Here is a 57671-nt window from a genome sequence, read left to right as displayed (position 1 = left end):
TGCCGAGTGGCACAGCCTGACAAGGTTCACTAGACGACGCCGTTTCACAATACGATCGAATGAAAAAGCCACCCGAGGGACGTCCTTCGGGTGGCTTTCTGTTTGGCACTGCATTGATTCGTTGCGACTAGGCTTCGGGGCTCTCGTTCATAAACACTCGTTCAAGATGCCACGTGGCAAGGCCGAGGAGTTGTTTGAACTGATCATATGTCTCGCGTTTGGACGACTGGTCCGCGGCCGATTGATCGGTGCGTCGCACGGCGCGCAGCAGCAGGTTTTTCGGCGTGTGTTCCGTCTCGATGAATTCCAGTACTTGTGTCCGATAACCGTGAAGGTCCAGGAACTGTGCACGCAACGCATCGGTCGCCAATGATGCGAATCGCTCTTTCAGAATTCCATGTGTGGTAAACGCAGGTAGCGTCACCCGTTCCAGGACTTGGCAAACCTCGTGCTGACAGCACGGAACGGCCAGAATCACCTCGGATTTCCATTTGAGCGCGGCGGCCAGCGCGTCGTCGGTCGCGGTGTCACAGGCATGCAGTGAAACGGACAGATGGACATGTGACTCGGGCGTAAACTTTTCAATCCGGCCAATCTCGAAATGCAGGCCCTCGCAGCCCAGTGTCGTTGCGATTCGTGTGCAATCTTCGATCACGTCGGCTTTGACATCCAGGCCGACAATACGCACCGCGCGTCCATGAATTTTTGTCAGCAAGTGATGCAGAGCAAATGTCAGATAGCTTTTGCCGCAACCGAAGTCGACGACGTGGATCGGTCCTTTCGCAGGCAATTGTGGCAGTACGTCTTCGACGAATTCGAGATAGCGATTGATCTGGCGGAACTTGTGATACATCGACGGGCGCACCTGGCCGCTGGGCAGCATCACTCCGATTTCGATCAGGAATGCACACGGCACACCCGCGGGGATCAGGTACTGCTTTTGGCGGTTGTGATCAGCGCCCTCTGTTGGTCGTTGCGTGGGGGGCTTGCGCTTAATCCTTTGCGGCTTGCCATAGTTCCAGCGGACCGTCAGATCGGCCTCGGTTGTGAACAAATGAGCATCGCCGAAGTTCGAACCGAACTCGGTTCGCGCCTGAACAACGAGTTCATCAGCGGTCAGGTTCTTGTGAATTTCCTTGGAGTGCTTGCGGACGACCCATTGGTACTTGGTTTCGCCGCTGACTTCGACAAGGCGTGCCGAGGCCTTGGTTGCCGCACCATCCGACTTTGAGAGCGGTTGGCTGAGGACGAGCCGCAGGAATGTTCGTTCGCGCAGTGACCCCGCCAGCAGTGAAGTAAGCGATTCGGCGGTTCGTTTGGCGGGCTTCGCGGTTTTGGCCGGTGGATCGTTCGACTTTTCTGGCGCGCTCGCTTTCGTGCGTGTCCGATCGTTTGACGGCGTGGCGGCGGGTTTCTTCGACGGTGATGACGGTTTCGGTCGCGGCATACTGTTTAGTAGGTCTCTCTGGTTTGCAGGAACACGGCTTTTTTCTCGCCGGGCAAGGTGAAATCGAATCCACAACGTTGGAAAAATTCATCCGAGGAAGTGATCGCCATCACTTCGAACACCTGGCGTTCTTTGGCTCGATCGACGCAGGCTTTTACGAGTGCTTTCCCGACGCCATGCCCTTGGAATTCTGATGAAACCGCCAGACTGCGAAGCTCGGCGAGTTTGGCAGAGTAAATCTCGAGTGCGGCAAACCCCACGATTCGACCGTCCGCGAACGCAGCGAATCCATGTTCGGTCAAATCTTCGAGCTCATCGCGTGTTCGTGGCAGCAACCGTCCCTGCGCCACGAACGGTTCAATGAATTGTCCCAGCGCTTCAACGTCATTGATTGTCGTTGGTCTGACGTGAAAAGAAAACTCGGGCGGATGATTCTTCGACATGGCGATCAATTATGAAAGGTGGGCTCGGGGCCGAAAAGAATGCGATCAAACTGTGGGAGGGTTAACGGGGATCGATGATGGTTGCTTTGATAATTCCATCCAGATTGGGGAATTCGGCTTCGAGATACTTGTTTCCGATTGCCTGCACCTGAAGTTGATCGGGCTTTTCACCGTATTCGCCATTGATCATGTCGACGACGTCCATTCCCTTGACGACCTGGCCGAAAGGAGCGAAGCCGGATCGATCAAGAACGGCCGAATTGTCTTTGTAATTGATAAAAATCTGTGTCGTACGGGAATTGGGAAGCCCCGCTTTTGCAAATGTCACGAATCCACGTTTGTTCGACTTCATCAAGGGGTCATCTTTCAGGTTCGCTTTCTGCCATTGTGCGGAGATGTTCGGGTCACCATTGATGCCAAATTGAACCATGAAGTCGGGAACAATTCGGAAAAACTTGCATCCGTCGTATAAGCCGTTGTTGACCAGATAGTAGAACCGATCGGCCCCGATCGGCGCCCATTCACGCTGCACTTCGATCACGAAATCACCAGCCGTCGTTTCAAACTTTGCCTGGAATTTGGCGGGGGCTTTCTTCGACTTTGGTTTGTCCTGCCCAATCAAATTCAGTCCGCCGATGATCACAATTCCACATGCGACAAGCACGGAGAGGTTTCGAGTTCTCATCTTTTCCTCCTGAAACAGACTATCCTTCACAACGACATCGACGTGACGTCCGAATCAATGTCACGTCGGTACCGGAATCGCGCACTCACGTATTCGATTCCGGAATGGGATCTGGATCCCTACGTTTGCTGATCGCAATTTGATCCCAACGAGACGTCAGCAACACGAAGAACCTTGAATTCGAGCCGAGATTCTAGCCCGCGGAGGGGACACATTGAAGGGACTTTTCCAGTGGTTTCGGCTCGTCGATTTCGTCGCTGATCCAGGTGGCGACGCGATTTTCTCGTTGCAGGTTGTCGGCATCCTGAATCGCTGAATCTCGACGAGTGCACGAGTTTGGGGCCTGTTCGCAATCGCGAAGCGACACGCGCCGGTTTAGTGCTGAAACAGGAACTCTTTCGATGTGAGGACGCTCCAGAACAGGTCTTCCGTGACGGAGCGTCGTTCTTCGGCGGGTACTTCCGCAAACAGTTTCTTCAATCGCTGGCGCTCGTCGTCGTGGGGATACCGGGCGAACGCGGCGAGGTAGAGTATTTCGATGACATCTTCGGTCGAGGCTTCGGATTGGATGAGCGTGCTGACTCGTCCTTCGGATGACTCCAACTTTTCCTGAATTGTTTTGCCGTTCGTCAGATGTAGGACCTGAGTCATGCTGGGTTCATCTGAGCGTTCACAGGTGCACGTCAAGACGCGTTCGGGGCGGCCAAACGTATCCAGGAAATAGGACGCAACATTGGCGTCCGGCAGTTGGATGGCTCTGGTATTTGCGGGTTGGTCCTTGAAGGCCGTCGCGACGCCGGTCACCTGCGAGATCGCATCGAGCAGGACTTCCGCTTTCATGCGACGTGGCTGGCTGTGAGACAAGAACCGTTGATCGGACTGATTCTCGGGCAATGTGGCGTGTGACCGCTGATATGTTTCCGACTGCAGAATGCTTCGCATCAAGCTTTTCAAGTCGTATTGATTGCGAACAAATTCTTCCGACAGACGACAAAGCAGTTTTTCGTTGCTGGCGGGATTGGTCAACCGGAGATCGTCAACCGCTTCCACGAGTCCGCGTCCCATGAAGTTGGCCCAGACTCGATTGACGATCGCTTTGGCGAAGTACGGATTTTGTGGGGAGGTCAACCAGTTGGCGAGAGTCTCGCGCCGGTCGTGCGAGTCATCGAACGAAATTTCCGCGGCATCCAACGGCTTGGGGGCTCGCGGGCGTCCGGTTCGCGGCTGCAGGACTTCACCCTCGTCGGCAAGGAAAATCGTCCGGTTGCCATCGCCACTGCGCGAGTCGCCGCCCCACCCTTTTCCGCGGACTCGTGCGAACAGGCTAACCATGCCGTAATAGTCGTCATTCGTCCATTTTTCATTTGGGTGGTCGTGGCAATGAGCACACTGGATCGACATTCCCATGAACGCCATGGATGTCGTTTCCACCATATCCTGCGGATCTTGATGAAGTGCGTAGAAATTGGCCGCACCATTTTCGAGCGTGCTGCCCTTTGCCAGGATGATCCCGCGTGCGAATTCGGCCCACGAAACATTCTCGGCCACGCGATCGCGAATCCATTTGTAGTACGCTTTGATGGCATCGGGTCTGAGACGGTCACCGGTGAGCAGTAACACATCGGACCATTGATACGCCCAATAGTCGACGAATTCAGGCCGCGCGAGCAGCGAATCGATTAGATGAACCCGCTTCAGAGGATCTGAATCACTCAAAAACGTTTTGACCTCGTCGACGGTCGGTAATAAGCCGATTGTGTCGAGGTAGACTCGCCGCAGGAATTCGCTGTCGTCAGATCGCGGAGACGGAGGCATGTTGAGCGCTGCGAGCTTTTCCAGGACCAGATCGTCGATGAAGTTCGCACGCTCCGCCGAGGTGAATGTGTCGGGCGCGACAGGTTGCGTGTACGGAATCGTGATTGTTGCCGTCGTATTCTGGGCCAGATACCACGCGACGATCGCACCCTCGCCGCCGCCCACAACTTTGACGAGTCCTTGGTCGTCGACCGAGCAGACCGCGTGATTGGTCGAAGTATACTTGGCCCAGCGCGTTACATCTTCGATGTGTCCGTCACTAAAATGAGCGCGGACGATCATCGCCTGCTCAGTTCCCACTTTCAGGCGTGATGCTTCCGGAAGGATCTCGAGTCGATTGATTCGCGGATCATCACTTTTGGGAGCCTGTTGCCCCTGAGCAATCCACTGGGCAATGACCTGATACTCGGACGAGTTCTCGGCGAATCGCAGGCCCCCTTTATGTGGGATCGCTGCAGTCGGTTTGGTAAGAATCAGACTGCGCCCCGGATCGGTGGCAACGACACGTCGGCCGCGCGACTGTCGCGTGATCGCAAAGTAGTCCCCTTCTGGATCGTACCCACGCAGCGAAAGCTTGAATCCGTTTTTGCCTGCAGCGGCTCCGTGACAGGCGCCACTGTTGCAACCTGTCTTCGACAGCACGGACTGCACTTGATTGCGAAAGTTCCAGTGATAGACATCGTCCATCTTGTCGACGACGACGTTTGCCACGGCAGATTCGCCGTTGACGACGACCTTCACTGTCGTGGAACCATTCGCGACGGGAACGACGCGACCATCGATCACTCGGGCGATTTGCTCATTTGCGGAACTCCATTCCAAACCCTGGCGAACGGGAGCAACGGCAAGTGGACCGTCGGCCATCTCAACCAGTACCGTTTGAAACGCCTCGCGTCCGGTCAGTCGAATTTCAGCCGGCAGGATCACGATCGAATCCGCTGCCTTGGCAGAATGCGTGCACAACAGGCCGCCGCAGACCACCAGAGCTGTCATCTCGCGGAACGAGACGACGATGGTTGCGGAAAGAGTGTCGAACAGGCTGCCGACGGTCAAGCAAGTGATTCCGCGCCAAAGGTTCATCCGTCGATCCTACCAATGAGGAGATATGCTCTGAGCGAGGGCATCGATAAAAGCGGTTGTGGCCTATTCCTGCAATGGGATAGAACCATCCAGGTAACGCCAGTTCTTGAGGAACGAGATCAGGTCTGCCATTTGCTCGGCGGAGATCGTTTTCTCAAAGCCGACCGGCATCAGTGACTGCCCACTGGATTTTAGCTCGTCGATATCCGATCTCAGGATTGTTTCTTCTTTTCCTTCTGGCATCCGCATCGTGATTGAAACAGCCGTTTCAGATTTCACAAGTCCTGTGTACGTCTTACCCTGGTTCGTCACCAGGGTGAAACCGAAGTAGTTTGCGTCGACGGCTCGATTCGGATCGAGAATGTTCGTCAGCAAGTACGCGGGCGTCTTGTCGCGGGTATCGCCGATGTCCGGTCCGACATTGACACCCAGGTTTGCGACACGATGGCATGTGACGCAATTCTTTTCGAAGATCGCACGGCCATTGGCGGCATTGCCTTTTGCTTCGATTGATGGCTGGTATTTCGTGAGTACGGCGGCACGATCGGGCGCAATCGCCGAAGCGAACAGTTTTTCTGCGCGGGCACTGAGCTCTTTGTTGCGGTGCTTCGTCAGACGCGTCTGGCGGACGGGATCGACTTCGGAGACTTTCAGTTGGTCTTGTTCGAGCGCGGTCAGCAAGGCTGCCACATGGCTTTCCTGGGCCAGCAACAGGTCGAGCATGGCGCGGCGTAGCTGGGGAGTCTGAGCATCGAACGCTTCGAGGACTTTGGGGGCAATGCTCGGATCGTTGATCGAACCCAGTGCATCCAGCGACGCCAGTCGAATGACGATGTCGCTTCCGGAAAAACTGAGATCGAGAAGTTGTGGGACGACGGCGGGACTATCATCGTAAACCAGAGTTCGGATGGCGGCCAAGCGACGCGGTACGGGGGTTTGAGGATCTGCCGCACGTTGCCGAAGTGACTGCATTAGCCCACCGAACAGATTGCGTTCGCGCGTGTCGAGTTCTGCACGGATCGCGGCAAATGATGAACCACGACGTGCCATTCCCAATCCGAGGCCGCGGATCCCCGCCGCTGCGAGATCGAGCGCACCGTCACCCCAACCCGTGGGCGTGAATGCAAGCAATTGCGACAGCAGTTGCCGACCAACTTTGGGTTCAATTTGAGCTCCCGCGATTTCGCTAAGCTGTTCGGTCAATTCGCTGCCACCTGGCAGAGTCTTGGGGAGTTTTCCCCAATGTTCAATCAAGTCTGTCAGCAGTGCCTCGGGAGGATTGGACGTCATTGTTCCTACGGCGACTCGCAGCCAGGGATCGTCGACACCCCGATCAAGCAATCGGACGATCGCCTTACGTTCCTTTGCGACATCCACGCTTCGACCGCTCAATGCGAGTGCAAGACGGAACCGAGTTCGTTCGTCGGCCTCTTCGCCTGCGAGGCTGACGACAACATCCGGCAGAAGTTCGTCCAGGTTCTCGCCGATGACGGAAATCACTTGTTCGCGCACACGAGGATCGCGATTGTCCGTCTCGGACCAGGCGAGTACCGCGGGGGTCAGTCGAGGATCAAGTAGACGAATCATCCAAAGCACTGGCAGGCGGCTGCGCGTCAGGCGATTCTGCTTCCAGTTGACTTTCAGTGCATCAAGGACTTCATCGCGATTGCGTTCAAGTAACAGGCGAAAAGCTGTCTCGCGGTGCCACGAGTTTCGGTGTTCGAGCAATTGAACGAGCAACGGCGTCGTGAGCTTGACCAGTGGTGGATCGGGGCGCTCCTGGGGCAGGATCGATTCATCGGATTTGATTCGCCAGATCCGGCCGCGGTCACTGCCATCATTCAGGTCTTTTCGATTTCTCAGTTCCGGCGGCATCCAGTCGGGATGCTCGATCACCGCACGATACATATCGATGACATAAAGCGCCCCATCGGGACCGTGCGCCAAATTAACGGGACGGAACCAGGTATCGGTGCTGGCCAGAAATTCTTGTTCACCGTCTGAAGGATGGCTCACGAACGTGGCGCCCTGCGGGACCAGGGTTTCGCGATGGACCAGGTTTCCAGTTGGATCGCATGTAAAGGCGTTGCCCTTATTTTCGGGTGGCAGTCCGTCGCCACGATAGATCGTCACACCACAGGCGGCCGTGAATTGATTCGCGTGAAGCGTTGATGTCGTCCAGGTTTCGCTGATCGGGTGCAGTTTCGAATGTTCTGCGAACGCGGCGACGTCCTGAATCGTCGATTTGATCGCGAAGAACGGATTGCGTTTCGCGTAGTGGTCTTCCAGCACGACATGCTGAACAGGATTGCGGTTGGAGCAAACGAATCGATTTCCATAGTCGTCAAAACAGAGCCCGAACTGACCATGGCCCGATACGGCGCCGTATTCACCCGTCACAGGGTTGAACCGGAAATCGAAACCGGCCAGGGGCAAAGGTTGTCCTTTTTGCCGCCATTCTTCTTTGACGGGAACGATTGTTCCGCCCCGCAGGCCGTTCGCAACATAGATGAAGCCATCCGTGCCAAAGGTCGGGTGATTGGCGCGAAGTTGCGAGTTTTCCTGACTGAATCCTTGAAACCAGGTCTCTTTGAAATCGGCTTTGCCGTCATCGTTGCGGTCGGCGAAAAATGCAATCTCCCCCGCAAGCGTGACGATCACGCCATCCTTCCACGGGACCAGGCCCGTCGCGAACAGCAGTTCGTCGGCGAAGACGGTGGCGGTCTCGAACCGGCCGTCGTGATTATGGTCGTACAGCCGCTTGATTCGCGATTTTGGTTTTTCGTTGCTGCCAGGTTTGGGGCCGTAGGGATAATCTCGCATTTCGACGACCCACATCGAACCGTCTGTATCGAATGCGATCGCAACGGGAGCCACGACTTCGGGTTCGCCCGCGGCCAGTTCAATTTTTAATTCGGGCGATGCAAGGACGAAGCTTTTCAGGGCGTCATCGGTCGACAGCGGGCCCCTACTGACCTTGGGTTCTTCGGCTCCGGCAACGCAGGCGACGATCGAAGCGATCACCAATCCCAGCACGAACTGCGGAACAATCGTCGATCGAATCGGTTTGACGCCGCGATCCACAGTGCGGGGGATCGGGCAGAACAACGCGAGGTTGCTCCATTTCCTGTCATTTCGATTACGAATCATGTCGCATGGCTCTTTCAAGGATGACCAATTTTAAAGCTTGATCACATGATATGCCGAATCGGCGAGCAATCCCACCACGCGAAGGGGATTGCCCGAGTAGGAATTTCCGATCCGCAGACCGCACGATCGAAAAGTTGATCGTGATTTGCTTTCTCTGGCGACGTCTGACGTCAGATGTACGTCAGACAACGGCACCGCGTCGTATTCTGGTTCCTTCGTGATTCAGGCTCCGCGTTTGCGAACGAGGGGAGGCGTGCACGGTTCCGGGGAATGGTCGGCGTGACGGGCCTTATGGGAGCTTGGAGGCATTTGACTCAGCCCGTCGATTCCCTATGGTCCCCTTTGGGCTGGGGAATGGCTGGACCTTGGGCCCGCTGGTAATGTCACGGTTTTGTTTGGGAAGTGCCTACGATCGTAAGAGGCGTTACCAAGCGTGGCGGCTTGGTAATGAGGGGAGTAACGGGAGTTTGGAATGCGGGGGGAAAGCATCCGAATCGGGGGGGCATGATCCCGAGCGTTTGTCGTGACGAGGAGCTATTGTTCGTACTTCATCAGAATCTCGGCAGCGTGGACGCCGGCAATGGCTGTGAAGCCGCCGTCACGGATGCCTTCTCCCAGTTTTGTCATCGCGCGGAACTCGCGATCAGTCGGGCGTTTTCCAGTCAGTGAGCGGGCGAAGTCCTGGCAGATGCAGTCGCCTGCGGTTCGTACCAATTCATCGGTTTGGCGAGCCGCGTACAGGCTGGTGCAGAGCATGATTAATGCGGTTTGGATGCGAGCGGAAACCTCGGCCATGCGGCATTGACGATCCGCCAGGCCCAACTGGTATTTGCGCATGACGCCACTGATCTCGAGTGCGCCACGGCTGAGCGCGTTTGTGGCAAACTCGGCGTGCTGACGCAGTTTCTCCGGCATGGCGGGCCACTGCGGCGATGGGCGGCCGCGTAGCTTCTTTCCAATCAGCCAGCGTGTGTACTTCGCCATCGGTTCCCGCAGCAGCCACAGATGAGCGGGATTGGCGAGATTCGGTTTCTTGATCCCGCTCTGATACAGCGTTTTTCCGATTGGTTCGAAGAACTCGACGCCATGTTGCTTGATCAAAGATTTGAAGAAGGCCATCCCCAGCATTTCCCCTTCCCCTTCGTAAATGCAGGGAGCGAGGAAATCATGAATGTTGTCACCGAACAGGTGTCCGTGTAGGAACGAGCGGCCTCCGTGGGTTTTCATGAAGAGTTCGATGGCCGCCTCCTTTTGGGATTCGCTGCCAAAAATCTTTGCGACGATGCATTCCATCTCGCCTCGGTATCCCTGATCGATCAAGGACGAACACCACTGGGTCAGAGCATCGGCGGCCACGATCAATCCGGCCATTCGTCCGATACGGCGCAGGACCAGTTCGCGAGTTGAAATCTTCGCGCCGTACGTCGAACGATAGTTCGCCCACGGCAGCATTCCAGCCAGCATCGTTCGCATATTGCCTGCTGCCGAAGCGCAAACCGCGGTTCGGCCCAAATTCAGCCCGTGATAGGCAATGGTCAATCCGTCACCCTTGGCGGGCGTCAATAAATTTTCTTGCGGTACACGGAAGTTACGGAAAATCAGTCCCATATTGTGCGTGTGCTTAAGCGCATGCAGTCCATACGGTCGCAACTGAAATTCGTCCGTCTCTGTCTCGGGCAGATCCACAATCAGTACGGCCGGTTTGCCTTCGATCAGGCAGACCAGGCCGATCGTTCGGCCGGGAATGGCGTTCGTGATGAACAACTTTTCGCCATTGACGATGTATTGATCGCCTTGCAGAACTGCGGTGGTACGAAGTGCGGTCAGATCCGAGCCGGCACACGGTTCGGTCAGCGCAAATGCCGATAGTCGGCGTCCACTGGCGAACTCGGGCAAGAATCGCTCTTTCTGCTCGGGGGTGCCGAATTGTCGAACGGGATCGACGGCACCGATGCAGCCGTGAACGCTGGCCAGCCCTGCGACGGTTGCATCGACCAGCGACATCCGCGTGAGGAATGGTGCGAACGCCGAGAATGGTGCACCCGTTCCCCCATACTTCGGTTCGACGAGTAATCCCCAATAGCCGACTGAGGCCAGGTCGTTCAAGACGCTGGAGGTGAGCTTGCCGTCTGGGCCATAGAGCTGTCCCGTTTCTTTCAATCGCTGAACGACCTTGATCGAATCCTCCATAACCTTTGCTGTGGCGGGCGGAACGGGTTGTGGCGCCAGGTTGAATAGTTCGACCGGTACGCTTGCGTCATCCCAGACGGCCCTGTGGGCGGGACTGGCGGATGTCTGGTAGTTGCGGGCAAACAGCGTTTCGACGTCGTCGTCCGCCTGATCGATCGCGCCGGTGCGGCGTGATTCGTCATCACTCTTACCGCTCAGCTTGAGCGCCGTTTCCGCGAATGATGTCGTTTTGGTTTCGTCGGCTGTCTGAGTCACGATTCGTTCCTCCACACAAGTCGATGCACCTGGTTGATTTCAGATTCGTTCGAAGATGACGGCGATCCCCTGCCCTACCCCGATGCACATTGTTGCAAGGCCCAAGTTGGCCTTTCGGTCAATCATGTTATGAATCAGGGTTGTGGCAATCCTGGCACCGCTCGCGCCTAGCGGATGTCCGATGGCCAATGAGCCACCCCGGACGTTGATTCGGCTCTCGTCCATTTTCAAGAGGCGCATGCAGGCCAATGCCTGAGCGGCGAACGCTTCGTTGAGTTCGATCAAATCGATATCGGCGAGTGACACGCCCGCACGCTTCAACGCCTTTTTCGTTGCGGGTACGGGGCCTGTTCCCATGCTGCACGGTTCGACACCGCAGATTGCCGACGCGCGAATCTTGACCAACGGCTTCAGACCGAGTTCGTCTGCGCGATCGCGGCTCATCAACAAGAGTGCGGCGGCGCCGTCATTGAGCGGTGAGCTATTTCCGGCGGTGACGGTTCCACCTGCAGGCATGAACGCCGGCTTCAGTGATGCCAGGCTTTCCATGCTGCAGTCGGCACGAACGCATTGATCGATTGTGATCAACGCCCGGTTGCCCGATTCGTCGCGCCCGTAGACGGGAATGATCTCTTTGAGAAATTCGCCATTGGCATGCGCGGCGGCCGCGCGCTGATGGCTGCGAACGGCGAATGCATCCTGGTCTTCGCGTGAGATTTTCATCGATTGCGCGAGGAACTCGGCCGTCACACCCATGTTCAACGCTCCCGCTGACGTGCGGGCGAAAAGCTTGGGATTGATATCGATATCTTTGGTCATCGGAATGTGCAGCATGTGCTCAAGACCGCCAACGATCTGAACATCTTCCGCGCCGGCGGTTGCCGCGTGGCCGGCCTGAGCGAGCGCCTGCAGGCTGGAGCCACATAAGCGGTTGACCGTTGTGCCACCCGACGTGAACGGAAGACCGGCCATCAGTGCCACGTTGCGAGCAACGTTGAAACCTTGTTCGCCTTGCTGCTGAGTGTTTCCCAGCACGACGTCTTCGATGACGGCGGGGTCGATTCCGGTTCGATCGAGCAATGCCTGCACGACGGTCACAGCGAGGTCGTCGCTGCGCACATCGCGGAAGACTCCCTTATCCTTGTGAGCTCGTCCGACAGGCGTTCGAACGGCGTCGACGATGACTGCTTCACTCATCTCAATACCCCCGCGCTCGATGGCGCAATATTTGGATGCTGTATTTCGAATGTCTGCATCTGACCAATTCTACGAGCAGACTCAATGTCGAGTGATTGATGGCTGGCCGACGAGCTCAAGGCCTTAGCGGTCCAGGGTTTGCAAGAACCCTCGACGTTTGGGCTTGAGCCGTTTCGGGCAGGCGGATGTAGCCCTGAATTGCCTGGTTCACGGCGTCGTTTTGATCAGGTCGTAGAACTTGCGTCCCGAGGCGGCCAGTTCGAGCAGGAGAGGTGTCGGATGGAATCGTTCACCGAGTGCTTCGAACGGTTTCAGCAATTCCACAATCTTGGTGGCTCCAATCGTATCGGCCCAGAACAAGAGGCCACCCTTGAATGGAGGGAATCCGATGCCGAAGATCAGACCCAGGTCGACGTCACGAGGATCGCGAACTTTCTGTTCTTGGAGTACGCGAGTGGCTTCGAGAACCATGGGCAGGAAAAGTCGCAGCGTCAGCGTTTGCGCATCGGGGACCGGGGCGGCAGTAACGAATGGGGCATGGATTGCATCGAAGGCGGGATCAGGTTCACCGCGGTCCGATTTGTTCTTGTATGCGAAAAAGCCCGCGCCGGACTTTTGTCCCAGACGTCCAGCTTTGACGAGCGATTCCAACAGTGGCGACGAGAGGAAGCGGTCGGGGAATGCTTCCGCCATGACTCGTCCGGCGAACAGGGCCGTATCGAGTCCAACGACATCGCTTAGCGTCACGGGGCCCATTGGCATTCCGAAGGCACGTGCTGCACCATCGATCGCTTTGATCGGGACGCCAGACGTCAGCAGGTTGTACGTTTCGTTCATATACGGGAATAGCAACCGGTTCACGAGGAAGCCCGGACCATCCGCAACGACAATCGGATTCTTACCCAATCCCTTTGCGAACGCGACGGCGGTCGCCACCGTCTCATCGCTGGTTTTGGGCCCGCGAATCACTTCGACCAGTGGCATCTTGCGGACGGGATTGAAGAAGTGAATCCCGCAGAATCGTTCGGGCCGCTTCAGATGTTCCGCAAGCCGACCGATCGAGATGGCCGAAGTATTGGAGGCCAGGAAGGCCGTTTCGGGAAGCAGAGCTTCGATGCGGGTATGCAGTTCGCGCTTGACCGATTCGTTCTCGACGATGGCTTCGATTACCAGATCACAGCGCGAGAAATCACTGTCGTCGACGACTTCGTGCATATGCGGGGCAAGATTCAGAATGCGTTCCGCAGTTGGTCCCTTCGTCGCCTTGTCAAACGAGGCTTCTTCGATGGCCAGTCGGACGCCAGCGGTCAGCGACTCGGGTCTGGCATCCGTCAACGAGACAGACAGACCTCGTTTCAGGCAGGCCGCGGCAATTCCAGAGCCCATAATCCCCGCGCCGATGACACCCACGCTTTGAAGCGGTGACGGCTTCACGGAACGATTGTCGATTCCAAGATCCTTCTTGTTGTGATCCGTCAGGAAAAAGACGTTGATTAGAGCACGACTGACCGGGGAACCGAAGAGCTCGGCCACGGCCTCGGCCTCGCGCTGGCCAGCCGCACTGGAATCGAGCTGTGAGGTGGCTAGCATCAACTTGAGTGCCGCGAGTGGTGCCGGATACTGTCCCTTGGTTTGCTGCTGGATCATGGCGGTTGCAGTCGCCTCGAGGAACACCAGTTCAGTCGGATTTGTCTTGATCGGCTGTTTCCAACGCTCGCGATCGCGGAGGTAGTCGCCTGATTGATGTTCCGCACGGACGAGGGCGATTGCCGAATCGAGCAAGCTGGCGGCGGGAACCAGATCGGTCACAAGCCCCATCCGTACGGCGGCCTGACCTCCGATCGATTCGCCGCCGGTGATAAGTTCGACGGCATTGCCAAGTCCGATCATGCGCGGGACGCGGGCAGTACCACCCCAGCCAGGGAAAATTCCGAGCTTCACTTCCGGGAAGCCGATCTGGGTTTTGGGGTCATTGGTGGCGAGACGGCGGTCGCACCAGACAGCCAACTCGGCGCCTCCGCCGACGCAAACTCCATGGATCGCGGCGACGCTGGGGAATGGCAGCTCGCCGATCCGCTCAAACAATTCACGACCATGGCTGGACATGGCCACCGTTTCCGACTTGGGCTTTCCAGCATTCTCGACGAACTCGCGAATGTCGGCACCGGCAATGAAGACGCCCGGTTTGGCGGAAGAGATCACCAGGCCGATCAAGTCCTTTCGCTGGGCGAGCGTGTCGAGGTGCGTGGAGAACTCGTCCATCACACTTCGCGAGAGAATGTTCGCTCCTTTACTAGGATCATCGAACGTGATCAGTGCAATCTCTGCCACAGGGAATGAAAGCCGGACGGTGGGCGCGACGGTCATCGTATTACGTTCCCAAGTTTTGCCAGTCGGTAAGAAAGAGACAATTTCATTTTGACGATCAAAGTGCGTGGTGGGAAGGAGCACGCTCGATCGGCGTCGAATTGGCCACAGACGGTGACCTATTGGAGGCACCAAACCTGAGCTGTCGCGTGACTATTTTAGACGAACGGTGAAGCGTTACCGCCCTTCTGATTCAATCGCGCATCGGGGGGCGTGACGAAGAGAAACTCCCCTCGTTTTCAGGCCCCATAAGTTCAACCAAATTCTACTCTGGCCAGTGGCACACAAGCATCTCCGGCAAATCCTTCAACGCGTTTCCATCAAAGGATGCACTGATCCGAGAGTGTTCAGCGACGCTTAGGTAGAGGATTCAGAGGATTCAAGCGCCGGATACTCTCGAACGTGGAATACTTGCTCGGCGTCACGGCCGATTTGCTAGGTGTCGGTTGTGCGACGGCGTATTCCAGATCGACGGCGGTGACCCTGAGATCATCCACCAGAACTTCACCAAGTCCGTGCAGTGCGATCGTGATCGTGACGTCCTGGCTTTCGGGAACCGGTCGGATCAGTTCGAAACGCTGCCAGTCTTGAGCGGCCTTCAGACGAACCGCGCCTGGTTTTCCCAGCAAATTGTCATAGATCATCGCTCCATCGATGCTGCCCGTAATGGGATTGGGAACTTTGGCCCAGCCTGTGATTCGGACCACTTGATTGGTGTGAACTCCGATTCCTGGAGAGACAATTGAGACGAATGGTTTGGCGATTCCCTGCGGCGGTAGTTCACCCAGAATGGGCATCGCTGACAATCGAAGGCTGTTGCTTCCCTGTTTCGCGGTAGGGTGCAATTCCGCAATGGATTCAACCGAATCCAGCTTGACCTGCTCGGGTGTCCAATGCGAGGCGATCAGTGTGCCACGGTCTTCAAATTCACCCGAGGGAAGAAGATTCGTCTGCGAGTCCTCGGGGGCCAATTTCTCCAGCGCGTTCATCAGCTTCCAATGCTCGGGCAATGATTGGAACGAGGCGATCCAGGGGGTGGACGTAAAATTGGGGAGTTGACGAACCGCATATTCCCAATGCGATCGTTGCAGCGAACGTCCCAACTGTAGTGCTTCACCGGCTCCCAATCTGGCTTCTGCATAGTGCTGTGAGCGCAAGGCCGATTCGGCGCGATCCAGTTGCAGCTTGGCATCCCCCAAGAGCAAGCTGGCATTCGGTCGACCGACGCCAAGGCTCTGTAGTGCCTGATCGACCTGGAAGATTCGTTCCAGCTTTCGTTTGGCGAGCTCGACAGAGACTTGGGCACTGCGTTCTTGTATGTCGGCAATTTTCTGGTTCAGCGCCTCGACCATTGATGGGTCTGAGGTGATCAGAATGGCGGCCGTTTGATCGAGCCGTGGTAGCGTAATCTGCACCCCCCCAGCGGCACGTTTGCGGTCGAGACAGCGAAGCGGACCTGTCGTGGTAACCTCCCAGGCAGACGTGGTTTCACTCGCGACAGGAACAATGATTGACACGTCGCGTGCAAACATTGATCCGGGAACGAACTGGCCATATTCGTCCATCCACATCGGCAACAGGAGAGCGCCATGTTCCGACTGGATCAGGGCGGCCTGAAGGACCTTCTGATGCTTGGTTATACCCTTGGCTCCCGTCCGTACGGTGCGGGTCGATTCTGTTCGCGACGTGCGACCGGCTTGGTTGATACCATCGCTTCGCACAAGGTCGACATTGAATGGTACGAGTTGCGGAGTGCCGCTAGACGACAACCACGATTCGAACAGTTCAAGTTCCAGATTCAATTGCGTTATGGCGAGCAGCCGTTCATGCGCGGCGGGACTCGGGTCGTCCAGCGGTATCGAGGTCCAGTAGCCGACTCCCCGGAATCCGGCGGCCAGGGCGGCATACACCTGCGATCGAATCTGTTCGGGTTCCATCATCGGCGACGATTCGATTTTCCGCGACATGTCCGTCAGAGACGGACTGAGCTCCGTTTGAATCCAGGTCCAACAGAACGTGTCGGGCCATGCGAGGTCACGGCGTTGAATCAAAAACTCGAGGTATTCGATGAACGAAGTGCTGGTGCCGACGACGTGTCGACTGATTCCAACCATGTCGACGTAACGCGAGTATGGTCGTTCGTTTTCGATAACGTCGGCGGCGATCGGACGCTGATTGAAGCGGCGATCTGCGTTTCGAATCTGCTTCGTCGAGCTTGGTAAGCGAGGTCGCGTCTCTGCCGAGATACGGGGTCCCAGCATCCAGAACAGAATGTTTTTCGTGTTGTTCTGAAACGGCAACAGGCTGGCGTCTTCTGAATCGAGCAGTTCGCCATCGGTTCCTGTCGCATACGGCGGGGCGGCGGTCGCCCACAATCCGTGCTGTCGCAAGGCATCTGTGACCGAAGTGTCTTCAAAATTGGGAACCCAGACGACGTTCATTCCCGCTGAGGCAAAGACGCTGGGATTTTCGCCGTTGCGATTCACAATTCGCGGCACGATCGGACGGTCATTTACGGACAGTTGATGCAGATTAAATTTTACTGGGACAATCGGCTGAGAATTATTGGGACTCGTCGTGACGATCGACTGGCTTGCCGGACGAACCGCATCGGACCGGACTTCAATCTCAAGAGGCTGGTACCGGACAAGCGGTGTCAGTGTCAGACCATCAAGGATCAGCTCGGTGTCCTCGGGGGGTAACTGTCCGCTGATGACGACGCGGTCGACGAACATCACTTTCGGGTTGATCGAAACACGTCTTCGTGCATTGGCACGCAACACGCGCAATTGTTCATCGACCAAACGGGTCAGCGTACGGCACTTGAGCAACTGCCACTGGTCCGTGTTCTCATATTTGTCACCCATAACCGAAAACTGGAGTGGCTCGTTGGTATCGGGATTCAGCACTTCGGGGATTGTGACCCGCATTTCCAAGGCAAACCCGTGATGATTCGATTTGACCCAGAGCGACGCCTCGAGTTCATCAAGGACTGTGGCGCTCGGCACGACATGTTCGAGTCGAATTGGCGAGTTCTCACGCGAGGATCTCAGTTTCAGGACTTCCGCGCCACCGACCCGGCCTGCCCCACGGCGGCGATCATGAACTCGTATGCCGCATTCATTGAGTCGTAGGAAGACTTTCCAGGATGTCTCGGGACTTTCGAATTCCGAAACGAAATCTTCCGCCGCGACATTGATTGGCGAAACGACGTAACCGATCAAGGCGGCGGCGACGATCGTCATCCACAGCAGCAATCTGGCCGTTACGTTCGTCACCGTCTGCATCATCGTATTGATCGATGGAGTTGGAATGATTGATTCAATCGGAACAGGCATTGACCGAATTTTCAGAAATTTCCGCTCGATTGCGATTCGCGTTCAAGAACGTGAACTATGTGCAGATTGGTTGGAAATGTCTGTCGAAACAAGATGCTGTTGTTGTAGTAAGTCGTTGAATGTAATGGACTTCACAGAATTTGCCTAGGCGAAACACACTGGCTCGCGACCCGTCACGCATGTTCAGGTCGAAGCCTAGTCTTTGTTCTAAAGTGCATTGCGTCAATCGTTTAAGTTTTGCGTTGTGAATGGTCAGGAGGCACAGCACAATTAAGGACGTCGACGTTTCTGTGCAGCCTTGCCGGGCCTGAAGGATCTGTTCGTGAGCCAAAACCTTCGTTTTCCAACGACTGACACCGAATCCACTGTGGACGGCATTCCTTCGGAACTTGCCGAATTGGGGCAGTTGATTCTGGCGTCACAGGGGCCGGGACGCGCCGAGTTGGAAGTCGCCTTCCAGAAGATTGTCGATTCTGTTCGTCGTCGACATCGGATCCTGGTTCTCGTGCAAGAAGCGCTTTCGCAGCTTCGACTGGATATCAAGTACTTGATGTTCGATCTCGAGGTGACCCGCCGTGAGCGAGATGCACTCCGGCAGCAGCTCGAAGACTGATCGACGCCTGCCGAATGTTGTTTTCCCTGATCGATTCTTGAGCGCCGCGTATAGAATCGTTGGCCTGCCTGCGACGAGTGCATCCAGGTGCGAGCTCGACGACGGGGCTCGGTCCAACCGCTCTTTCCTATTCCTCAGCCCGTGGACGTTCACCGGACACGCGCCTACGCTTCGGTAAAGACCCGAACGTGTCAAATGGACGCCGCCGAAATTGCACGGCGGTGCTGAGGAGCCAAAAATGTCAGAACGAATTGAGGATTATTGGCCGCTGGCCGCAGGTGACGACGCCGTCGGAGACTCGTCGCAGCCAACACAGAAGCGATCTTCGCCGCCGAATGAAGACACTGATTTATTGGACGCGTATTCCCGCGCCGTGATGAATGTGGTCGATACGGTCACGCCCGCCGTGATTTCGGTGACTGGACGAAGTGGTGAGCGCGAGGGTGGACAAGGATCGGGATTCATCATTACTCCCGATGGATTTGCCGTGACCAACAGTCACGTTGTGGGAGGGCGAACATCGCTCGTGGCACTCACAACGGATGGAGATCGGCTGGCTTGCGACGTCGTCGGTGACGATCCCTCGACGGACCTGGCCCTGCTGCGGCTGGCCGGTCGGGACCTGCCCTACGTACCGCTCGGCGATTCACAACTGCTGCGAGTTGGTCAGCTTGTCATTGCGATGGGCAGCCCGTTGGGACTGCAGTCGACCGTGTCGACCGGAGTGGTCAGCGGGATGGGGCGCAGCATGCGGGCCGGTGACGGCCGATTGATCGACAACATCATCCAGCATGCCGCACCCATCAATCCAGGGAATTCGGGCGGCCCACTGGTCGATTCGCGTGGGCGCGTAGTTGGCGTCAACACCGCGATCATTGCGTTTGCCCAAGGAATCGGGTTTGCCGTTCCCAGCAATACAGTGCAATGGGTGACGGCGGAATTTCTGCGACATGGGCAGGTCCGTCGGCGGCAGCTTGGAATCTCGGCAGCGGTGGTGCAACTGCCACGGTCGGTCGTAGTTGAGCTGGACCTGATTTCGAACTTGGCGGTGCAGGTGATGGAGATCGATTCACGCGGTGTGGCGTATCGCAATGGGATTCGACAGGGTGATTTGATCGTTGCGATCAACGATCGGATTGTTTCTAACGTCGACGACGTTCATCGCTTCCTGTCGAGAATGCCAGTGGAAACGTCGCTTGAGTTTTCGATTGTCCGCGATGGTCAAATGACGCAAATCGCACTTGTCCAGCACTGATCGCAGGGACTTTTCGATTCCCAAGTGGTCCGCCTGCTCCGTGGTTCAGTGGTGAGCGACTTCGCTCTGAGGTACCTCTCTGAGAAAATTCGATTTCATCACTGATCACACGGAGGTCAGGAAAATTTCTTCGATTGTCGTCTGGATCGTGAAGATGCCGGGCGAACCGAAAACGGTGGTGTCGGACGTATTCTGGTCTGAAGAGATGCACTGTCCTGTTGCTCTTGCTTGCTGACGGTTGGCTGGAAATCGCCAAAAGAATGAGCCAGCTCGAATGGATCGGGCTGGCTCATCCTTTTTGTTTGAGGTCACGGGACGGTCTCATCATGGCAATTGCCGTGACGAGACCGTCACCATCGGTTAAGCAATGTTCAGGTTACGCACTCGGTTTCAAGACCAAGAAGCGTGAGCCCTGTGCGTTCGAGACCAACAGAAGCATGGATTTCGCATCCTGTTGCATCGCGTCGTTGAACTCGTCAGCACTGTGGACACTTCGGCGATTCACTTGCTGGACCAGCATGCCTGGTTCCAGCCCAGCGTCGGCCGCCGGAGAATTCGGCGTCACTTCGGTAATAATCACTCCCGAATCCTGGCTGTAACCGAATTTCTTTGCCAAGTCTGGTGTCAGCGTCTGAACCGAGAATCCCCATGAATTGGCAGGTTTGGCTGCCGATTCCGCGACGACATTCGCCGTTTCGGGCAGCTTGTCGAGCGTTGCAGGGACTGTGATTCGTTGACCATCGCGAACGACCGTCAGATTCACTCTCGATCCAGGCGATTTCATGGCAATCGCATTTCGGAACGCGGCGGCTTCTTCGATCTTCTTGCCATCCAGTTCCACAATCACATCCGCCTGTTTCAGGCCAGCTTTGTCTCCAGGTGTTCCCTTCTGGACTTCGCCGACCAGGATTCCGTGATGGTCATTCAGTCCAAATTTTTCAGCAAGGTCTTGCGTCAGCGGTTGAATTCTGACGCCCAGGTATCCCCGCACGACCGAACCGTGTTCGACGATTTGTTCGTAGACCTGTTTTGCCATATCGATCGGAATTGCAAAGCCCAATCCCACCGAACCCCCATTTCGACTGAAGATTGCGGTGTTAATCCCAATCACTTCTCCATGCATGTTGACGAGCGGACCGCCCGAATTGCCGGGATTGATTGCGGCGTCCGTCTGAATGAAGTTTTCGTAGTTCGTAATACCAACGCTATTTCGACCGACAGCACTGACGATTCCGGCCGTCACGGTCTGAGTCAGTCCGAACGGAGCTCCGGATGCCAGGACCCATTCACCCACTTCAGTCTTCGACGAGTCGCCCATTGGAACGATGGCCAGATTCGTGGCGTCGACCTTGATGACCGCCACATCGCTTTGGGCGTCGCTCCCAACGACCTTCGCGAGCATTTCTCGTCCGTCCGAGAACTTGACCGTGACCTTGGTGGTGTCGCCCACGACGTGATGGTTCGTCAGGATGTACCCGTCGGATGACACGACAAAGCCCGATCCCTGTCCGACGACCGCGTGCCGTTGCTGCGGGGCTTGGCGCTGTCGGAATTGTTCCGGCATGCGATCACCGAAGAACCGTTTGAGCAGTTCGTCATTCAATGGATTCGACTGATCATCACCGGGAAGACCGCCGATTGATTCATTCGCGGCCTTCTTCTCAACCTTCAGCGAGACCACCGCAGGCGAAAGCTTCTTGGCAATCGCGGCGAAGGCCTGTCCGGATTGCTGCAGGTTTTGGATTGCACTATCCGAAGGCGCGGGCGTGGTTGATGGCGGAGTGGCCATCGCCATGTATCCGATACCGCCCATCAGGATCAGCGAACTGGTGACGACACTACCGGGCAATGACCATCGAGGTTTTGTTTGCATTTGAGTATCCATAAACAGGTCTCCTTATTGTTGCTTCATATCTAACTGAAAACGGGAAGAGAAAGTTCGCAACGCTCATCAAAGTTCTGATCAATTCATGGTGGTGCGAGCGTGCGAACTTTTGCGATCAGGTCATCCAGGCAAAATGGTTTGTCGAAGAATGCGACCGCGCCCATTCGTTCGGCTTCCAATCGAGTCAATTTGTCACCGAACGCCGTCATCAGGATGATGGGCGGACATCTCGGTTTTGCTCCGTGAATCTTGAGAACCCCCAGACCTGTCAGTCCGGGCATTCGTACGTCCGAAATCACCAGATCAACGCGTTCGGCTTGGCTGGTGGATGATTCACGCAGACACAGGGACAGTTCTTCTCCATCGCGACATTCCATCACGTTGTACCCGGCATGCGTCAGCGCCAACGCGAGCAACGAACGCATCTCGGCATCGTCATCCGCGATCAAGACGTGAAGCTTGGCGGCGGACGATTTCCCCACGGGGGCGGCGGACGCTACGGACAGACGTTCAAGGTTTTGAGTTACCATGCGAAACCTCCTGCGATTGCCGTTCTTAAAAACGGATCGTTGAGGCGGGTATAGGCAACTGTGATGCCAATCACGTTCCTGCCAATGGAATTGATGGATCGGGCGTGATTTCGGCGAAGTTTGCCTGAGCCACGCAGCTGAATCAGCCTGTCGAAAAGCGAGTTGCAGGCCCTTTGGCCGTCACAATGTTATGTCATTTTTCGACTTTGAGCGGGGCCCGCTCCCGTGATTTCAACATGCTGCGATGCGAGACGATCGCAACTTTTGCGAATGGAAAACGTCGTGGCGACTTGGGGCAAAGTCGTGGGGCAATCTGCCCCGGCGGGGAAATCTGCCCCGAGGCAAAAGTGTCTCGGAAGGACGGGTGCCCGTTCGGTTGAATCGACCGAATGGTGCTGACGAATCCGTTGGTGCTGTAACCTTTTTTGGAGCGAATCAAACTCGATAAGAAATGATGCGTTGATTGGCGCATCATTTCTTATCGAGTACGTCGATCGGTTCGCCCATTTGTTTCAGCTTGCGATAGAGTGTTTTTCGATCGAACCCAAGGATCTGTGCTGTTTGTGTCCGGTTGCCGTGAGTGGCGTTCAGGACATGTTGAATGTATCGCCGTTCGATCTCTTCCATCGGACGTAGTTCCGACGGGTTATCCCCCGCGAGTTCCAAATGAGTTCCCCGATAGTTCCGAATCTTGTCCGGGAGGTCATCTACGGCGATCCGATCGAACCGAGTGAGTGCAACGGCTCGTTCAATCGCGTTGCGCAGTTCTCGCACGTTGCCGGGCCACGAATAGTCGAGCAATTTTTTGGCGGTCGCGTCGCTCAGGCCCACAATTTGTTTGTCGTTCTGCGAGGCGAACTGCTCCACGTAATGCTGTGCGAGAAGCAGGACGTCATTTCCCCGCGAACGCAAGGGCGGCAATTTGATCTGAATGACATTGATACGAAAATACAGGTCTTCGCGGAACCGCTTTTCCTCGACCGCCGTTTCGAGGTCGCGATTGGTGGCGGCAATGAGGCGTACATCAAAGGCGAGTTCGGTTTCACTACCAACGTGGCGCACGGTGCGCGCTTCGAGGGCACGCAACAATTTCGGCTGCAGGGCCAGTGGGAATTCCGCGAGCTCATCCAGAAACAGGGTTCCTCCGTCCGCCTGCAAAAACAGGCCTTTCTTATCGGCGACGGCATCCGTGAAGGCGCCGCGCTTGTGGCCGAAGAGTTCACTTTCCAAGAGTTGTTCAGGAAGAGCGGCGCAGTTGATCGCGACGAACGGTTTGCCTTTGCGTCGACTCTGTGCGTGCAGGGCTTTTGCAACAAGCTCTTTTCCAGTCCCGCTTTCACCCGTGATTAGAACCGACGCGTCGGTATTGGCCACTCGACGAAGTTCGTCGAACAACCGCTGCATGACGGGACTTTCTCCCAGTAGGTGCGCGAACCGATTGGACTGCTGCACTCGATCACTGAGGACTCGCACCTGTTCGGCCAGTGAACGATGCTGGATGGCTCGTTGCAGGGTGAGCGCGAGCATATCCAGCTCGACTGGCTTGCTGACGAAGTCGTAGGCCCCGGCGCGGATGGCGGCGACGGCCGTTTCGAGGCTGCCAAATGCCGTCATGACGACGACCGGAATATCAGGGCGATTCGCGACGATCCGTTCACACAGGGCAATTCCGTTCAGTCCCGGCATCTGCAGATCGGTCAGGATAACATCGAATTGGCCTTCATGAATGGCGCGAATGGCCTCGTCCGCCGATGTGAACCATTGGCACGCCATGCCGCGTGAAGCGAGATCTGCCTCGATCAATTCGCACATGCTGCGGTCGTCATCGACAATCAAGACTCGTCCGGACACGACTCGCTCTCCGTTGGCAGGAATACTTGGAACCGGCTGCCATGACCGACTTCCGATTCGACTTCGATCCAGCCGCCATGTTCATGCACGATACCATACGCGATCGAAAGGCCCAGTCCTGTTCCCTGCCCCACATCTTTGGTTGTCACGAACGGTTCAAAGAGTCGCTGGCGGACATCGTCAGCAATTCCATGGCCGGTGTCGGTAACGGAGAGACAAAAGACATCGCGTTCGTACACTCGCTCCCCTTCAGTGGGCGGTGGCTGTCGTCTTTCACGCGTGACGTCGATCGTGACGCGGCCGGATTCGGGCGTGGCTTGGATGGCATTGACGATCAGGTTTGTCAGAACCTGTTGAATTTGTCCTGCATCGACACAGGCGGATTGAGATTCCGGATGGTCGACGACGATCAATTCAACACCGTGCTTGCGGCTGAGCGGTTCCAAGATCTGAGAAGTTTCCCGCACAATCATCATCAGATCCACCTGCACTCGATGTGATGTTCCGGTTCGGGAAAAGTCCAGCAATTTGCGAATGATGTTCGTCATCCGCTCCGCCTGCGACTTGATGATGCCCGCACTTTCCACGATTGCTTCGGCATTCAGGCGACCAGAAGTGATCAGCGATGCGCGACCGGTGACAACGTTGAGAGGCGTGCCAAGTTCGTGTGCAACACCCGACGCCAACTGTCCGACGGTCCTCAAGCGATCTGCGTGGCGAAGTTGTTCAATGGTCGCGATGCGCGCTTCCGTTTCCTTACGTTCGCGAAGTTGCGATTCCGCCAGCCGTTCGCACATCTGATTGAGCGTCAGTGCCAGTTCGGACAGTTCATCACGTCCGCGGAGTTCGATGGGGCCGGTCAGCTCTCCCGCCCCAACACGTCGCGCTTTGTCCGTTAACCGTTTCAGTGGCCACCCGACCAGCCAGATCCCGAGCAGGAGGGTCACCGCCAGGATCGCTCCGACGACGATGGCGGCGAGCGCGATCTTGCGGTAAATCGAGATCCGAACAAACGAATCGACAACATTCAGGGGCTCGGCAAGTTCAAGAGCACCCGGGCGTTGACCGACATTGACCTTAATGTAGGTGAGCAGTTTCGAGGTTCCCGACCGATCCTGGTAGTGCATGGCCACGACTTCACCGCGTGCCACCGGTTTTAGACGGTCGACGGGGGCCTGCGGCGTGAAGCGATCACCCGAGGCATCGTCGAGCCAGACCCAGCGAATGATTGTCAGCGTTTCGCTCTCGTTCGCGGCCTGAATGAGTGCCAGTGCAACGTCGGGCCCCTGGCGGCGCCAGGCATCTGCTACCAGTTCTTTCATGGCATTGCCGACTCGATATGCCTTGTTCTGCAATTCTTTTTGAAGGAAGTCGGATTCACGCTGGACAGACAAAACCGCGTCCGTACCCAGCATCACAATGATCAGGGCGATAATCGCGAACATGAGTTTTAGGGTCAGTTTCATCGTGTTCGGTCAGTCAAAATCAATCGATTATTGGGGTTGTCCCCGTAGCGGAAGGGGATGGGAAATGGCATTGCGTCGTCGACCCGTGATACTACCGCAATCTGTCGCCGAGATCATTGAGGGCGGTGCATTCTGACGTTTCATGCAAACACACGCGCGGCGCAATTCAGGAAATGAGCGACTTCGTCGGGGCAATTGCGTTTTCGTTTGCCGGATTTTACGATCATCGCTTCTCACGCCAATTCGAACATCATTCAGGTCTTCGTCAACCTTGATGGATGTGGCAGACTGACCGCGAGCCGTCATCGAGCCGTTATCGGTCGTGTTCCGTTCGCGAAATGCGCGATCCCAGAAGATTAGAAAGCGAGACTGGCAGACAACTGTGGTGCCCAGAGAAGCTTGAAGACTGTTCGGTAAAGTGGATGGAAATGTTTTTTCAATAGGAAGCTGTCGCGACGAGCCAACAGATGTGCAGTCGCGGTGATCTGAATCGTTCGTGATACAAACAGAAGTCCCGACTCTTTTTTGATTGACAGAAAGCCCGTTATGACCGACCCGATGCAACTCGCCACACAATGTCTGCACGCCGGACAGGTGCCCGATCCCACGACGAATTCACGGGCCGTTCCGATCTATCAGACGACATCGTACACATTTGACAGCACCGATCATGCGGCAAGCCTGTTTGCATTGCAGGCCTTTGGCAATATCTACAGCCGCATCATGAATCCCACGTGCGACGTGCTTGAAAAGCGACTCGCGGCGATGGAAGGCGGCTCGGGAGCTTTGGCGGTTGCATCGGGGCAAGCCGCAGAATCACTGGCCATTCTGAACATCACGCAGGTTGGTCAGAACATTGTTTCGGCAACCAGCCTGTATGGTGGAACGTACAACCTGTTCCATTACACATTCCCTAAATTTGGTATCAAAACCAAGTTTGTGCAGCAGTCTGATCCGGATAACTTCCGCAAGGCCATCGACGACAAGACCCGTTGTATTTACCTCGAAACGATTGGCAATCCGCGCGTGGACGTTCCTGACTTCGAAGCGATCGCCAAGATCGCTCACGATGCTGGAATTCCGTTGATCGTTGATAACACTCTTGCTTCGCCGATTCTGTGCCAGCCATTCAAATGGGGTGCAGACGTTGTTGTGCACTCGTGCACGAAGTTTATTGGTGGTCATGGAACCTCGATCGGCGGGATCATTATCGAGAAGGGCGGATTCCCCTGGGGTAACGGTAAATTCCCTGAGCTGACCGAGCCTGATCCCAGCTACCATGGCATGAAGTTCTTCGACACGTTCGGTCCGATGAATCTGGCCTACATCCTGAAGACACGCACGCAATTGCTGCGAGATTTAGGCCCCGCGATGAGTCCTTTCAATGCGTTCCAATTGTTGCAGGGATTGGAAACACTGCACCTGCGGATGCCGCGACATTGCGAAAATGCACTCGCCGTCGCGAACTTCTTGAAGTCACACCCAAAGGTCAGTTGGGTGAACTACACCGGGCTGGAAGATCATCCGTCTTACTCGTTGGGTAAGAAGTATCTGCCGAACGGTTGCGGTGCAATTCTTGGCTTCGGCATCAAGGGGGCCACGCCAACGCAGCAGAAAGAAAACGGAATCAAGTTGATCAACGGAGTCAAGCTGTTCAGTCATCTGGCGAACGTGGGAGACAGCAAGTCGCTGATCATCCACCCGAACAGCACAACGCATCAGCAACTGACGCCGGAAGAGCAACTGGCGACGGGCGTCACGCCAGACTTCTTGCGGCTGTCCGTCGGAACCGAAGATATTCAGGACATCATCGCTGACCTGAAGCAAGCGCTGGATACCATCTGAGTAAGATTGCGCGATGAAGTCTGCGAAGAACGTGAAAGCCACGGCCCGGCGAACTCGCTGAGCCGTGGCTTCCTATTTTGATCAAGTCGGCTGAGGTGATCCGTGGATGCTTGTTGCCATGTCCGGTGAATGGCGATTTATGAGAATCACCGGGGCGTGGGCCAGCACGGACCAACGTCAAAACTAGTTTGAGGCGATTGCCGAACGTAACACGTTTCGGAGTGTGAAGGTGGCCCCTCGGCGGCCGATGTAGTCATCGCACGGTCCAGCGTTCCTGTCCGTCCGTGATTGACCAGCGTCGCAGGCTGCCGTCCAGATCACCTGAGAAAAGCGTGCTGCCCTGATCCATGAACGCGAGGCTGCTCACCATCCCCGTATGTCCGTCGAGCGACCACAGTTCGTCACGATCGGACAGGTTCCAGACTCGAATCAGGTTCCCGTCACCAGCGGCCAGGAAGTTTCCATCCGCCGACAATTCTGCTGCGACAACCAGTTGTGCATCGGTCCTGACCTGGTGCACGAGGTGTCCCGAGTCAGCATCCCAGACCTTAATGACTCCGCCAGAACCAAACGTGACGAGCCGTCGTCCATCTTGCGACCATCGCGCGAATCGTACGTCCTGGTCGCCGGTCGGAATTCGCCGCACGACCTGCTCACGATCGATATCCCAGATGAGAACTTCACGGTTCGCAGAGATCAGGGCGAGTTGATCGCTGGCGGAAGAGGCTTTCATATCTGCAAGCGGAACGCCAACAGAACTCTGGCTGGTGAGAACAATTCCCGCGGAATCGACTTCCAGAATCCAGAGAGAGCCTTGCTTCGATGCCACGGCAATTCGATTTCGTGCTCCTGACAGATCGCACTCGATCAGAACTTCGTCATCATACTGTTCCGGAAGGCGGCTGCGCCACAAGGTCACTCCGTCGCGGATGAGCTCCAATTCGCTTTGCGAATTGATTGCAACCCAGCCCTTTGCGTCACCCATATTCTGAAATCGGGGCAAATTAGTGGGCGACAGGCGAATGGTTCCGAGCGTGTCACCTGAATGTGCGTCGCGACGAAAACAGACCGTTGCCCCCTGAACAACATCAAGGAACTGCCCATCGTTTGAGGGGGAGATGGAGCGGATCGCTTCATGCGTTGCTGGGACGATTTCCGCATTCGAGTGATGTGGAATTGCGATCGCGTTGATATTTGACTTCGATGCCAAATCCCAGACGACGAAGACCCCCAAAATGAAACTTGTCAGAGCCAGAGCGGCGGAGGAATACCATCCTGCGTTCAGTTGACGCCGATCATCCTGCGCGAGCCTGGGCTGTCGATTCGAGGTGCACGAGGATCTCGCCTGCAAACCGTTCTGCGGTTGGCAACTTGACATCGGAAGGTTTGACAACCAGGACCAGATCGATCGCATGAGTGAATCCTGCTGACATGAGCCGTCGCGCATTGACCGCCGACGACGCATAAGTTCCGCTTTGAGTTTCGCGGTTCAGGCGACGGGCCTGTTCCCGTCATGTCATGCGAGACTTTGCTGCCAATCCCCTCAGAAAATCTCCTTGATTTCAGAAATTCGGTTGGCATGCCATGAAAGGATCGGGAAACCGAATGGCTTTCGACGTTTGTCCGCCGCGATGGCAATGAATGGAGATCACTCGCTGGCCGCGCGCGAGAAGTACTGTGCGAATCGCCGCTGAAACGCCTCGAACGTCAACTGATCCGTCGAGAAGTCCGGCTTTTCAATCAGATAAACGAGTGCATCTTCGAGCTGGTCGCGGTCGGAATGCAGAACGTCACCCGAGGGGCTGATCGAGATGGCCGAATCTGATTCAAGCAACAGCGCCTGATACAGCGTTTTCCCCGTTGCTACGTCCCAGATTCGGCTTGTGCTGTCGAGCCAACTGGCGGATGCAATCTGTGTTGAATCAGGGCTCCAGACGACATCATGAATGCCTCCCTGATGTCCCCGCAATATCGGGCCAGCGGTTCCGTCAGGTTTCCAAAGTCGAACCGTCGAATCGCTGCTTCCCGACGCGATCCATTGTCCGTCGGGACTCCAGGCGACGGGGTACACTTCGTCAGTGTGGCCTTTCATTACGGAGCCTGGTGTGCCATCAGGACGCCAGGTTCGCACAGAATCTCCGCCGCCCGTCGCGAGCCATGTGCCGTCAGAGTTCCATGCGACGGATTCTACACCGCCCCGATGACGATAGACCGTGTTCACATGCTTTCCTTGCGCATTCCAGATCGTGACGCTGGCATCCGTCCACGTGGCACCTGCGATCCAACCATTCCGATTCCAGGCCCACCGACGCATCCGGGGAATGGTTCCTTCCAATGGATAAGGCACAGTTCCATCGGGGCGAATATTCGGCTGGTCGGCGTCCCACCATTTCAGAGAGGTGTTCGCCGATGGAGGAGATGTCGGGGTGAGATCCGACGCGCTGTAGAATTGTTGCTTTCCCCGAACGGTTGCTGCGAGCGTTTGCCCATCCGGGCTCCATTTGAGAAAGAAGAAGCTGTTTTCAGAAAGTCCTTGCAGAAGCATAGTCGTGCCAACCAACTGCGAATCATTCCATTCGCGGACCGAACTGCGATTGCACGAGAGGATGCGTGTTCCGTTCCTTGACCAGGTGACCGAGGTGATGTCCAGTTTGTGACTGGACTCGATATCCACAACGGAATTTTTGTTTGCATCCCACAGGCGCAGGATTCCATGGCGTCCTCCGAAGGCGATTTTTCGGCCTGAGGGGTCCCAGGCGATGGCATTGATCGTTCCCATCTGTTGTGAGATTTCTTTCACCAGGGTTCCATCGCGCTTCCAGATCCTGATGCCCGCGTTGTCGATTGGAGCGAAGGCGTCTTGTGTACAGCGATAGAAGTCTCCATAGCCGGCGGCCAGCTGAGTCCCGTCCGAGTTCCAATCCAGACAGAGCGTGCTATGTCGCTCTGATCCACCTAGCCGGTCGATCAGTTCACCGGAGTCCAGGTTCCAGACGCGGATCGTCGTGTCGCCGGGAAAGCCATCGTTGTTGGGCGGGTAAATGTTTCCGCCGCTCGACGCCAGCCATTTCGAATCTGGGCTCCATGCGATGCAGAAGACATGGCGTTGGCCTTCTTCGATCCGTTGGCGAAAGGTGCCGTCAACATCCCAGATGCGTATCGATCCATCCGCAGATGCGGACGCGAGCTGTTCGCCGTTCGGCCGCCATTTCACTTGATAGACAGGCGCCGAATGACCGTTCAGGATGTGTGTGGGGACACCTCGACTGTTCCATAGTCGCACCGTTCCATCGTCACTTGCCGACGCCAGACGTGTTCCGTCTGGATGCCAGGCAATGGATCTGATCGGCAGTTCGTGACCAACAAGCACGTGAAGAAGTCCTGAGTTCGCTGCGTCATAGATTCTGACGTTGTTGGATTCTGCCAGGGCGAATCGCTTTTCATCGGGACTCCAGACTGCGGACCGAATCACGCCACGCGGTCGCTTGGTCATGAGCTGCCATTTTCCGATATCGGGAATCACACGTGGCTCGGGGACCAGGCCGATCAATTCTTTGTTTGGCGAAATCGGAGTGGAGATCAACAGTGAATGCGTGGGGTTTCCGGTCTGAGGTCTTCCCGTTGTCGTCGGTTGCGGATTGGGGAGTGGGTCTCTTGCTGCAGGGGGCGATTCGAAGTTGCGAGTAACATTCTGTCGTATGGGTGTCGTGCCGCGAATCAGTGTGATCAGCGCGTAAATGGACAGCGGAATGCACAACGACATGAGCGCCGTCAGCATCAGGAAATTCGCGGTGCCGATTGCGCGCATCCGTCGCTGGATGGATTTCCGCAGCCGATAAATGCGTGAAGGTGGGCAGGCGGTGATCGGTTGAGCATCGAGATAACGCAGTAAGTCTGCGGCAAACGCATCCGATGATCCATAACGGCGGACACGATCCTTTTCGAGCGCTTTCATCACGATCCAGTCCAATTCCCCACGCAGCGTGCGAGTCAACTGCCGCTCGTCGAGACCTCGTTTGCTGGAAACGGTCGAGCGGGCGAGCGATGACAGAGTGGTGATGCGCTGACTGGGACGAGGTGGCTCGTCTTCGCGGATCATCCGCCGAAGTTCGTCGTATCCGACGTTCGAGAAGGTTTCCCGATCGAAGGGGGGTTGGCCCGTAAGGATTTCGTAAGTGAGAACTCCTAAAGAATAAACGTCGCTCCGGGCGTCGACGTCCAGTCCGCTGAGCTCAGCCTGTTCGGGGCTCATGTACATGGGCGTTCCCAGCATTTGAGCCACGCGCGTGTAAACCGTTTGCTCAGATAGGCGGTGGTTGATGGCTTTTGCGACCCCGAAATCGATGATTTTGGCGACGGGCACTCCGTCGTGCAGGGTAATCATCACGTTGGACGGCTTGATGTCACGATGGATGACCCCACGCTGATGCGCGTGCTGGACAGCCTGGCAGACCGCAATCACGAGACGAATTCGATCACGCGGTGACAACTGACATCGGTCACAGTATTCCGTGATTGGCAGTCCGCGGACCAGTTCCATCACAAAGTAGGGGCGGCCGGATTCCGTCGTTCCCGCGTCATGGACTTTGGCGATATTGGGGTGATCCATCATCGCCAACGCTTGCCTTTCGGCCTCAAACCGCGCGACGACTTCTCGGGTGTCCATCCCCGGTTTGACCAGCTTCAGAGCCACAGTGCGGCGAATCGGGGATTCCTGTTCGGCGGCATAGACGATTCCCATACCGCCTTCGCCGAGGACTTCGCGCAGTTTGTACGGCCCAATCACCGTACCCGTGGTTTCTCGAAGTTCCGGTTTGATCGGGCGATCGACTTGATCCGCGCTGGTTAAGAACTCACCCAACTGCGATTTTGCCGTGAGAAGTTGCTCGATCCGACGCCGCAGTTCGGGGTCGTTCGCACACGCCTCGTTCAGAAATTCCTCTCGTCCCGCATCGGATTTCTGCTCCAACGCTGCAAAGAACAAGGATTCGATATGTGTTTCGCTGACATTCATTAAGCGCTCCTCGCTCCAGAATGCGAGAGTTCGTGTGCGAACCCCTCATGAAATTCCACCCGCGTCGACTGGTTCACACCAAATCGTGGCGTGATCGAGGTTTAGAAACAATTATTGAGGGGTGATTTCCGAGAGGGAATTCTCCTGAGGGGGCTGTTCGCTAAGCTCGCAATAAAGCCAAACTCGGGCGTATGTCCAATGTCTTTCGGCTGTCGCTCGAGAGATTTTGAGTGCGGCAGCGGCTTCCGGGATTGTCATTCCCGCAAAAAACCGCAGTTTGACTAGCTCGGCCCGTTCAGGAGAAACGGTGGCAAATTTAGTGAGCGCTTCGTCTAGCATCAGGAGGTTTTCGTTCGGCTCGTTGGAAAGTGTGGCTCCCGCATCAAGATCGATCCGCCGCCAATCACCACCCCGCTTCGGCCCCCCTTTGCGACGTGCGGATTCGATCAGTATTCGTCGCATCGCTTCCGCCGCCGCCGCGAAGAAATGCCCGCGCGAGTCCCACCGCTGTGCATGTTCCACGTTGACCAGTCGCAAATAGGCCTCGTGGACCAGAGCTGTGGCTTGAAGCGTATGATCCGGGCATTCTTGTGCCATTTTCGACGCCGCCATGCGCCGCAGCTCTTGATAGACCAGTGGCAAAAGCTCTTCGGCGGCCTGGGTGTCGCCCTGTTCGATCGCAGACAGAACGCGCGTCACATCCTTCATAAAACTTTCCACACGCCCTGAATTGAACGTTTGCGAAGTTCATACGACATCGGTGGACGGCGTGCAATAACAATTGACATGGTGTCTATTGTTGGCGGTCTCAAACCGTCTCGCAAGACCTGACTGATCAAAAGGCGGTTAAATAACACACCCCTGGCACTGGGCGATTCGTGGATCGAGTTGGACGGGTGTATCGGAAGGCAGCGCGGATCGCTTCAGAATTCCAAGTGCCACGACGGATGGCGTCGAGTTTGCCGCCACGTGATCGGGGTTGATTGCCGCCGAGGTGATGACGCCGACCTCCGTTTCACCCGAGGCATCGAAAACAACAGTTCCGCTGGCGGGAACGTCACTTGTGTCGAACCGCATGCGTCGAAGCTCGCGATTGGTATGCCCCAAGGCATCAATCCGCGCGATCGTCTCTTGGCCGAGATAGCATCCTTTATCAAACGAGACACATTGTTTGGTTCGCGCCACTTCCTGCGCCAGATTGTCATTGGTGATATCGATACCAAATGCAGGCGAGCCCGCAGCGATTCGTAGTGCCTCGAACGCGGCTGCCGATCCTTCGACCACGCCCACCGTACGAAGGCCCAACAACACGGTGTCCCGTCGTGATTTCGGCACGGAGATCAAATAACCAGGAGCATCCAGGAGATCGACACGGCGGATGTCGAACGGGTGCCCGTCGGTTTCGCGAGAAACATGGCCAACGAGTGGCAGAGCATCGTCAAGCTGTAACAACTGGGACGCAATCGCACCCGTCACGAGTAGTTCGCTTCGCTCGGCCGTTCGAGGATGCAGCTGAACATCGTCAATCAGCAGGTACTTTCCCAGGTGACGCAGGATGGCTTCGTCCTGGCCCGGTGAACCGTCCAGCCATAGCGATTTCTCACCACAAAAAACGAAGACGTGCGCAACGACTTTGCCTTTCAGGTCGGTGATAAACGTCTCGCATCCCTCCCCTGCTTTCAGACGCTTGATGTCGTTGGATACGAGTCCATGCAGGAAACGAGTGCGGTCGGTACCCGTGATTTCGATTTGAGTGCGATGACTGACATCGAACACCGCGACATGAGTCCGTAACGCTTGGATGGCGGTCGCGATTTCCTGGATTGGTGTGAGATTTGATTCCGACAAGGTGGACGTCTTTCGTGTGGATTTCAATGCCATTGCGTTGTTCGGTTACTGGAAGCGACCGAGGGCTGTGGCGGTGAGTCAATTGTGGGTTGCGGTTGGAGTGATTGAGTTGCGATGACAGCCGAATCGACGAGTCTCAGGATATCGTAATGGAATCTGTCTCTGTCGGGAAATTCACCGGTTCACCGTGCTCGGATCGGGCCTCGTAGCGACCGCTGTCGAAGCTGCGACGACGCTCAAGTCGATGACTGTTGCGACCGATCCTGTTGTGGCCGATCACGCTCCCAAAGAGCAGTGACCATCGAGTTCACGGAGATAGTGGAAAAAAGCTGCGGCAATCCGTAAAGTCTGCCGGTCTTGTGGTTTGATGCATTTCGCGTCTTGAATGGTGCGTCAAACCTGAATTGACACGTTGATGAACTCGCCGCGAGCAAACCAACGAGCTTGCGGACGATGCGCACGAACCTGTCAGTTAAGGATGGCTGTGCCATGAGATGTGGCTCGACATTCGTCGGGCACGGACCGAAGACACACACACACACACACACCAACAGTAAGTCGGTTGAGCCGCCCATTGAATTCGACGAGAACGACACCATGATGGTGCCGACGTGATGGCATGATCCGCTCGTTGCGACGTCCTCCTCGTCATTTCGATCGGCTGTCATTTTGCAGAATCCCAGATTATCGATCCCCGTCGATCGCAAGATCGACGATGTAGCACGACGGACAATTCACGATGAACGATTCACTCAGTCTCGGTCTTGATTTTGGCACGGAAAGCGTGCGGGCATTACTTGTCGACCTTAAGGGGCGCGAGCGAGGTGTGGCTGTCGCCAAGTATCGGCATGGCCAGATTACCGAGACATTGCCGGGCACGGGCGAAAAGCTGCCGCCCGATTTCGCGCTGCAGAATCCACAAGACTGGATCGATTCCACAGCCGATGCCGTCCGAAAAGCGTTGGATAGCTCGAAATTGTCTGCTTCCGGCATCGTGGGGATTGGTGTTGATTTCACCAGTTGCACCATGCTTCCCGCCTTGGCGGATGGCACTCCGCTGGGGTTGACTGAAAAATGGCGGAGTGAGAAATATGCATGGCCCAAACTGTGGAAGCACCATGGGGCCATCAGCCAGACCGCACGAATTAACCAATTGGCCCGGGAACGGAACGAACCGTGGATGGACCGATATGGAGGGATCATCGGCCTGGAATGGTTCTTTCCGAAGATGCTCGAAACACTCGAATGCGCCCCGGCGGTTTATGACGCGACGCAGGTCTGGCTGGAAGCTGGTGACTGGTTTGTGTGGCAGTTGGTCGGCGGGGATGCTGCTCAACTACCGCGTTCGACCTGCCAGGCGGGCTACAAAGGGATGTGGAGTCGCGAAGAGGGATTTCCGTCGAAAGATTATTTGAAGGCGTTGAATCCCAAGCTGGAAAATGTCGTTGCCGAGAAAATGCCGGGCCGGTTTCTGGCACCGGGTGAACGAGCAGGACGCCTCACCTCGCTGATGGCGGATCGATTGGGGCTACCTGCGGGAATTCCGGTCAGCGCCGCAATTATTGATGCGCATGCGGGGGTGCCGGGTGCCGGTGCCTGCGATCCTGATACTCTCGTCATGGTGATGGGAACGAGCAGTTGTCACATGCTCAATTCCCGCGTGGGGAAGAATGTTCCTGGAATCGCGGGGATCGTGAAAGACGGAATTCTGCCAGGCTTCTACGGCTATGAAACGGGGCAGGCGGCGGTCGGTGATGCCTTTGAGTGGGTTCGCCGGTTGCTTGGTTCACCCGATTTCACCGTTCTCTCAAAACAGGCGGCAGCGCTGCCACCGGGTGCCGACGGTGTTCGCTGCGTCGATTGGTTTAATGGTTGCCGCACCCCACTGATGGATGGTTCGTTGACGGGGGCATTTACGGGCCTGACGATGAATCACGGGCCGGCACACTTGTTCCGAGCGGTCCTCGAGGCGAGTGCTTGCGGTTTGCGGTGGATTGTTCAGACCTTGCGCGATGGCGGGGTGCCCGTCCGCCAGTTCGTCGCGACGGGTGGGTTGCCGCATCACAGTCCCTTGTTCCTTCAGATTTGCGCCGACGTATTGAACGAAACGATCATCGTTCCGGATACCGAACAAGGGCCTGCCCTGGGGGCCGCCATTCTAGGTGCCCTTGCTGCGGGGGCCTTCCCTGATGCAAATTCCGCAATTAAGACGATGACACAGTCGTTGTCGTCACGCACTGTTTCCCCTCAGCCCGAGGCCGCTCGCGCTTGCGAGCAAGTCTATGCTGAATACCTGGCCCTCACGAAAAAGTTCTCTTAAATCATGAATGCAAAAACAATCTATCTTGTCGCCAGCGGTGACTTGCGACTGTCCGCCAACCAGGTCTGCTGGCCCGCTCAATCGGCGATGGAAGAATCGATTGAAAAGGCGTTGGCGGCGGAAGGCTACGCAGTGAAGCGCGCCCATCCGTATGATGCCCGTCAGAAGCATGGCTTCATTGATTCCCAGCGAAAAGGGATCGAAGTCTTTCGCGAGATTCCCGCAGATGCACCGCTGATCGTTGCTGAAGCGGTCTGGCAGTACTCACATCACGTCCTGGCGGGGCTGTCGACACATCGGGGACCGATCCTGACACTGGCGAACTGGAGCGGCCAATGGCCGGGACTGGTCGGATTGCTGAACCTCAATGCGTCGCTGACCAAGCAGGGTGTGCAGTATTCATCGTTGTGGAGTAAAGACTTCACCGATAGCTTTTTTAAGGCCGGCTTGCACGAATGGTTGACGACGGGACGGGTGACGCACGACACCTCGCACGTTCGTGATTTGACGCGTCTGAAGCTGCCTTCCGCCGACGAAAAGCTCGGTCGTGAATTCGCCCGCGACTTCCGACGCAAGAAGGCAATTCTGGGGGTCTTCGACGAAGGCTGCATGGGAATGTTCAATGCGATCATTCCGGACGATCTGCTGCACGCGACAGGCTGCTTCAAGGAGCGGTTGTCTCAGTCGACGCTATTTGCCGCGATGCGCGAAGTTTCGGACGCGGATGCGAAGGCGGTCTATGACTGGATTGTCGCACGCGGAATTCGACTGAAGTTGGGTCAGGATGAAGCAACGGAACTGACCGAAAGCCAGGTTCTGTTGCAGTGCAAAATGTACATTGCGGCGCTTCGAATCGCCGATGATTTCGGTTGTGATTCGATTGGAATCCAGTATCAGCAAGGCCTGAAGGATCTGGCTCCTGCCAGCGATCTGGTTGAAGGGATGTTGAACAACGTCGATCGTCCACCGGTCAAGTCAGCGGATGGGACCCGCGTGCTGTTCGACGGCGAAGCCCTGCCGCACTTCAACGAAGTCGACGAATGTGCCGGGATCGACGGTTTGGTGACCTATCGCCTATGGCGTAAGCTGGGATTTTCCCCCGAAAACACGCTACACGACTTGCGCTGGGGACAGACCTATGGTGATGACTATGTGTGGGTTCTGTTGATCAGCGGTGCCGCGCCGCCGGCGCACTTCATCGATGGTTGGAAGGGGGCCAGCAGCGAGCGTCAGCCGCCGATGTATTTCCGTCTGGGTGGCGGAACGCTGAAGGGAATCAGTAAGCCCGGCCATATCGTCTGGAGCCGCGTTTTTGTGGCAGAAGGGCGATTGCAAGCGGATATTGGAACGGCCAAGGTCGTGTCGCTACCGGCTGAAGAAACCGATCGACGCTGGAAGGAAACGACACCCGCCTGGCCGATCATGCACGCGGTCTTTGACGGCGTATCGCGCGATCAGATGATGGCGCGGCATCAGTCGAATCATATTCAAGTCGTCTATGCACCGGATGAAACTCAGGCTCATCGTGCGGCCCGCGTCAAAGCGGCGGCATTGGCGGAACTCGGGCTCGAAGTGCACTTGTGCGGCGACGTCAAGCTGGGATAAATCAGTATTGTAAAAACACAACCGGCCGAAGCATCGTCATGCTTCGGCCGGTTGTTTCGTCTTTTGAACTGGTCGACCTGCAGCGTCCCAACCGCTGGTGTTTTTCGAAAGATCAGTGCGACGAACGACTGTTCGGTCTTACTTCGCTCCGAGAACCGTTTTGCCCTCGCGTTGCTTGCGGTTTCCACGCGCTGCCGTTTGTTTCGCGACTTCCGGCGCGTTGTTGGTTGGCAGAAGCGCCGCGAGCTTCGCTTTCTTCTCCGCGTATTCCGTGCGACTCGCGAGATTCGTCCACTCTTTTGGATCGGCCGTCTCGTCGTAGAGTTCTTCGTCGCCGTTGGCGTAGCGAATGTATCGCCACCCTTCCGTGCGAACCGCGTGATTATTCAGCCCGAACGTGGTGACCGCGTGTTGTGACCATTCCGCTTGCGGATTGGCCAGCAACGCTCGGATGCTCTGGCCTTCGACATGCTCCGGCGTCGGGATTCCGGCCAGATCGGTGAGTGTCGGATAGATCGACATAAAGTCGACGGTGCGATCGCTGGCGGTTCCCACCTTGGTCACTCCGGGTGCAACCCAGATCAAAGGGGCACGCGTCGCTTCTTCCCACAGGGTGAACTTTCGCCAATGCTGCTTTTCGCCAAGGTGCCAACCGTGATCGCCCCACAGGACGATGATCGTGTTATCGCGTTCGGGACTTTCGTCGAGCGCATCCAGCAACCGGCCGATCTGTCCGTCTGTGAACGAGATCGCCGCGAGATAGGCCTGCACCGCTTCTTTCCAGCGACCGGATTCGAGGATGGCCTTATGATCACCGTTGGGATTGGCCATTTTAATGCCAGCAGGAGGAACATCGGATAGATCTTCCGGTGGTGCTTCTGGAAGCACAATTTTGTCCAACGGATGCAGGTCATAATATTTGCGTGGCACGTTCCAGGGCATGTGCGGCTTGAACAGGCCGACAGCGAGGAAGAGCGATTTGTCATGCTTCTTTTGCAACTGTTCGATGCCAAAGTTCACGACCTTCCACTCGCGCAGGTCTTCGTCCTTGCAGTCGAGTGGCGCGAACTTGATGCCGCCCACCCCGGTATCGCCCGTGGGCTCGGGATCTTTTCCGGGGCTGGGGAGGTATTCGTCCCATTCCGACCTACGGGCGAACGCTTCGTGATAGATCTTTCCCGCACCCGCGACATGATATCCCGCCTTGCGAAACGTCGTCGTTAGTGGCAGATCCTCTGAGATCACAGGCCGCCAATCGTTGCCGTTCGTATAGACGCCACTCGTAAATGGGCGTACTCCCGTCATGAGTGCGGCCCGAGAGGGATTACAGAGCGGTGCGGCGCAGTACGCCCGATTGAACTTCACCCCGCGTGCGGCGAGTCGGTCGAGGTTAGGAGTGATGGTTTGTCGATTCCCGTCTAGAAAGCCGACCCAGTCATTCAGGTCGTCGACAGCGATAAACAGGACGTTCGGTTTTTTTGGCTCAGCAGCGTTCAGGGCTGAGGACATCAAAAGAAAAAGACCAAGGAATCGCAGTGGCCGATTCATAAAATGGCTCCATGGAAGTTGTGTATTCAGAGGCCCATGAATGCTTGTGTGACTTTCTTCTGCCAGCATTCCGGTTCAATGTTCAAGACGCATGGACTGGATGCAACGTTGTGCAGCAATCTCATTTTGATTGATGCACAGCGTCCTGACGATGTCACAACGGGATGCACGTTTCGGGGTGTCAGGGCTGAGTCGTTAGCGCGATATTGATCGTATTGGTCTTCGGTGCGACCGTGACTTTGACCGGATCTTTGGCGTATCGCGAGGGGACTTTGTTCCCATAGTTTTGACCCTTTTTGGGGGCTTTGCCTTCGTCTTCTTCGGATTGCACGGCGGTCGATATTTTCACCGTGCAGGGGCCGACCTCGGCACCTCGTTCATTCATCGAGTAGTTGAGCGTGTATCGACCCTGGACATCGGTCACGCCAAATGAGGGGCGTCCAGTCTCTGGTTCAAAGAGTACTGATGCTCTTTCAAGCGGGGAGCCGTCGAGTGTGACGGTTCCCGAAACGGGTGCGACCTTTAGATCGCCACCGCATCCAATTGTTGACAAGCTGACCGTGAGGGAACAGACCAGCCATAGGCTTCGCGATGCCAGTCCTCGAATCGACGTTGGGACGCAAGTTGCGGCTTTCGTTGCCGAGAAGAGCCCGACGATCAGGCCTGGCATATCATTTTCTTGACGAGACATAGGGAACCTTTCCGGACAGGTTCATGCGATAAATTGAAACCCAGACTGCGTTGAATGATCGCGACCATCAGAAGTCGCCAACGGGGTCACCATCGGCCATGGCTCCCAGTCGTTCATAGGTGCTGTTGACGGCGATATCCGGTTTCCAGTCGATATTTTGACTGATAAATCGCACGGATCCGTCGCCAAAGGCGTATTGAGCACCACCGACGTGATAGCTGGCGGCTCCACGAGCGCAGATGGCATTACAGTTGAGGCCCGGATTGGTTGGATCACCGGTAAAGATGCTGTTGATCCCGCCCTCACCCATGCCGAGGGTGCTCGTGTTGCCGTATCGTGGATTTCGGCGTGACGTCGCGAAACTGTTATTCCATTCATTTGCGAAAATGACCGCCGCGGCGCAATTAATGGTGCACGTACCGGATTGGAATGACTTGTACATCCGCTCGCCCAACATCAGCGTATTGCTGAGTCCATCGGTGACATCCCGCAGCCGAGTGCTTGAGTTCATTGTGAACAGGCCCTTTCGGGTTTCCAGCCCTGCGGTGTCGCCGGGAAGCCAGCCCCAAGAGCCAGAATTCCAGCCGACGTAGTTCGATGTTGACAGGTGTCGGATCGTATTCGAAAAGCCTGCCGCTTGTCGGACGTCATTCACCGTCGGTGCAGTGTCTGAAGCGCACTTAAAAGCCGGATAGGCCTGCTGCATCAAGGCGAGTTTTGTCGTGTCATCCAGCGCCTGACGAACGTCCAGTCCAACCTGCAGCGAATTCGAGAGGTTCGCCTGATCAAGGTATGGCAACACGAGGGCGGGCCATCCCCAGCTGCCTTGGGTATTCACACCCGTCGTCGAATCCGTGGCCCCGACATAGGTAAATCCTTGCGACGCCACCCAGCCAGGCGGCAGAACGGAATGTGATGATTCGTAGTTGAGAATTCCCAGTGCCAACTGCTTCAAGTTGTTCTTACATTGGGTTCTACGGGCCGCTTCACGAGCCTGCTGGACGGCGGGCAAAAGAAGAGCAATTAGGACCGCAATGATCGCGATCACGACAAGAAGTTCAATCAGTGTGAAACCGTGTGGCCTGATGGGCCGGGACGATCCTTCAACGGGACGCATTACGAAACTCCAAACGGAAACATGCGGAAAGAAACTGAAACCCGCGATGCGCCGCCAGTGATCCGGTAAGCGTCAAGTCGCCCTGCGATGAAGGCTCGGAAGTGATCCGTGGCCGATATTTAAATACCAACTGGATTCATGTTATATTTGTGGTGTAGGCCTGTCAACTCTTGATCCATTCACATCGCAATGATTGTGCTGACAATCGTTTCAGAATCACCAGTCAGTTCCATTCCATGGACTGTCAGAACTCAACGGACTACGAGATACGTGGGCATTTCGTGAATGAACGGAGAGAACCGCGGCGGGATGTCATGGGAGTGGATTGTGCCGCGAATTGCACTTGCGCGTGAGAATCTGGCTCCACTTTGGTATTGTTTGATGCAACAACCAAACGTGGTCCATGGGATCGGTCGGAATGATGCAAGCTCGCCATTCCTCCATCGATGTGGGATTGACGACGGACCTCTGCTGCCGCGGGTCTGTCGTCTTTTTCTGTTTGGTCGGCGTGATCCGGATCTTTCTTGGGGCCGCCAGCCTACCGCTGTTTATCGATGTGGATGAGTGTCAGCATTTTGATTTGGTTGTGAAGTACGCACGGGGTGATTGGCCCGCGACGACTGGCCAGGCATGGGACGCCGAAACGGTGCGGGTTTCGATCCTGTATGGGACCTTCGAATACCTTTCGCCACCAGAAAAATTCTACGGTGCCTTTCCGCCGCCGGCTTGGATTCTGCCGACGTCACAGCAGCAGGCGTTGATCAAGCGGTATGAATCGCAGATGCAAGGGCACGTGAATTATGAAGCCCATTCCCCTCCCCTGTACTACCTGCTAGCGGCGGCGTGGTTGCGATTGGGGGAGTTGCTGGGGTTCACTGGGCCATTCGCCGCGTATTGGGTTCGATTTCTGAATATTCCGCTTTATGCGACGTTGATTCTCGTCGCGTACCGATTCTGTCGGACCTATTTTTCGCCGACCGTCACGATGGCCGTTTCGGCGATGCTCGCCTTTTTTCCAAGTACGACATTTTTTAGCGTGAACAGCGATGTCGCCTGTCCTCTGACCGCCCTGGTCGCACTCTGGTTGCTTGTCCGGTGGCAGACAGACCCCGTGACCATACGGAGTTCATTTTGGACAGGAATGACAGTGGCAGCAGCGTTGCTTGTCAAACTGACCAACGTGGCGATTCTGGCCCTTTGTGCGGCGGCGATTCTGGTGACTTGGTTTCGAGTTGCCCAGCGGCGTGGTCGATGGGCAGAGTACTGGCCGGGAATTTGCTTGACGTTGAGCGTGGCGATTCCCTGTGGTGCGTGGATGCTGACAAACCAGTTCTGGCTTGGCGATTGGACAGGTACGGCGGACAAGGTGGAATATCTGGGGTGGACGGTTAAGCCGTGGGGTGAGTTTTTCTTGCACCCTTTGTTTTCGCCCGCGGGTGAACTCGCGTATTGGAAGCGACTCTGTACCAGTTTCTATCTCGGTGACATGAATTGGCACGGTCAATCGTGGGCTGATCCGATCTTCTTAAATCTCGTCGCCTGGTTAACGTTTGCGATGGTTCCGATCGGACTCACCATGGGATCGTCTAGACGGCGATCCGAAGGCGACGAAGCGCGGGCAGTCGTCAGACGTTATTGTTTTGCGATGATCGTTGGCTCGATTGGATTCTTGCTGGGGTTGTCTTTGATTTATGACTTCGGCGGATGCATTTATCCGTCACGTCAGTATCCCTATTACAACTCGGGCCGTCTGATCTATGGCGGAATGGTGCCCATTCTCGTCCTGTTTGCGGGTGGGGTTGAATCCATTGGCCGTCGTGTCGGGTGGCTAGCGGCTCTGATCCTGATTGTTGCGATTTCAACGATGTTGCCGCCGCAAATTCGTCTGTTCGAGCAGGTCATTCAAAATCCTTCGAATTTGTTTCATCTTCCGATGCGATAATGGTTAACAGTTTGTTAAATGAACAGAAACAAGTCACCTTGGTGCTTACCGCGACATGGCGATTTACAATCTGGGCGGAACCCGTCCTCGCGAGTTCAACAGGCTGTTAAGGGCCTCGTCACGAGGTATTGTGGCGCCCGCGCCGGGGCATGATCGACTAGAACCTCGTTTCTTCACATCTAGAACGTGCGGGGTTGTGGCGATAAATCCATCGGATATTATGGATATGTTGGGCGGTTGCCGAACACTGTGTCAGCAGGCTGTTGAAGTAACGAGAACAAGCCTCTTGCTGTTCCCGGCGTCATGGCGTTTTTGAATCTGAGCGGAGCCAGGTCTCTTTGTTTTATCAGGCGGTTGATGGCGTTTCGGTTGGGCTGAAGCGGAAATTACAGCAAACTGGGAATCACCGATGGCAGATCGTGGACTTTATCATCCTGGGATCTCGCGACGCACGGCAGTGCAAGCCGGCGCGGTGGGGATATTGGGGCTTGGGTTGAATCACTTGCGACCGCTGCAGGCGGCGACGCCGCGTGAAACGCCCGCTCATGCCACGGCCAAGTCGTGCATTTATATCTTTCTCTCCGGTGGACTTGCTCAGCATGAGAGCTTTGACCTGAAACCCGACGCACCATCAGACGTCCGCGGCGAATTCACGCCGATCGCCACGAAGACGCCGGGCCTGCAGATTTGTGAGCACCTTCCGGGGCTTGCTCAGCGTAGCGATCAATGGGCCGTCGTTCGATCGTTGACGCATCCGACGAATGATCACACCGCCGGGCATTACTACATGCTGACTGGCCGCAGCATTCCTTCTCCTGGCTTTCGTGGTGATCGAGTGGCTTTGCCCAGCGATTGGCCGTCGATTGCGTCGATCGTTGGCGATGCGTTGCCTCGTCGAAGTGACAATCTGCCACCTGCCGTGGTGCTGCCCGAACGTCTCGTACACTGGTCTGGCGGTGTCATTCCGGGCGCCTATGGCGGCCAGATGGGCAGTCATCGTGATCCCTTCTTTATTGAGGCGTCGCCCTACGGAAATCCATTCTGGCGTGGGGCGTATCCCGAGTTCACGTTCGCGAACGAAACGAAAAAGCCTCCGCAGCATGCCGATGATCGAGTTTACCAGGCGCCCAATATCAAGTTATCGCCCGACATGGGGTTGGGGAGGATGGCGAATCGATCCAGCCTGTTGCGCGAACTGGATCGACAACGCCAACACCTGGAGGAGTCTGCCACCGTTCAGAAGTATGACGAACACCGTCAATCGGCTATTTCATTGCTTTCCGGCAAAGATGTTCGTCGCGCGTTCGATGTCACGAATGCCGAGGATTCGATTCAGGGACGCTATGGCCGCAATAGTTTTGGCTGGTCGCTACTGATGGCATTCCGGCTGGTTGAGGCGGGCGTAAATCTGGTCCAAGTCAATCTTGGAAACAATGAAACCTGGGATACGCATGGTGATATCTTCCCCAGGTTGAAAGACAAGCTGTTTCCGCCAACTGACCGGGCTCTTTGTGCCCTGCTCGACGATTTGTCGGCCACAGGGCTGCTGGGCAGCACACTGGTTGTGGTGGGAAGTGAATTTGGGCGAACGCACAAAGTTTCGACGCTACCCGGATCATATCCGCTACCTGGACGCGATCATTGGGGGGCTGCACAAAGTGTGCTGCTCGCAGGCGGCGGAATTGCCGGGGGGGCAGTCATCGGCTCGACCGATTCGATTGGTGCCTACCCCGCCAGTCAGCCGGAGTCGCCCGAAAATCTCGCAGCCACAATCTATCAGGCTCTGGGGATCCCTGATACCGCCGTCTGGCATGACGAACAGACTCGGCCGCACTCGATCTACAATGGCCAGCCGATCCGCGGTTTGATGCTTTAAGGCGTGGCGGAATCTGGTGGGCGGACGTTCATGTTGGCGTGTCGGGTGATTCGGACTATTGGATCAGGTCGCACCAGGCACGACCAAGGAATCGCAGCAGATCGGATGCGATCAATCCTTGCTTCGACATTTCGACCGCTGCAAGGTCTCCGGCCAGTCCGTGGAGGTAAACGCCCAGATGAGCTGCTTCGAATGCGGGTAAGCCTTGGGCGAGCAGCGCGGTCAGAAGTCCGGTCAGGACATCGCCCGTTCCCCCCGTCGCCATACCGCTATTCCCTGTCGTATTGATGGCGACCCGTGTGCCATCGGTGACGACGGTGTTCTGTCCTTTGAGGACAAGGATCACGTTGTGCGTTTTGGCGAACGCAGCCGCGAACTGCGTTCGATGGTCTTGGATCGAATTGGCGTCTTCGCCTGTCAGGCGACTGAACTCACCGACATGCGGCGTCAGAATTCTCGCAGGGGCATCGGGGGCACGGCGCAAGAGGTAGGGCCGCTTTGCCAGCAAGTTCAGGCCATCCGCGTCGAAGACACACGGGACCGGAATGGACTCGTAGAGACTTGTGACGAGTTCTTGCAGACCTGCAGATTGCCCGAGTCCAGGTCCCACGGCGGCCGCCGACTTTTGTGCGAGTGCCGCCAGGAGTGGTTCGTGTGCGGACTGATGCGTTCGACCATGGATGTCTTCAGGCAGGCCGAGCGTCAGATAGGAAGGCTCATACGAGGCAACGATGGGCACAATCCCGACAGGTACCGCTACGGTCACAAGTCCCGCGCCCCCGCGCAGTGCAGCCGTTCCGGACAAACACGCGGCACCACTCATGCCGCGACTGCCCGCGAAGATCAAAGCCCGTCCGCAATCCCCCTTGTGGGCATCGTCCGCACGCTTGGGAGCCTGAGGCAAGCTGCTGACAAGTTGGATTTTCGGGATTTCTGCCATTATGAACCTTCCGCCAGGCATGCCGTAGGACGTCGAGTTTGACGAGCAATCAAGCCCGCAAGATAGCCGCCTTTGAATCCGGCGTCGATGTTGACGACCGCCACGTTGGCCGCGCAACTTGTCAGCATCCCGAGCAAAGGCGCGAACCCACCCAAGTGGGCTCCATATCCAACACTTGTCGGCACAGCGATCACGGGAACGGCGACCCAGCCGGCCACGACCGACGGCAGTGCCCCTTCCATGCCTGCCACTACCACCACGGCGTCAGCGGTTGCCAGGCGATCAGTTTGGGCCAGTAAGCGCTGCGGCCCCGCGACTCCCACGTCCAAGATCAGTTCTGCCTGACAGTTCATCCAGCGAACCGTTTCAAGAGCTTCTTCGGCGATGGGACGATCACTCGTACCGGCCGACACGACAATGACGCGTCCATTCGGTGGCGAGGTCTGATTAATCTGAACTATTGTTCTCGCAACGGGGTTGAATACCGATGTCGGAAATTCGGCCTGCACTGCGGCCGCCTGATCTGGTGTCATCCGAGTGGCCAGCGAATTTTGTCCGGCGAGGAACTGTTCTCGGAACACCGACCGAATGGTGTCGACCGTTTTTCCAGGTGCGTAGACCACTTCCGGAAATCCACAACGTCGCTGGCGATCGAGGTCGACACGAACGTCTAGAGTTGACGTTGTCATTGCCAGAGCTGAACGAAGTTCGTGTTCCAGGCGATCGGCGGCCAAGTCACCGGCCTGCCAACGCTGAAGAAGTTGGGCGAGAGAATCTTGAAGCATGGACTCTTCCGGGTGAAACATCGCGTCCCGAGTGGACCGCGGTTCAGGGTTTGTGGTCTCTTCTGCGTCTCCGAGTCTCTGTGTCTCCATCACCATCCAATGTGTGCCCGAAGTGCGCGAAACTGAGAGGTGGGCCCAGCGGGGGTGAGGGAGACACAGAGACACGGAGACACAGAGTATCAATTGAAGGCGGACATTTTTGATTGCCGAGTGATTGTGGCATGTCACTCGGCCAGTTCGAGGTAAGGGTCGAGCCCCATGGCCTGGCACATTTTTTCGCGGGATTTTTCCTGCTTCAGCATGCGAGAACGGTGCTTGCGTTCGTGGTTCTCGATTGTACGCTGAGTGCGCTGAAAGGTGCGAAGCCAACTGCGTGAGAGTTCTCCTGCGGAATTGGGATTGGCTCGTGCTTGAATTCGTTTCAGCGTTTTCTCGGGGAGGTAACGAAACAGTTCGTCTTCCAGCGAGAGCCAAAACTGAAACGAACCTGGATCGCCCTGCCGAGCCGCACGTCCAACAAGTTGTCGATCGATTCGCCGGTTGGTGTGCATTTCTGTCGCGATGACGTGCAGTCCGCCATTCTTGCGAACGTCCTCGTGCAGATGGATGTCGGTTCCGCGACCAGCCATGTTGGTTGCGATAGTGATGCGCCCCGGCTGACCGGCTTGTGCCACGATCTCGGCTTCCACTTCATCGAACAGGGCGTTCAGAATCAGGCATTCGATATTTCGTTCACGCAGGGCATTTCCAAGAACTTGGGACGCTTCGACCGAGGGCGTTCCGATCAAGATCGCGCGTCCTGCGTCATACAGCCGAATAATTTCGGGAACAACCGCGTTTCGTTTGGCTTCCTGTGTCGCGAAGATTCGGGTCGGCAGTCCTTGACGAACACAGCGCCGATGCGTGGGGATTGTGGTGACACCGAGTCCATATGTATGCTGAAATTCCTTCGTCGCCTGTACTCCGGTTCCCGTCATGCCTGCGATGTTCTCGTAGCGGCGAAAAAAAGTCTGCACGGTAATTCGGGCGGCCTCTCCTGTTTCCTTCGTGATCGGGACCCGTTCTTTTGATTCGATCGCCTGATGCAGGCCGGCCTGCCACTTTCGTCCTTCCAGCGTTCGGCCGGTACTTTCGTCGACGATCGAGATTTCCTGCTTTTTGGTGATGACGTAATCACGACCTTTTTCGAACGCATACCGTGCACGAACCGCTTGTTCGACGTGAACGTAAAGCTTCTCGGTATCGAACGAACTGAGCAGCGACGGTTTGTCCGTCAGCACCACCTTACGAGTTCCCGCGTTGGTGAGCTCGACTGTTCGTTTGCTGGGGTCGAACAGGAAGTCTTCCGCCGGCAATAGCTGGGGAACCAGATCGCGCGCCCAACTGAGGATTGCTTCTGTTGCGGTCGTTTTGTCGCGTTCCAAGCCGATGATGAGTGGCGTGACGGCGTCGTCGATGAGAACGCTGTCGGCTTCGTCGACGAGGGCGAAGTAGTGTCCGCGCTGAACGGGGCCATCATCCGTGTCTTCAGTTTGATCGAAGACGCGGTGTCGATGGGCTTCGTCGAGCTTCGATCCGACTTTCAGGCGGTCACGCAGGAAATCGAATCCGATTTCTCGGCTGGTGGCGTACGTGATGTCTTTTCCATAGGCGCGACGACGCTGGTCGGGCTCGCTATCCGAGATCACGCATCCCACCGTCATGCCGAGCATTTCGTAGACGGGACGCATCAGATCACAGTCACGCTGCGCCAGATAGTCGTTCACGGTGACGACGTGACATCCACGGCCGGGAAGTGCACGTAGGAACGTGGGCAATGTTGCTGTGAGTGTCTTTCCTTCGCCGGTTTGCATTTCCGCCAAACCGCCTTCGAAGAGTCCAATGCCTCCCATCAGTTGGACGGCATAGTGCTTTTGCCCCAGAACGCGCCGCGATGCTTCACGAACGAGCGCGTAGGCTTCCGGCATCAACAATCGCAACGAACTGCCACTTTTCGACCGCCACCGGACATCTTTCGATCGAGACTGCAGTTCTCTGTCGCTCAGATCGACGAAAGAATCTGCGAGAGTGATGATCTGTTGTGCCAACGCTCGCCAGCGCGAGATGCGCGCACTGGCCGGGCGGCCACACGCCTTGGTCAGATGCCAGAATTGTGCCAACGCATCCATCATCGTTTGGCCTGGAACAGTAGTCGCGGATTGAGCGTGAACTTAATTGTTCGAGATCCATGACGAAGGCAGACGCGCGAATTCGGGCCTTGCCTGCCGGGAATGTCGCGTTGTCGCCCACATGCATAGAATTTGCGAAGAATCGAGATGCCGCACAATATCAGATCGGTGGATTTCGGCAATTGCGTCAGTGGGCCGAGATCGAATCAGGCAGCCGCTGGATCTTTCCTTCGCGATCGACGCAGGCCAGCGTACTTTTTGCGGACGCGAGCAGCTTGTCACCACAGTACAGCTTGTAGCTATGCTCGATTTTGACTGCCGAAATGTTATCGACTTTGGTGACGAGCGTCAGGAGATCGTCATAGCGCGCCGGTGAATGGTACTGGCACTGAAGTTTTGCCACGACAAGAAACAAACCCGATTCTTCGATATCGCGGTAGCAACCGCCTTGTGCACGCAAGAGCTCCGTTCGGCCTTGCTCGAAGAAGTTAAAAAACTGCGAATGATGCAGAAATCCCATCGCATCCGTTTCGCAGTATCGGACGCGCATTGTGATCGAATGTTCCGTCAGCATTGGTCTCTTTCGCCGTAAATCAGGGTCATTCACGCGATCAGCTCGATCGTCGGCCATAAGCTTGGATCGGAGTCATAGGGAAACTCGCTGCCGACTGCCAGTGTTTGATCGCCCAATTCCGCATCGAGGACCCGATAGTGAAATCCCAGCCGCGGGCTGGTCGCCGGATCAAAGCCTGTGAAGACTTCGGCAGGAAACCAGGCGTCGATCCAGTATCCATTGGTGGTGGATTCAGCTTGAATTTGAACAAGCTCGACCGCCGGCAGCATGGTCTCTTCACGTGCGCGGGCAACCGCCAGCGATTCCACTACGGGCTCGGTTCGTTTCCGCCCACCACCCGCTGGCAATAGGACGAACTGATGGCAGAATTTTGTCGCGCGATGGACCGTCTGGGTGTTTCTTGTGTCGATCCATATCCGAATTCCATCCGAGCGCAGCAATTCGCTGGCAACACAATCTGGTTGACGTGTTTTTCCGGACACCGTCAGGCTGAGCGCCAGGCCTCGATCATTCCAAGCGAGCTTCACGAGGGCAAAATCGGAGTGCTGATCAAGCTCACCGATACTGGGGAGGGCACAGTCGTTCGGTAAATCGAGCAATCGGCCCGTCGTTGAGGGCAGGTGATCGAGCTTTTTGGCTGTGAAGGACCATCGAAACAGAAAACGGGGCGGAACAATCTGGTTCATCGAACGATCTACTTTTTCTGAATGGCCCACAAATGATTGAACGTTCGCAAATAAATGACGCCATTCGAGAACGCCGCAGAGGCCGAAATGTCTTCTTCCAAGTCGTTCTCGGCCAGAATTTCAACCTTTTCGCCCGCCTTGACGACCGTGGTTCGCCCGTCGCGTGCGGTCAGATAGATCCGGCCATCGGCATAGACGGGTGACGACCGGTGACGCTGCCGGTTTGTTCGCTGATAGTCGAGTTGTTCACCGGTGTTCTTTCGCAGGATGGCAAGGTCCCCATTCTCCATACAGAGATAAACGAGATCCCCGACGATGAGGGGCGATGGAACGTCGGGCGTTCGTGCAGAGGCCCACAGATGGAATTCCGGATTGGTGGTAATGTCACCATGTCCGTTCGGCTTGAGTGCGACAATCGGTCCCTTCTTCGCACTGGGAACAAGAATGATCCCCTTCGCGACGGCAGGTGATGCGACGAATCGCAGTGTTCGGTCGTAGTTTGATTTCTTATTGAGGTCGCCGCAGCGCCAGAGTTCATGTCCGTCTGTCAGGTCGTGTGCCACAACGAAGTCGGCACCGTGCGACAGTAAGAATTTTTGCTGGCCATCGTTGTAGATGATCGGGGAAGCGTACGAATGCTCATTCTCGGCGATCGCGTCGCTTGGCCGATTGACTTTCCAGACCTCGCGGCCTGTCAACGCGTTGATGGCGAAGACACAGGCTTCACGTGTGTTGGCATCGCCGTCACCGTGGATCAGTTGCTGGTACAGGATTCCCTGGTCGAAGACGGGGGTGGATGTCAGCCCGAACTGAATGTCAAACTTGCCATAGCGATCCTGGACGTCGAACTTCCAGACTTCGATTCCATCCACCGTATAACAGCCCAGGATTCCATTCGCGAAAAATGCCCAGACATGCTGGCCATCGGTGACCGGAGAGGGAGACGCCGAATTGCCTTCGTCGCCGCGGACGTTTTTATTTCCATGCGAGACAATTTGTCGCCACGCCTCGCTTCCCTCCCGCGTGTAGGCCAGCAGCAAGAGCTGTCCATCGGGATCGGTTGAGGTCAGGAAGATTCGGTCGTCCCAGACAACCGGCGTGGCACCACCGGGACCGGGAAGTGCGATCTTCCAGGCCATGTTTTTGGTCTTGTTCCATTCAACTGGTAGATTCGATTCTGAGCAGAGACCGTCGTTCGCAGGACCGCGCCAGTTGGGCCATTGGTCCGCGAAGACTGGACACGCCATTACAGCGACGAACATGGCAAGTACGATTCGTAACATCAACACCATTCTCAATTCCCCAGAGCACTTCAACGATTGGTTCTTCGTATTGGGCAGTGTGGCAGCGGCGTCTGCAGGCGTCAAATGCTGCTCGCGTCAGGTTCGCATTCCCGCAGGATGAAATGCGGGAATTCATGCACGGTACACCTGGCGGCCCTTCGATCAGGCACCGACAAACCGCGCGTAAAGTCCGCGGGCGACGCTGATATCGTTGGTTCCCTGAATAATTGCCCGACCATCGCGGAACACAGTGATCTCACATGGGGGATCGAGCACGGTGAGACGGACCAGATAGGGGTTGCGAGTCACCTTTCCCGAGAGTTCGAGCCGGCGTGCCAGTTCCTCGAGCGGTAGTTGAGCCGGAAACGCGGGTGAAATCTGGACGGAGTTTCGTCCGCAGAGCACGGTCGATTGTGAGGCGTGACGTCCATGCAGCCAATCGCGCCGTCCTTGAATACAGGCCGGGCATTGGCTCTTTTCTCGCAGGTTCGCGACATTCATATTGCGAAATGTGCCGTCCCAGATATCCACGATCGTCAGTTGTGGCGGAATCAACTCTCGTTTGCCTGCGAGAATCTTGAGTGCCATCGTGGCCTGGATCGACGTGATCAGGTGAATCGCGGGCCCGATCACGCCGGCCGTGTCGCAGGTTTCAACCGCACCGGCATCCGGCGGCGTTTCGATCAGGCATCTCAAGCAGGGGGACTGGTTGGGAAAGATGGTCATCGTTTGGCCGTGGCTGCCGACACAACCGGCATAGATCCAGGGAATGCCGGTCTCAAGCGACACGTCGTTCATCAGGAAGCGAACTTCGAAGTTGTCCGTTCCATCCAGGATCAAGTCGACTCCTGACGCCAGGTCCATCGCATTACGACTGTCGATGTCCGCCACAATCGGTTCGAGCTTCACTTGCGAGTTGATGCGCGCCAGCTTGTTGGCCGCGACGATGGACTTGGGAAGGTGTTCTTCGACATCGCGTTCATCGAACAGGACCTGTCGTTGCAGATTGGTCAGGTCGACGAAATCGCGGTCGACAATCCGCAGCAACCCCACTCCCGCTCGGACCAAGGTATCGGCGAGTACTGTTCCGAGTGCACCGCACCCGCATAGCAGGACCTTCGATGCCCGAATTCGTTCCTGTCCCTCGACACCAATTCCGGAAAATCGCATTTGACGGCTGTACCGGTCCAGCGATTCAGGCGAAGAACTTACAGGATCGGCAGTATCGTTGGTCACGTGACTGGCCTTATGGATGACGCGCGGCGGGATTCGAAGGTGGGAATATTGCGCAAACTGTTCCGCGAATTCTGCCGTTAACTGAGAAGCAGTCCTGATCCGTTGAACTCTTACGACCGTCGCAACCGATACATTGAAACAAGTCAAATATTCTACTGGTTTAGGCCGGGTTTGCCGAAGCTCACCATGGCGTTTTACCAACCCCCGAATGCGGTTCACAAGGTTGTGACATGAACAAGTGGTATCACCCCTTCGGATTGTTGTTATTGGCGGCCATGTTGGGAGATCTGAGTGGCTGCGCTCAAACTCGAGATTGGCTCGCCAAAACGTCGTCCAAAAAACGGACGGAAGAAGAGATCGCAGCGGCTGAAAAGAAACTGAACGAAAAGACACCCAGGAAAAAGTCGTCTGTCGAAGTCGCTGACTCGAAGCCATCGAAGTCCAAAGACTCTGCGTCCAAAGACAGCAAAGAGAGCGCTGTTGCAAAGGACTCGAAGTCGAAGGACAAGGATAAGGACATCAAGACGGCCAGCGCGACCAAGTCGAAGTCGAAAGCGATTGACGCTGAACATGAAAAGTTCACGGCAGCGGAAACCGCAAAGAAGAAAAAGCCTGCGACAGAGACGCGTGTGGAATCGGGCAGCAACGAAAAAGATGAAATCGCCTTGGCGGGCAGCACGAAGCCGGCCAAGCCTGCGAAGCCTAAAGCCAGTGCCTCCACGGCCGATGACGACCTGTATTCCTTCGTCGACAAAATGGAAAAGCCGACCGCGACGAAACCGGTGAAAAAGGTTGCCAAGCCAGAGGTCGATGAGGAAGTCGACGCGGTTGCCGAGACGAAGCCGTCGTCTCGCAAGAACGTCGTGCAGGTAAAGAAAGAAGTCGCCAAGATCGAAGAGAATGACGACATCGCCGATTGGCTCGATACCGAAACGCAACCGGAATCCAAATCGGTGAAGTCAGCCATCGTTTCTGAGCCAACAGAAGACGAGTCGCCCCTCTCGGAGAGTGACAAACCAGTCGCTCGCAAGGAAAAGCCACGAAAGGCAGAGGCGGCGCACTCATGGGACGACGATCTGGCCGAGGCCAAAGCCACAAATACCCGAACTGAGGACGAGAGTTCACTGTTCGAGGAAAAGCCAGTCTCCGAAAAGAAGCTGGCGGTCACCAGAGTTTCAGAGAAAAAGAGTGGAGCGCATCACGAGTCGCAGCAGGGGTTAACGGCGACTTGTCCACAAGCGGACGGCGAATTGCGCGACGTATTGGGGGGAATGGATCTTGCAGACTCGGAATCCTTGAAGCAGGGGCTACACCGGATTGGGCAGTTGGGAGGAGACGGGCGCGCAGCGGAACCGCTTCTGCGACAAATGCTGAAGCATGAGGATGCGTTCGTACGAGTTCATGCCGCGCTCGCAATGGCTCGGCTGAATTTGACGACCGGCGAGTCCGCGGCCGTGGTGACGGCATCGCTCAAGTCTCGGGATGCCAGCCTGCGATCATTCAGTGTTGCGGTCTTGGATGAAATGGGACCCCAGGCAAATGAAGTTCTCGGATCGCTGGCCGCCAGCATGAACGATCGAGATGGGCAGATTCGACTTCGCGCTGCCGAAGTTCTGATCCGCCACGACGACTGGTCGTTGCAGGCACTGCAATGTCTGCTGTCGTGCCTGTCGGAGCGAGATGAGAATGTGCGGTGGCTGGCGACTTACTCGTTCGCCGAGCTCGCCCCACAGTCTCCCGAGGCGGTCCAGGCACTCATGAAGGCGACGGGTGATCCGGTATCGAAGGTTCGTGTCGGAGCCGTCTACGCTCTGGGTGAAATCGGTCCCTATGCAAAACGATCCGGGGCTGAACTCCATCGCCTGATGGACTCGACGAAGGACGAAGAGTTGAAGTCCGCCATTGCTTACTCACTCCAGCAAATCGAAAAATAGGCGCGTTACGCGTCGGTCGGCCATCAATGCACAAAGCGGGGTTTTCGGACCTCGCTTTGTGCATTGATGGCCGATTTTTTTATCGTGTCAGCCAGCGGTTCGTGCGAAAGTCACGTGGGTATGGTTTGCGGGCCGCGGTGTTTTGACACGCCTCGATTCGCTGCAATTCCGCTGAGTCGCTCGAGGTCATCTTCGACGCCAGGAATTCCGCGCCAGGAATTCCGCGCCAGGAATTCCGCATCCGTGAGAGATCGACGACATTCCGGGCTCTGGCAACAGCGAACCGGGCCGAGGTCTCAGGTGACTGCTGTTGAGATGCGTTGCCTGCGCGGCGACTGTGTTGATGTGCCGCTTAGACTTCCAAAGTGAGTGATGTGCTTGCATTCGGTCGTGCAGGTGAACCAAGCGGACACGGATGGGCTGTGGCTGTTCCGATAAAAAAAACTCCGCAAATTCTTGCCGAAATGGCAAAAAACGAACGTCTTCGTCCAGCTGGTCGTAACTCTTTTTCTTGATGACGCTTAAGTTCTTCTTAATGCATTGGCCTGTTGTGTTCAAAAGTGCATGTTGTTCATTGGTTTTTGTGGTCGATTTTAATTCGAATACGCCATGTGACGGCGTGTTTTTTGCGTTCATCGCATTGGGTGTGTTTGATATTGATTGACTGTTCTTGGTTTTGTTTAATTTTAATTCTGTTTCCGATTGTCTGCCGCTGATTGGGGTCTGAAAGGCTTGTGCGACCGCCGTGAGAAAGAGCTTAGCGGGGTTGGTCAGTTCGCGGTGAGCGACATGTTTCATTCATCGTGTCTTGTTCGTGTCATTCAGGATACTCCGCGTCGATTACGCGGGGCGAGGAGGTCACATGCTGAGAAGTCGGACGGTGCAGCGTTCCACACGTGGTGGGTTCACTCTGGTTGAATTGCTGGTGGTGATCGCGATCATTGGGATTCTGGTGGCGCTACTGCTGCCTGCCGTGCAGCAGGCTCGCGAATCCGCTCGGGTTATGCAGTGCAAAAACAATCTGAAGCAGATCGCTCTGGCCGCTCACAACTTCGAAAGCACCTATGGGGGGCTTCCGCCGCTGGATTTGAGTCGTGGCTGGGCCAGTTGGGCGGTGATGATTCTGCCCTATCTTGATCAGGCGCCGACTTACAGCAACTGGGATGTCAAGAAGCGGTACTGTGTGCAGGGAATGAGTATGGGGCCCGGTGGATTCGTTTACGACCCGCTGAAGGCAGGTGTCGAGATTCCGCTGTTCTATTGTCCGACCATCCGAAGTGCCCACTGCTTCGACGAGGGGCAGAGTTTCGCGAACGAGCCGAGTGCCTGCCCTGCTTCGCTGCCGTTGGCTCCTGGCCAGACCACTGCCGGGATTCCCCTCGATAAACCACGCGGTCCTACCGGTCGCTCTGACTACGGTGCGAACGGTGGTTCGGTGTATGTCGCGATCGAAGCAGCCAATGCGGGTGATTTGCTTATGAACGTCATGAACGGGCCCTTTTTGCGAGCGATGGATCCCGTCACGGGCAAGGTTGCAGAATGCCGTGCACAGCCAGGCTGTGATGGAAGTCCATCGTCTTCCGATCTGGGTCCATCTTGCGGCTGCGCCTGTGACATCTCGTTCCGCTATTCCCGTGGACTCAAGGACATTACGGATGGATTGACGAACACGATTCTTTTCGGTGAGAAGTTCCTCAGTGCAGAGTTGATCGACTTTAATGCGGCCACAACGGCCAATGGCTGCAGTTCGGCACGCTGGTCGGAATCCACGGTTCTGACAGGTTACAACGGGGATGGGATCATGCGGTTTGCAGGACGGAATCACCCCATGATTACGAACTCGCGCTTTACGGGCAGCGGTTGCTGGACTGTTCAAACGACCTTTGGAAGCTGGCATGTAGGCGGATTTGCTCAGTTTGCCATGGCGGACGGTAGTGTGCGGTCGCTGAGTGCCAATATCGACAACGGCAGCGCCGGTCAGGAAGGAGTCTACGGCGCCCTTGCGTCTCGCGCGGGGGGAGGAACCCTGCGTAGTGACAATTGAACTGCCGCGTCCTGGGCAAGTTCGTGTCGGCAGTCTTGTTCTCTGGCTCTTCAAGGATTGCGCGTGTGGCGAATGCAATTCCCTGCGGCGGTCGTGTCACCTGTTGGTGGTGTTTGCCGCTTCTGTTGCTGGTTGGCTGCGGTCGTGGCATGAATGACGAATTCGAGTTGTTCCCCGTGCGGGGAAGCGTTGTTTTTAAGGGTGGCCGCCCGCTGCCAGCAACCTTTTCGTTGACGCTGCATTCGCTCGAACAGAAAAACGTGCAGTCTGTGGCCAGCGTGGGGGCCGATGGTAACTTCTCGAACGTCACCTTTCTCGGTTTCGGCGGTGATGGACGGGCCGGTGCTGTTGCAGGGCAGCATCGCGTGTCGATTCGTCTGAACGTACCAATGGGTGAGGCAGCGGCAATGCTGTCGGACGAGGAACGCAAGCGGTGGGCTGCGCATCAGCGGCTGTTTGCTCCCTATAGTGAGACCGCTTCAACCTTGGAAGTCGCCGTCGACTTTGGTCCTACTGATCTTGTGATTGAACTCGATCCGCCGCCTCAGGGGTGAGTTCGGCAGTGATTGTGTCATCCGCTCGCAACCTCGCTTCTGGAGGTGTTTTCTTCATTGTGGCTTTGCTACTTCGTTTCTCTGTTGTTGTGCA

The 57671-nt window shown here is 56.2% G+C and carries 37 protein-coding genes; 10 read left to right on the top strand and 27 right to left on the bottom strand.

Annotated elements, in window-relative coordinates; genetic code table 11:
- Nucleotides 1–127: 127 nt before the first annotated feature.
- From OSO_RS0125545 to OSO_RS0125500, 9 genes are all read right to left on the bottom strand, one after another.
- The gene (locus tag OSO_RS0125545) at nt 128–1447 is read right to left on the bottom strand and encodes a class I SAM-dependent methyltransferase (protein WP_010585889.1); all 1320 of its coding nucleotides are present in this window, start codon (nt 1445–1447) and stop codon (nt 128–130) included.
- A gap of 5 nt (nt 1448–1452) precedes the next feature.
- Entirely contained in the window at nt 1453–1890 is a 438-nt protein-coding gene (locus OSO_RS0125540; protein ID WP_010585888.1) for a GNAT family N-acetyltransferase, read from the bottom strand.
- Nucleotides 1891–1951: 61 nt separating this feature from the next.
- Nucleotides 1952–2575 carry a peptidylprolyl isomerase gene (locus OSO_RS0125535; protein ID WP_010585887.1) on the bottom strand — a complete coding sequence of 208 codons (624 nt, stop codon included), beginning with the start codon at nt 2573–2575 and terminating at the stop codon, nt 1952–1954.
- A gap of 375 nt (nt 2576–2950) precedes the next feature.
- Nucleotides 2951–5470, bottom strand: coding sequence for a DUF1549 and DUF1553 domain-containing protein (locus OSO_RS0125525; protein WP_010585886.1), 2520 nt, complete (start codon nt 5468–5470; stop codon nt 2951–2953).
- A gap of 63 nt (nt 5471–5533) precedes the next feature.
- The gene (locus OSO_RS0125520; RefSeq protein WP_010585885.1) at nt 5534–8620 is read right to left on the bottom strand and encodes a PVC-type heme-binding CxxCH protein; all 3087 of its coding nucleotides are present in this window, start codon (nt 8618–8620) and stop codon (nt 5534–5536) included.
- 534 nt (nt 8621–9154) lie between these two features.
- Nucleotides 9155–11065 carry an acyl-CoA dehydrogenase family protein gene (locus OSO_RS0125515; RefSeq protein WP_010585884.1) on the bottom strand — a complete coding sequence of 637 codons (1911 nt, stop codon included), beginning with the start codon at nt 11063–11065 and terminating at the stop codon, nt 9155–9157.
- Between the two features lie 39 nt (nt 11066–11104).
- Nucleotides 11105–12262 carry a thiolase family protein gene (locus OSO_RS0125510; RefSeq protein ID WP_010585883.1) on the bottom strand — a complete coding sequence of 386 codons (1158 nt, stop codon included), beginning with the start codon at nt 12260–12262 and terminating at the stop codon, nt 11105–11107.
- A 207-nt stretch (nt 12263–12469) separates the two neighbouring features.
- Nucleotides 12470–14629 (bottom strand): 3-hydroxyacyl-CoA dehydrogenase NAD-binding domain-containing protein, encoded by a 2160-nt coding sequence (locus OSO_RS0125505; protein ID WP_010585882.1) that lies wholly within the window; start codon nt 14627–14629, stop codon nt 12470–12472.
- Between the two features lie 347 nt (nt 14630–14976).
- Nucleotides 14977–17967, bottom strand: coding sequence for a hypothetical protein (locus OSO_RS0125500; protein ID WP_010585881.1), 2991 nt, complete (start codon nt 17965–17967; stop codon nt 14977–14979).
- A 322-nt stretch (nt 17968–18289) separates the two neighbouring features.
- Between OSO_RS0125500 and OSO_RS0125490 the strand changes: the two genes are divergently transcribed.
- Together OSO_RS0125490 and OSO_RS0125485 are read left to right on the top strand one after the other, a co-directional pair.
- Complete coding sequence (locus tag OSO_RS0125490; protein WP_050986253.1) at nt 18290–18580, top strand: hypothetical protein; 291 nt, start codon at nt 18290–18292, stop codon at nt 18578–18580.
- 238 nt (nt 18581–18818) lie between these two features.
- Nucleotides 18819–19835 (top strand): S1C family serine protease, encoded by a 1017-nt coding sequence (locus OSO_RS0125485; RefSeq protein WP_010585879.1) that lies wholly within the window; start codon nt 18819–18821, stop codon nt 19833–19835.
- A 376-nt stretch (nt 19836–20211) separates the two neighbouring features.
- Here the strand turns inward: OSO_RS0125485 and OSO_RS0125475 are convergent, their stop codons facing one another.
- The 4 genes from OSO_RS0125475 to OSO_RS0125455 form a co-directional block, all read right to left on the bottom strand.
- Nucleotides 20212–21708: a DegQ family serine endoprotease gene (locus tag OSO_RS0125475; RefSeq protein WP_157605452.1), complete on the bottom strand. Its 1497-nt coding sequence runs from the start codon at nt 21706–21708 to the stop codon at nt 20212–20214.
- Nucleotides 21709–21803: 95 nt separating this feature from the next.
- Nucleotides 21804–22250 carry a response regulator gene (locus OSO_RS0125470; protein WP_010585876.1) on the bottom strand — a complete coding sequence of 149 codons (447 nt, stop codon included), beginning with the start codon at nt 22248–22250 and terminating at the stop codon, nt 21804–21806.
- A gap of 471 nt (nt 22251–22721) precedes the next feature.
- Complete coding sequence (locus OSO_RS0125460; RefSeq protein WP_010585874.1) at nt 22722–24101, bottom strand: sigma-54-dependent transcriptional regulator; 1380 nt, start codon at nt 24099–24101, stop codon at nt 22722–22724.
- Complete coding sequence (locus OSO_RS0125455) at nt 24083–25567, bottom strand: sensor histidine kinase (RefSeq protein ID WP_010585873.1); 1485 nt, start codon at nt 25565–25567, stop codon at nt 24083–24085. Before OSO_RS0125455 ends, OSO_RS0125460 begins: the two co-directional genes overlap by 19 nt.
- 546 nt (nt 25568–26113) lie before the next feature.
- Here OSO_RS0125455 and OSO_RS0125445 point away from each other — a divergent pair.
- A complete protein-coding gene (locus OSO_RS0125445; RefSeq protein WP_010585871.1) occupies nt 26114–27412 on the top strand; it encodes an O-acetylhomoserine aminocarboxypropyltransferase/cysteine synthase family protein in 1299 nt (432 codons plus the stop codon).
- Nucleotides 27413–27665: 253 nt separating this feature from the next.
- On the opposite strand, the gene OSO_RS0125440 is transcribed toward OSO_RS0125445, so the two are convergent.
- The 4 genes from OSO_RS0125440 to ygfZ form a co-directional block, all read right to left on the bottom strand.
- On the bottom strand, nt 27666–28826 hold the full coding sequence (locus tag OSO_RS0125440; protein ID WP_010585870.1) for a WD40 repeat domain-containing protein: 1161 nt from the start codon (nt 28824–28826) through the stop codon (nt 27666–27668).
- Nucleotides 28827–29060: 234 nt separating this feature from the next.
- Nucleotides 29061–32426 carry a protein kinase domain-containing protein gene (locus tag OSO_RS48545; protein ID WP_010585869.1) on the bottom strand — a complete coding sequence of 1122 codons (3366 nt, stop codon included), beginning with the start codon at nt 32424–32426 and terminating at the stop codon, nt 29061–29063.
- 111 nt (nt 32427–32537) lie between these two features.
- Nucleotides 32538–33134: an ECF-type sigma factor gene (locus tag OSO_RS45090; protein ID WP_010585868.1), complete on the bottom strand. Its 597-nt coding sequence runs from the start codon at nt 33132–33134 to the stop codon at nt 32538–32540.
- Nucleotides 33135–33272: 138 nt separating this feature from the next.
- Nucleotides 33273–34307 (bottom strand): CAF17-like 4Fe-4S cluster assembly/insertion protein YgfZ, encoded by a 1035-nt coding sequence (gene ygfZ / locus OSO_RS0125425; RefSeq protein ID WP_010585867.1) that lies wholly within the window; start codon nt 34305–34307, stop codon nt 33273–33275.
- Between the two features lie 706 nt (nt 34308–35013).
- Between ygfZ and OSO_RS0125415 the strand changes: the two genes are divergently transcribed.
- Entirely contained in the window at nt 35014–36594 is a 1581-nt protein-coding gene (locus OSO_RS0125415) for a ribulokinase (RefSeq protein ID WP_010585865.1), read from the top strand.
- A 3-nt stretch (nt 36595–36597) separates the two neighbouring features.
- Nucleotides 36598–38199 (top strand): fucose isomerase, encoded by a 1602-nt coding sequence (locus OSO_RS0125410; protein ID WP_010585864.1) that lies wholly within the window; start codon nt 36598–36600, stop codon nt 38197–38199.
- 138 nt (nt 38200–38337) lie between these two features.
- On the opposite strand, the gene OSO_RS0125405 is transcribed toward OSO_RS0125410, so the two are convergent.
- The 3 genes from OSO_RS0125405 to OSO_RS0125395 all read right to left on the bottom strand — a co-directional run bounded on the left by OSO_RS0125405 (nt 38338) and on the right by OSO_RS0125395 (nt 41555).
- The gene (locus OSO_RS0125405) at nt 38338–39747 is read right to left on the bottom strand and encodes a sulfatase (protein ID WP_010585863.1); all 1410 of its coding nucleotides are present in this window, start codon (nt 39745–39747) and stop codon (nt 38338–38340) included.
- A gap of 181 nt (nt 39748–39928) precedes the next feature.
- Nucleotides 39929–40438 (bottom strand): peptidase associated/transthyretin-like domain-containing protein, encoded by a 510-nt coding sequence (locus OSO_RS48540; RefSeq protein ID WP_010585862.1) that lies wholly within the window; start codon nt 40436–40438, stop codon nt 39929–39931.
- 67 nt (nt 40439–40505) lie between these two features.
- A complete protein-coding gene (locus OSO_RS0125395) occupies nt 40506–41555 on the bottom strand; it encodes a DUF1559 domain-containing protein (protein ID WP_010585861.1) in 1050 nt (349 codons plus the stop codon).
- 418 nt (nt 41556–41973) lie between these two features.
- Between OSO_RS0125395 and OSO_RS0125390 the strand changes: the two genes are divergently transcribed.
- Nucleotides 41974–43497, top strand: a complete 1524-nt coding sequence (locus OSO_RS0125390) for a DUF2142 domain-containing protein (RefSeq protein ID WP_157605451.1) — start codon at nt 41974–41976, stop codon at nt 43495–43497.
- A gap of 409 nt (nt 43498–43906) precedes the next feature.
- On the top strand, nt 43907–45373 hold the full coding sequence (locus OSO_RS0125385) for a DUF1501 domain-containing protein (protein WP_010585859.1): 1467 nt from the start codon (nt 43907–43909) through the stop codon (nt 45371–45373).
- Nucleotides 45374–45428: 55 nt separating this feature from the next.
- Here the strand turns inward: OSO_RS0125385 and OSO_RS0125380 are convergent, their stop codons facing one another.
- From OSO_RS0125380 to OSO_RS0125345, 7 genes are all read right to left on the bottom strand, one after another.
- A complete protein-coding gene (locus OSO_RS0125380) occupies nt 45429–46313 on the bottom strand; it encodes an NAD(P)H-hydrate dehydratase (RefSeq protein WP_010585858.1) in 885 nt (294 codons plus the stop codon).
- On the bottom strand, nt 46313–47098 hold the full coding sequence (gene larB, locus OSO_RS45080; protein WP_010585857.1) for a nickel pincer cofactor biosynthesis protein LarB: 786 nt from the start codon (nt 47096–47098) through the stop codon (nt 46313–46315). Before larB ends, OSO_RS0125380 begins: the two co-directional genes overlap by 1 nt.
- 224 nt (nt 47099–47322) lie before the next feature.
- A complete protein-coding gene (locus OSO_RS0125370; protein ID WP_237729335.1) occupies nt 47323–49269 on the bottom strand; it encodes a preprotein translocase subunit SecA in 1947 nt (648 codons plus the stop codon).
- Nucleotides 49270–49453: 184 nt separating this feature from the next.
- Nucleotides 49454–49840 (bottom strand): acyl-CoA thioesterase, encoded by a 387-nt coding sequence (locus tag OSO_RS0125360; protein WP_010585854.1) that lies wholly within the window; start codon nt 49838–49840, stop codon nt 49454–49456.
- Between the two features lie 29 nt (nt 49841–49869).
- Nucleotides 49870–50526, bottom strand: a complete 657-nt coding sequence (locus OSO_RS0125355; protein WP_010585853.1) for a DOMON domain-containing protein — start codon at nt 50524–50526, stop codon at nt 49870–49872.
- Nucleotides 50527–50534: 8 nt separating this feature from the next.
- Nucleotides 50535–51809, bottom strand: coding sequence for a BamB-related PQQ repeat family beta-propellar protein (locus OSO_RS0125350; protein ID WP_202799974.1), 1275 nt, complete (start codon nt 51807–51809; stop codon nt 50535–50537).
- Nucleotides 51810–51971: 162 nt separating this feature from the next.
- The gene (locus tag OSO_RS0125345; RefSeq protein WP_010585851.1) at nt 51972–52979 is read right to left on the bottom strand and encodes a ThiF family adenylyltransferase; all 1008 of its coding nucleotides are present in this window, start codon (nt 52977–52979) and stop codon (nt 51972–51974) included.
- Nucleotides 52980–53275: 296 nt separating this feature from the next.
- Between OSO_RS0125345 and OSO_RS0125340 the strand changes: the two genes are divergently transcribed.
- The 3 genes from OSO_RS0125340 (at nt 53276) to OSO_RS0125320 (ending at nt 57577) form a co-directional block, all read left to right on the top strand.
- Nucleotides 53276–54979, top strand: coding sequence for a HEAT repeat domain-containing protein (locus OSO_RS0125340; RefSeq protein ID WP_010585850.1), 1704 nt, complete (start codon nt 53276–53278; stop codon nt 54977–54979).
- Between the two features lie 862 nt (nt 54980–55841).
- On the top strand, nt 55842–57023 hold the full coding sequence (locus OSO_RS48535; protein WP_010585848.1) for a DUF1559 family PulG-like putative transporter: 1182 nt from the start codon (nt 55842–55844) through the stop codon (nt 57021–57023).
- 65 nt (nt 57024–57088) lie between these two features.
- Nucleotides 57089–57577: a hypothetical protein gene (locus OSO_RS0125320; protein WP_010585847.1), complete on the top strand. Its 489-nt coding sequence runs from the start codon at nt 57089–57091 to the stop codon at nt 57575–57577.
- Nucleotides 57578–57671: the final 94 nt, after the last annotated feature.

Source organism: Schlesneria paludicola DSM 18645 (assembly GCF_000255655.1).
In the GTDB taxonomy this organism is placed as follows: domain Bacteria; phylum Planctomycetota; class Planctomycetia; order Planctomycetales; family Planctomycetaceae; genus Schlesneria; species Schlesneria paludicola.
Note: the sequence above shows the minus strand (reverse complement) of the source record. Positions and strands in the feature narration are given on the sequence as shown.

Coding starts and splice junctions, on each gene's coding strand:
- OSO_RS0125545 (WP_010585889.1), bottom strand. CDS start 1,447: ATGCCGCGACCGAAACCGTCATCACCGTCGAAGAAACCCGCCGCCACG.
- OSO_RS0125540 (WP_010585888.1), bottom strand. CDS start 1,890: ATGTCGAAGAATCATCCGCCCGAGTTTTCTTTTCACGTCAGACCAACG.
- OSO_RS0125535 (WP_010585887.1), bottom strand. CDS start 2,575: ATGAGAACTCGAAACCTCTCCGTGCTTGTCGCATGTGGAATTGTGATC.
- OSO_RS0125525 (WP_010585886.1), bottom strand. CDS start 5,470: ATGAACCTTTGGCGCGGAATCACTTGCTTGACCGTCGGCAGCCTGTTC.
- OSO_RS0125520 (WP_010585885.1), bottom strand. CDS start 8,620: ATGATTCGTAATCGAAATGACAGGAAATGGAGCAACCTCGCGTTGTTC.
- OSO_RS0125510 (WP_010585883.1), bottom strand. CDS start 12,262: ATGAGTGAAGCAGTCATCGTCGACGCCGTTCGAACGCCTGTCGGACGA.
- OSO_RS0125505 (WP_010585882.1), bottom strand. CDS start 14,629: ATGACCGTCGCGCCCACCGTCCGGCTTTCATTCCCTGTGGCAGAGATT.
- OSO_RS0125500 (WP_010585881.1), bottom strand. CDS start 17,967: ATGCCTGTTCCGATTGAATCAATCATTCCAACTCCATCGATCAATACG.
- OSO_RS0125485 (WP_010585879.1), top strand. CDS start 18,819: ATGTCAGAACGAATTGAGGATTATTGGCCGCTGGCCGCAGGTGACGAC.
- OSO_RS0125475 (WP_157605452.1), bottom strand. CDS start 21,708: ATGCAAACAAAACCTCGATGGTCATTGCCCGGTAGTGTCGTCACCAGT.
- OSO_RS0125470 (WP_010585876.1), bottom strand. CDS start 22,250: ATGGTAACTCAAAACCTTGAACGTCTGTCCGTAGCGTCCGCCGCCCCC.
- OSO_RS0125455 (WP_010585873.1), bottom strand. CDS start 25,567: ATGAAACTGACCCTAAAACTCATGTTCGCGATTATCGCCCTGATCATT.
- OSO_RS0125445 (WP_010585871.1), top strand. CDS start 26,114: ATGACCGACCCGATGCAACTCGCCACACAATGTCTGCACGCCGGACAG.
- OSO_RS0125440 (WP_010585870.1), bottom strand. CDS start 28,826: ATGCGATCGATCTGGTCCTGGTTGTCAAACCTTCCGATGTCAAGTTGC.
- OSO_RS48545 (WP_010585869.1), bottom strand. CDS start 32,426: ATGAATGTCAGCGAAACACATATCGAATCCTTGTTCTTTGCAGCGTTG.
- OSO_RS45090 (WP_010585868.1), bottom strand. CDS start 33,134: ATGAAGGATGTGACGCGCGTTCTGTCTGCGATCGAACAGGGCGACACC.
- ygfZ (WP_010585867.1), bottom strand. CDS start 34,307: ATGGCATTGAAATCCACACGAAAGACGTCCACCTTGTCGGAATCAAAT.
- OSO_RS0125415 (WP_010585865.1), top strand. CDS start 35,014: ATGAACGATTCACTCAGTCTCGGTCTTGATTTTGGCACGGAAAGCGTG.
- OSO_RS0125410 (WP_010585864.1), top strand. CDS start 36,598: ATGAATGCAAAAACAATCTATCTTGTCGCCAGCGGTGACTTGCGACTG.
- OSO_RS0125405 (WP_010585863.1), bottom strand. CDS start 39,747: ATGAATCGGCCACTGCGATTCCTTGGTCTTTTTCTTTTGATGTCCTCA.
- OSO_RS48540 (WP_010585862.1), bottom strand. CDS start 40,438: ATGTCTCGTCAAGAAAATGATATGCCAGGCCTGATCGTCGGGCTCTTC.
- OSO_RS0125395 (WP_010585861.1), bottom strand. CDS start 41,555: ATGCGTCCCGTTGAAGGATCGTCCCGGCCCATCAGGCCACACGGTTTC.
- OSO_RS0125390 (WP_157605451.1), top strand. CDS start 41,974: ATGATGCAAGCTCGCCATTCCTCCATCGATGTGGGATTGACGACGGAC.
- OSO_RS0125385 (WP_010585859.1), top strand. CDS start 43,907: ATGGCAGATCGTGGACTTTATCATCCTGGGATCTCGCGACGCACGGCA.
- OSO_RS0125380 (WP_010585858.1), bottom strand. CDS start 46,313: ATGGCAGAAATCCCGAAAATCCAACTTGTCAGCAGCTTGCCTCAGGCT.
- larB (WP_010585857.1), bottom strand. CDS start 47,098: ATGCTTCAAGATTCTCTCGCCCAACTTCTTCAGCGTTGGCAGGCCGGT.
- OSO_RS0125370 (WP_237729335.1), bottom strand. CDS start 49,269: ATGATGGATGCGTTGGCACAATTCTGGCATCTGACCAAGGCGTGTGGC.
- OSO_RS0125360 (WP_010585854.1), bottom strand. CDS start 49,840: ATGCTGACGGAACATTCGATCACAATGCGCGTCCGATACTGCGAAACG.
- OSO_RS0125355 (WP_010585853.1), bottom strand. CDS start 50,526: ATGAACCAGATTGTTCCGCCCCGTTTTCTGTTTCGATGGTCCTTCACA.
- OSO_RS0125350 (WP_202799974.1), bottom strand. CDS start 51,809: ATGTTACGAATCGTACTTGCCATGTTCGTCGCTGTAATGGCGTGTCCA.
- OSO_RS0125345 (WP_010585851.1), bottom strand. CDS start 52,979: ATGCGATTTTCCGGAATTGGTGTCGAGGGACAGGAACGAATTCGGGCA.
- OSO_RS0125340 (WP_010585850.1), top strand. CDS start 53,276: ATGAACAAGTGGTATCACCCCTTCGGATTGTTGTTATTGGCGGCCATG.
- OSO_RS48535 (WP_010585848.1), top strand. CDS start 55,842: ATGCTGAGAAGTCGGACGGTGCAGCGTTCCACACGTGGTGGGTTCACT.